Origin of the sequence: Pseudosulfitobacter koreensis, assembly GCF_024733015.1 — a bacterium.
In the GTDB taxonomy this organism is placed as follows: domain Bacteria; phylum Pseudomonadota; class Alphaproteobacteria; order Rhodobacterales; family Rhodobacteraceae; genus Pseudosulfitobacter; species Pseudosulfitobacter koreensis.
This window is the reverse complement of sequence record NZ_JANKJG010000002.1, coordinates 111,859-168,206: the sequence shown is the minus strand read 5'-3', so window position 1 is coordinate 168,206 and position 56,348 is coordinate 111,859. Positions and strand designations below refer to the sequence as shown.

Sequence of the window (56,348 nt, the reverse complement as noted above, 5' to 3'; positions counted from 1 at the left end):
TGCCAACGTGCGGGCGGAGGCGGTCAGCGATGCGTCGGTCATTCGCGATCTGCTGGTGGAGCAGGTCACGGGGTCGGTGCGCTGGCGCGAGAGTGTGATGTGGATGGCCGCGCAGGGTGTGACAGAGATGTGGGAAATCGGCGCGGGCAAGGCGTTGAGCGGGATGATCCGTCGGATCGACCGCGATATTGCCACGCGCAACATCGGCGTGGGCGCAGACATTGCCGCGTTGAAGCAAAACGATTGAGAAGGAACAGAACATGTTGGATTTGACGGACAAGACGGCGCTGGTCACCGGTGCTTCGGGTGGGATCGGCGCGGAGATCGCGCGGGTGCTGCACAAGGCCGGGGCGACGGTTGCGATTTCGGGGACGCGGACCGAGCCGCTGGAGGCGCTGGCTTCGGAACTGGGGGAGCGGGTGCATGTGCTGCCGTGCAACCTGAGCGATGCGGCGGCAGTCGATGCGCTGCCCAAACAGGCCGTGGAGGCGATGGGGCGTGTCGATGTGCTGGTGAACAACGCAGGCATCACCCGCGACAACCTGTTCATGCGGATGTCGGATGACGAGTGGAACAGCGTGCTGGACGTTAACCTGACCGCGACGATGAAGCTGTGCCGGGGCGTTCTGCGCGGCATGATGAAGGCGCGCTGGGGCCGGATCATCAACATCAGCTCGATCGTGGGGGCCATCGGCAACCCCGGTCAGGCGAACTATGCCGCGAGCAAGGCGGGGATGATCGCGATGTCGAAAAGTCTGGCCTATGAGGTGGCCAGTCGCGGGATCACCGTCAACGCCGTGGCACCGGGGTTCATCACCACGCCGATGACCGACAAGCTGACGGATGACCAGAAAACCAACCTGTTGTCGCAAATTCCCGCCGGTCGGATGGGAGAGGCGCGCGAGATTGCCGCCGCTGTGGCCTATCTTGCCAGTGCGGATGCGGGTTATGTCACAGGAACGACCTTGCACGTGAACGGCGGTATGGCCATGTTGTAAGGGCCGCGCCAGAAGCCTTGCCATCTTTTCGGGATATGCTATAGGCGGCGCAGATTTGAACCGGGAACGCGGAGACGCGCTTTTGGAATAGCCGCCCCCCTGGGGGGGCACGACCATGTCGCACCAGCAGGGGCGGCACCACTGAAGGGCAAGATATTTGCCTGTTGGAATGAGGACTTAGAAATGAGCGACATCGCAGACCGCGTAAGAAAGATCGTTGTAGAGCACCTGGGTGTTGAAGAAGACAAGGTTGTCGAGAACGCATCGTTCATTGATGACCTGGGCGCGGACAGCCTGGACACCGTTGAACTGGTGATGGCGTTCGAAGAAGAATTCGGCATCGAGATCCCCGACGACGCGGCGGAAACGATTCAGACTTTCGGCGATGCAGTGAAATTCATTTCCGAAGCATCCTAAGTCCACGCTGCTTTCAAGCAGTTGAAGCGGCGTCTTTCCTTGCGGAAAGGCGCCGTTTTTGCGTTTTGGAAGAGAAGTTCGTTGCGCGGGGGCGCGCATGGGGACAGTGTCGGGGCAGAGCCTTGGTCAACAAAGGCCGCAGCAGGACCCGTTACAATGCATCTATCGCCCTCAAGTCGCGTGCCCCCATGTCGCGTGTAATTCCGACCATCAACACCAAGGGACTGACGCTGCGCGCGCTTCGGCCCGATGATTTCGACCGCTATGCCGAGATTTGGGCGATGGCCGACGTTACCTGTCATATCGGCGGTGCGCCGTGGAGCCGCAGCCAGGCGTGGGATTCGTTCCTGCGCAATGCGGGGCATTGGCAGATGACCGGATTTGGCCAATGGGCCATCGAGGCGCAGGGCACCAAGTCGCTGGTCGGGCAGACCGGCTTTTCCTATGGGGTGCGGGGACTGGGCGCAGATTTCGACATCTATCCCGAGGCGGCCTGGGTGCTGAGCCCCGATGTGCAGGGGCGCGGGCTGGGGCGGCAGGCGGCACAGGCGGCGCATGACTGGTTCGATCGGGTGGTGACCGGCCCGCTGGTCTGCCGCATCAGCCCCGACAACGCGGTGTCGCTGCGGCTGGCCGGTACGCTTGGGTACAAACCGCTGCGCCGCACCGAGGTGGATGGCGCGGCAGTGGATTTGATGATACGAAAATCTCCACCCTGATTGGCCGGCGAAAATCGGCCAATATTGCGGCGATGCGGCGCGCCCGATGACTTTGGGGGATGTCGCGTTGGACTTGAACACGCGGGCTTTGACGGGCTATTAGCGTCAAAACGAGACAAAGGGGCATTTCAATGCGCAGAGTTGTTGTGACGGGATTGGGATTGGTGACGCCATTGGCCGACGGGGTCGAGGCGACGTGGAGCCGTATTCTGGACGGTCAGTCGGGTGCGGGACCGATCAAGGGTTTTGACACCGAAGGGCTGGTCACGACCTATGCCTGCGAAGTGCCTTTGGGCGATGGCAGCGACGGCACGTTCAACGCCGACAAGTATATGGAGCCGAAGGAACAGCGCAAGGTCGATACCTTTATCCTGTTCGGCATGGCCGCAGCGCAGCAGGCGGTGGAGGATTCCGGCTGGAAACCGCAGAGCGACGAGGATTTCGAGCGCACGGGCGTGTTGATGGGGTCGGGCATCGGCGGGCTGAACAGCATTGCCAACACCGCCGTGATGATGGAAGAAAAGGGCCCGCGCCGCGTGAGCCCGTTCTTTGTGCCCGGTGCGTTGATCAACCTGATCAGCGGTCAGGTCAGCATCCGCTATGGGTTCAAGGGGCCGAACCATTCGGTTGTGACGGCCTGTTCGACCGGGGCGCATGCGATTGGCGACGCCAGCCGTCTGATCCAGCATGGCGACGCGGACGTGATGATCGCAGGCGGGGCCGAGGCCGCGATCTGCAAGATCGGGATTGCGGGCTTCAACGCGTGCAAGGCGCTGTCGACCAAGTTTGCCGATGACCCCAAGAAGGCGAGCCGCCCCTATGACGTGGACCGCGACGGTTTCGTGATGGGCGAGGGGGCCGGCATCGTGGTGCTGGAAGAATACGAGCACGCCAAGGCGCGTGGGGCGAAGATCTATGCCGAGGTCAAGGGCTATGGCCTGTCGGGCGATGCCTATCACATCACCGCACCTTCGGAGACCGGCGAAGGCGGCGAGCGTGCGATGCGCGCGGCGCTGCGCAATGCCGGTTTGCAGCCGTCGGACATTGATTACATCAACGCGCATGGCACGAGCACCATGGCCGACACCATCGAGCTGGGTGCGGTCGAGCGGATGCTGGGCGATCATGCGAGCAAGGTCACCATGTCGTCGACGAAATCCGCGACCGGGCACCTCTTGGGTGCTGCGGGGGCAATCGAGGCGATCTTTGGCATTCTGGCGATCCGCGATCAGGTGTGCCCGCCGACGATCAACCTGGACAATCCTGCGGTCGAGACGGCGGTGGACCTTGCGCCCAACGCCAAGCGCGAACGTGAGGTGAATATCGTGTTGTCGAACTCCTTTGGCTTTGGTGGGACCAATGCATCGGTGATCTTCGGAAAGGTCGACTGATGTGGCGGCATATCGCGTCGAACGCGCTGACGTTCCTGTTGCTGGCCATGTTCTTGCTGGGCGGCGTAATCTTGTGGGGCAAGGGGCAGTATCAGGCCGCTGGGCCGCTGACGGATGCCATTTGCGTTGAAGTGCCGCGTGGGACGAACTTTGATCGTGTGAGCGCGTCGCTGGTGGATCAGGGGGCTGTGACCAGCGGCCCGATCCTGCGCATCGGTGCGGATTACGCCGAGAAGACCGATCTGTTGAAGGCCGGCAGCTTTCTGGTGGAGCCGGGCGCGTCGATGGAGCAGATCGTGGATGTGGTCACCCGTGGCGGGGCCAGCACCTGCGGCACCGAAGTGGTGTACCGCGTCGGTGTGAACCGGGTGTCGGTTCAGGTGCGCGAACTGGACCCTGCAACCAGCGCGTTCGTGGAGCGGGCCGAGTTCGATCAGGGTGTCGACGAGACACCGGAAATCTATACGGACGTGAAGGCCAAGGCCGATACGCGGTTCCGGGTGGCGGTCGCCGAAGGTGTGACAAGCTGGCAGGTGACCGAGGCGCTGCGCGGGATCGACCTGCTGGAGGGCGAGGTGCCGGAGGTGCCTGCCGAGGGTGCATTGGCCCCTGACAGTTATGAAGTGCGGCCCGGCGACGACCGTGCGGCCATTCTGGCGCGTATGGAAGCGGCGCAGGAGGTTCTGGTGGCGGCGGCCTGGGAAGGGCGCGACGACAATCTGCCTGTGAGCACACCCGAGGAGCTTCTGATCCTTGCGTCGATCATCGAAAAGGAAACCGGCGTGCCCGAAGAGCGGCGTCAGGTCGCGAGCGTATTCGTCAATCGGCTCAATCAGGGCATGCGGCTGCAGACCGACCCCACGGTGATCTATGGCATCACCAAGGGTGAGGGCGTGCTGGGCCGTGGCCTGCGGCAGTCGGAACTGCGGGGGGCCACGCCGTGGAACACCTATGTGATCGAAGGCTTGCCGCCGACGCCGATTGCCAACCCCGGACGCGCAAGTCTGGAAGCGGCGGCGCGGCCCGACAGCACCGAGTTCGTGTTCTTCGTGGCCGATGGCACCGGTGGCCATGCCTTTGCCACAACGCTGGACGAGCACAACCGCAACGTCGCCAGATGGCGTGAGATCGAGGCGCGCCAACCTGCGCAGGAGAACTGATCCGCGGGCCAAATCGTTAAGTTTTCGTAATGATAACGGACGGTTGGGCGGTGGTTTGCGGGGCGTGAAGCTTGACTTTGCGCGCGGTTTCATGTAGGCACTGTGACATGCTGGAAGACATGGGCAAACGGCCCCGAGGGTGACCTCGGCGGCCGTTTTTTCGTGCTCTGTCATACGGGGGACCCTAACCGAAGAGAGGTGAACGACCCGGAATGATCATCATAACCCCGGAAGAGGATGCCGAGCAGATCCAACAGGCATTGGCCACGGTTTACCGTGAGCTCGGAGAGCTTCGTGAGCAGCTCGTTTTCTTGAAAGAGGAGGCGCGGAACGGGGGGGATGCGGATGCAAAAGATGTAAAGGCGACGGTTGCCTCGCTGCGATCGTCGCTTGAGACCTGTATGAAACTGGAGACACAAGTTGCAGAATGTCGTCGGAAACAATCCCTCATCGCGCAGGGTGGCTATGCTCTTGACCTCGACGCCGCAAGGACTGAGATCGGGTGCAGACTTGATCGCTTGCGCCACTGTTCAAGAGCGAGAGACTTTTCTTAACGAAATCGGAAGGGGGGGGCTTCGTGCCCTCCCTTTTTTGTTCGAGTTCTGGGCGATGCCGCATCAGTTGCCACCCAAGGGCGACTGGCGGGCCTGGGTGATCCTGGGGGGGCGCGGTGCGGGCAAGACGCGTGCGGGGGCCGAATGGGTGCGCAGCAAGGTCGAGGGCGCGCGGCCCTTTGATGCGGGTGCCTGCACACGGGTCGCGCTGGTGGGCGAGACGCAGGATCAGGTGCGCGAGGTGATGATCTTTGGCGACAGCGGGATCATGGCCTGTTCGCCGCCCGACCGCCGCCCCAAGTGGGTTGGCACACGCAAGCGGCTGGAGTGGCCCAATGGGGCGGTGGCGACGGTGCATTCCGCGCATGACCCCGAAGGGCTGCGCGGGCCGCAGTTCGATGCGGCCTGGGTGGATGAACTGGGCTGTGCCGCTGTGGACAAGGGCACGAACCAGCCCAACACGTTTCTGGACGCGAAATCATCGGAAAGCGATCTGCCGCATTATTCGAACGGCGCGCGCGACGATCTGATCCAGAAGCAATACCTGCGGGCGATCTATTCCTACTGGGGGCAGGCAGAGCGCAATCCGGTGTCGATTGAATACAATGCGCCGATGCTGGATCTGTCGCGCAGTTTCGTGTGGGCCTGGGATATGCGGCCCTATCCGTTCTTTCCCAACAACACCGTGCAATGGAGCGACGGTGACAATTACACCCGTGGACACTGGATCAACGGACGCACGGGTGCGCGCACGCTGGCGTCTGTGGTGGGGGAAATCTGCACGGCGGCGGGGCTCTTGGCCTATGACACCTCGGCCTTGCACGGGTATGTGCGCGGCTATGTGGTGGGCGAGGTTGCCGATGCACGTGCATCGTTGCAGCCGCTGATGCTGCGCTATGGCTTTGACGCGGTCGAGCGGGACGGGGTTTTGACCTTTCGAACGCGTGACGGGTTGGTGACGGCGGATGTGCCTGCGCCCGAGTTCGCCATGAGCGAAGAGATGGAAGGCACGCTGGAGCAGATCCGCGAGGCCGAGGCCGAAATGGTGGGGCGTGTGCGTCTGCGGTTCGTGCAGGCCGATGGCAACTTTGAGACCATCGCGGAAGAGGCGGTGTTGCCCGACGAGGCAACGCAGGCGGTGGCCACTTCGGACATCGCTCTGGCGATGACGCGCGCCGAAGGGCGGCAGGTGGCCGAGCGCTGGCTGATCGAGGCGCGGGTGGCCCGCGACACGGTGCGTGTGGCGCTGCCGCCGTCGTGGATGGCTGTCGGTGCGGGGGATGTGATCGCCCTGGCCGATGCCGAAGGCAGCACGGGGCAATATCGCGTGGACCGGGTGGAACAGGGCGCGATGCAGATGCTTGAGGCGGTGCGGATTGAACCGGGGGTCTATACGCCCTCGGACATGCAGGACCTGCTGGCGACGGTGCGGGGCTTTGTCCCGCCGGTGCCGGTGTCGCCGTTCTTTCTGGACCTGCCGATGATGACCGGCGACGAGGTTCCGCATGCGCCGCATCTGGCGATCACGGCCCGGCCCTGGCCCGGATCGGTGGCCGTCTACAGCGCGCCGACCGAGGAGGATTTCGCGCTGAACACCGTCGTGGCGCAAGAGGCCGTCATCGGCCTTGCGCAATCGACGCTGGTTTGCCATGCGCCGGGGATCTGGGATGAGGGGGCAGCACTTGAGGTGCGCTTGCTGCATGGCACACTGTCGGCGGTGACCGAAACCGCGGTGCTGAACGGGCGCAACCTGTGTGCGATCGGGGATGGCAGCAGCGACAATTGGGAGCTGTTTCAGTTTCGGGACGCAGAACTGATCGGGCCGGATACATATCTGCTGCGCCACCGGTTGCGCGGGCAGTTGGGCACCGACGCGCTGATGCCCGATGCCTGGCCTGTGGGGTCCTGGGTGGTGCTGATGAACGGCACGCCCACGCAGATCGAGATGGCCGCCAGCATGCGGCGCGTGGCGCAACATTACCGGATTGGTCCTGCACGGCGCAGTCTGGACGACCCCAGCTTTGTGGCACAGGTGCAGGCCTTTGACGGCAACGGGCTGCGGCCCTATGCGCCGGTGCATCTGCGGGCCGAGGCGCTGGGCACGGGCGATGTGGTGCTGACCTGGATCAGGCGCACGCGCATCGACGGAGACGGGTGGGATACGCCCGAGGTGCCCTTGGGCGAAGACGTGGAAAGCTACCGTGTGCGGGTGCTGCGGGAGGGTGCCGTGCTGCGCGAACAGACGGTCGGCGCGCCCGCGTGGACCTATGGCGCGGCGGAACAGGCCGCAGATGCGGCGCTGGGCGGCCTGACGCTGGAGGTCGCGCAGATCTCGGCGCGGTATGGGGCGGGATTGGCAGGACGCATTGCGGTTACGCTGTGATGCGCGCGGTGCTGCTGACCGACCTGCGCGATGCGGCGCGGGCGCTTTTGGCGCAGCCCGCGTCAGAGCGCCCGGGCTTGAGTGCCCGGATGATAAACGAAGCGATCTGGGCCGATCTTCACGTCCGTCGGACCGGACGCGCGCACCCGCTTTGGGGCAATGGCACCCTGTCGGATGCGGCGCGAAAACGGGTGCTGGCGACCGAGCCGACCTTGGATGATGCGGGCTATTGCGACTGTCTGACGCTGGTTTTGCTGGGCTTGCGTGACCGTCCGGGCCGAGTTGATCCGCCCCTTTGATCCGCACCTGCGCGCATCCATCGCCATTGCGAATGAGGACAATCACAGGTTTGCGTTTGGCCATTTAACCGCTATTGCGCTATCAAGAAGCGTGAAAGGACAGGTGACATGGCTGAATTGCGAACGAACGTCTCTGCGATGGACCCGGTGTGGGACCAGATCTCGGACGAGGCCCGGCTGGCGGTGCAGGACGAACCGCTGGTGGGTGGTTTCGTGCACGCGTGTATCCTGCATCACAAGACCTTTGACAAGGCGCTGAGCTACCGGATCGCCGCGAAGCTTGCGTCGAACGAGATGTCGATGGTTGTGGTGCGCGAGATTGTCGAAGAGGCCTATGCCGCATCGCCCGAGCTGATTGACGCGGCGCGTGCCGATCTGGTGGCGGTATACGAGCGCGATCCGGCTTGCCACCGGCTGTTGCAGCCGATCCTGTATTTCAAGGGCTATCAGGCGGTTCAGGCCTACCGTGTCGGGCATTTCCTGTGGGAACAGGGGCACCGCGATCTGGCCTATTTCTTTCAGATGCGTGTCAGCGAGATTTTCGGCGTGGACATTCACCCCGCCGCACGGATCGGACAGGGCATCATGATCGACCACGCGCATTCCGTGGTGATCGGTGAGACGGCGGTGGTGGGTGACAACGTGTCGATGCTGCATTCGGTGACGCTGGGCGGGACCGGCAAGGAAGAGCAGGACCGCCACCCCAAGATCGGCGATGGCGTGCTGATCGGGGCAGGGGCCAAGGTGCTGGGCAACATCACCATCGGCCATTGCAGCCGGATTGCCGCAGGGTCCGTCGTGCTGGAATCGGTGCCGCCCTGCAAGACCGTCGCGGGTATTCCCGCGCGCATCGTGGGCGAGGCGGGCTGTGATCAGCCGGCGATTTCGATGAACCACATGCTGGGTAAGAACGACGACTTGTAGGCTGTTTTCCAGCTTTGAACGATGAAAGCCGGGGCATCTGCCCCGGCTTTTTGTTTTGCGCGCTTGGAAAGGTGCCCGGCAGGCTCAGGCCAGCATCGCCATCGGGTTCTCAAGGTTGTCCTTGATCGCGTTCAGCAATTCCGCACCCAGCGCGCCGTCGATCACACGGTGATCGACCGACAGCGTTACCGACATCACTGTCGCCACGGCCAGTTCGCCGTCCTTGCCCACGACGGGTTTCTTGACGCCCGCACCCACGGCCAGGATCGCGCCGTGTGGCGGGTTGATCACCGCGTCGAAGTTGTCGATGCCGAACATGCCAAGGTTCGAGACCGCGAAGCTGCCGCCCTGATACTCGTGCGGGGCAAGCTTGCGATCACGGGCGCGGCCCGCCAGATCCTTCATTTCCGACGACAGGGCCGACAGCGACTTGTGATGCGCATCCTTCAGGACGGGTGTGAACAGCCCGCCCTCGATCGCCACGGCCACGGCCACGTCCGATGGCGTCAGTTTCAGGATGCGATCCCCGGCCCAGACGGCATTGGCATCGGGCACCTGTTGCAGCGCGATGGCGCAGGCCTTGATGATGAAGTCGTTGACCGACAGCTTGATGCCGCGCCCTTCGAGCTGCTTGTTCAGCGTGCCCCGGAAGGCCAGCAGTTCGTCCAGCTGGATGTCGCGGCGCAGGTAGAAGTGCGGCACGGTCTGCTTGGCTTCGGTCAGGCGGGCGGCGATGGTCTTGCGCATGCCGTCGAGCTTGATTTCCTCGTAGTCGCGGTCTTCGTACATCTTGGCGACAGCGCTGGCAGAGGGGCCGCTGGCCATGGCTGCTTTGGGCGCTTCCTCGGCTGCAGGTTTTGACGCTGCGGCCTTGGGCGTGTCGGAGGCGGACAGCCCCTCGATGTCGGCCTTGACGATGCGGCCATGCGGGCCGGAGCCTTTGACGCCCGCCAGATCCACGCCCTTGTCCGCCGCGATGCGGCGCGCGAGGGGCGAGGCGAAGATGCGTTTGCCGTCGTCGTCCTTGGGCGCGGGCGGGGCGGCTGCAGCCTCGGAGGTTTTCGCCTCCGGGGTCTTTTCGGCTGTTGGTTTCTCCTCGGCCTTGGCGCCGGCGTCATCAAGCGCCGCTGTCGACGCCCCGATGTCGTCGGCACTTTCGCCGTCTTCCAGCAGCACGGCGATCACGGTGTTCACCTTGACCCCTTCGCTGCCTTCCGCGACCATGATTTTGCCGATCACGCCTTCGTCCACGGCTTCGAATTCCATCGTTGCCTTGTCGGTCTCGATTTCGGCCAGCAGGTCGCCCGAGCTGACGGTATCGCCTTCCTTCACCAGCCATTTGGCCAATGTGCCCTCTTCCATCGTGGGCGAAAGAGCGGGCATGAGAATTTCAATGGGCATAGCGCGCGCTCCTTATTTGTATGTCACGGTTTTCACCGCGTCGATCACTTCGGCGGTGGTGACCAAAGCGTGTTTTTCCAGATTGGCGGCATAGGGCATCGGCACATCCTTGCCCGTGCAGTTGATCACCGGCGCATCCAGATAATCGAACGCCTGCTGCATAAGGACCGAGCTGATGTAGCCGCCGACCGACCCCTGGGGCCAGCCTTCTTCGACGGTCACGCAGCGGTTGGTCTTTTGCACCGACTTGATGATGCTGGCGGTGTCCATCGGGCGCAGGGTGCGCAGGTCGATGACCTCGGCGTCGATGCCGTCTGCGGCCAGTTTCTCGGCCGCTTCCAAGGCATAGGTCATGCCGATGCCGAAGCTGACGATGGTGACGTCCTTGCCCTCGCGCCAGATGCGGGCCTTGCCGAAGGGCACGGTGTAATCGTCGGTGTCCGGCACATCAAAGCTGCGGCCATAGAGGATTTCGTTCTCAAGGAAGATCACCGGGTTCGGGTCGCGGATCGCGGATTTCATCAGCCCTTTGTAGTCCGAGGCCGAATAGGGCATCGCGACCTTCAGGCCGGGGATCTGCATGTACCACGCGGCATAGTCCTGGGAGTGCTGCGCACCGACGCGCGCGGCGGCACCGTTGGGTCCACGGAACACCATCGGCGCGCCCATCTGGCCGCCCGACATATAGAGCGTCTTGGCCGCCGAGTTGATGATCTGGTCGATCGCCTGCATGCCGAAGTTCCATGTCATGAACTCGACGATGGGGCGCAGGCCCCCGAAGGCCGCACCGACGCCGATGCCCGCAAAGCCGTGTTCGGTAATCGGCGTGTCGATGACCCGCTTGGCGCCGAACTCGTCCAGCAAGCCCTGGGAAATCTTGTAGGCACCCTGATACTCGGCGACTTCCTCGCCCATCAGGAACACGTTTTCGTCGCGGCGCATCTCTTCGGCCATGGCGTCGCGCAGGGCCTCGCGCACGGTCTGCTGTTTCAGCTTGGTGCCTTCGGGCCAGTCGGGCGTGGTGTCGGCCTCGACCTTAGGCTCGGGGTGGGTCTTGCTTTCGGCGGGGGCGGTTTCGGACGATTGTTCCTTGTTGGCGGGCACAGGCGCGCTGGCGGGCTCGGATTTCGCGGTGTCGATGTCCTCGGCGCTTTCGCCTTCTTCAAGCAGGATCGCGATGGCGGTGTTCACTTTCACGCCTTCGGTGCCTTCTTCGATCAGGATCTTGCCGATCACACCTTCGTCCACGGCCTCGAATTCCATCGTGGCCTTGTCGGTTTCGATTTCGGCCATGATGTCACCGGATTTGACGGTGTCGCCTTCCTTGACCAGCCATTTGGCCAGCGTGCCTTCTTCCATCGTGGGGCTAAGGGCGGGCATCAGAATTTCGGTTGCCATGGATCAAGCCTCCTGCGGAATTTCGGTTGCGTAGATGTCGGTCCACAGCTCGTCGAGCGCGGGTTCGGGGCTGTTCTTGGCGAACTCGGCGCTTTCGTTGACCACGTCCTTGATCTTCTTGTCGATGGCTTTCAGATCCTCCTCGGTCGCGTGCTCGCCTTGCAGCAGCAGCGTGCGCACAGCCTCGATGGGGTCACGCTCGTCGCGCATCTTTTGCACTTCCTCGCGGGTCCGGTACTTGGCCGGGTCCGACATCGAGTGGCCGCGATAGCGATAGGTCTTGATCTCCAGAATATAGGGGCCCTTGCCTGCGCGGCAGTGGGCCACGGCGGTTTCGCCTGCGGCCTTCACCGCCAGCACGTCCATGCCGTCCACGGCCTCGCCCGGAATGCCGAACGCCTTGCCGCGCTCCCAGATCTCGGCGCTGGAGGTCGAGCGCTGCTGCGACGTGCCCATCGCATACTGGTTGTTCTCGATGATGAAGATGCAGGGCAGTTGCCACAGGGCCGCCATGTTAAAGGTCTCGTAGACCTGGCCCTGGTTCGCGGCACCATCGCCGAAGTAGGTGAAGGTGACGGCGTCATTGCCCTTGTACTTGTCGGCAAAGGCCAGACCCGCGCCCAAGGGCACGTTGGCGCCGACGATGCCGTGCCCGCCATAGAACCGCTTGTCCTTGGAGAACATGTGCATCGAGCCGCCCTTGCCCTTGGAATAGCCGTCCTCGCGGCCCGTAAGCTCGGCCATGACGCCGTTGGGGTCCATGCCGCAGGCCAGCATGTGACCGTGGTCGCGGTAGGTGGTGATGCGGCTGTCGCCTTCCTTGGCGGTGGCTTCCAGGCCGACCACGACGGCCTCCTGACCGATGTAGAGGTGACAAAAGCCGCCGATCAGTCCCATGCCGTAAAGCTGACCTGCCTTTTCCTCGAAACGCCGGATCAGCAGCATGTCGTGGTAGTAGGCCTTGAGCTCCTCTGCCGAAACATTCGGCTTGCTGGTGGTCTTTCTGGCGGCCATGCGCGACCCTCCCTGACGTTAATAGTTTAGCGTTAAACTATCTTTTATCGGATTCGGCGCTGTCATGCGAGAGGTTATATGGGCAAAAGACCATCCGCCCCGGTATGGAAGGGACAATGGTCTGTTTTCAGGCAGATGGGCCGCGCCTCAGCGGATGACGATTTCATCCGCGCGCACCAGTCCCAGGATGCTGCGCGCCTGTTCGTCCAGCAGGTCGAGGTCGAGATAGTCATCGGACAGACGCAGCGTCAGGTTCTCCATGCGGGCCACCTCGGCGCGCACATCGGCAAGCTGCGTGGTCAGAAGGCGCGCCTCGGCGTCGATCTGGGCGCGCTGGAACAGGCCAAAGTCACCCTGAACGGCGGCAAAGGTAAAATAGGCGCACAGGGCAAAGGCCACGGCGAAAAAGAGAAATCTACCAAATGCGGGGCGCGCGATGCGGGTCATGACTGCTGCCTTTTAGTGCCGCCTCTTGAACGGGCGATGAGGTCACAATGACACAGATGATTCGCAATGGGAATCCCCCGATGCACGCCTTTTGATCACAATTGCCCGGCGGTGATCCGTTCGCGCAACACCTTTGGTGCGCGCGGCATCGGACCCGTGCAGATTTGCCGCCGCGCCCCGGCGAGCAGGGCAGGGCACGTGCGGCGATCACCCGAAAGGGCCGTCTCAGGACAGCGCTGCAACTCCGGGCAATTCCTTGCCTTCCATCCATTCGAGGAAAGCCCCCCCAGCGGTGGAGATATAGGTAAAGTCATCCGCCGCACCCGCCTGGTTCAGTGCCGACACCGTGTCGCCGCCGCCCGCGACTGTGACCAGAGCACCCTCGCGGGTCAGCTTGGCCGCAGCCTGCGCGGCAGCGACCGTGGCCGTGTCGAAGGGGGCGATTTCAAAGGCGCCAAGCGGGCCGTTCCAGATCAGCGTCTTCAGCGTCTCGAAGGCCGCGACGATCTCGACCACGGCGGCGTCACCTGCGTCCAGCACCATCTGGTCGGCCTCGAGCACGGTATTCGCCGTCAGCGAGATCACGTCATAGGGCGCACCGGCGGCGAATTCGCGCGCCACACGGCCATCGACGGGCAGGATCACGCGGCAGCCGCGTGTCTTGGCCTCGTCCAGAATGGCGCGGGCGGTGTCGAGCAGATCATCCTCGCGCAGGGACGCGCCCATGTTGGCGCCCATCGCGGCCAAGAACGTGTTGGCCATGCCGCCGCCGATCACCAGAACATCCAGTTTCTGCACGAGATTTTGCAGCAGGTCGATCTTGGTCGATACCTTGGCACCGCCCACGACGGCACCCACGGGGCGTTCCGGCACGCTCAGCGCAGTTTCCAGGGCTTGCAGTTCCGCCTGCATCAGGCGGCCCGCACATGCGGGCAGCAGACGCGCCAGCGCTTCGGTGCTGGCATGGGCACGGTGGGCGGCGGAGAACGCATCGTTGCAATAGATATCGCCCAAGCCGGCCAGCCGCTGCGCCAGCGCCGTATCGTTCTTTTCCTCGCCGGGATAGAACCGGATGTTTTCGAGCAGCAGCACGTCGGCGCCTGCGATTTCGTCGGTGCCTGCCTCGGCGGCGTCCAGCGTCTCGATCAGGCGCACCTTGCGCCCCAGCGCCTCGGACAGGGCAGGGACCACGACCCGCAGGCTCAGGTCCAGCACCACCTTGCCCTTGGGGCGGCCAAAGTGGGCGATCAGGATCGGCGTGCCGCCCTGTTCCAGGATGTATTGCACCGTCGGCACGATCCGCTCGATGCGGGTGGCGTCGGTGACGCGCCCGTTTTCGACCGGTACGTTGATGTCCACGCGGCACAGCACGCGTTTGCCGTTCAGGTCCATGTCGTCCAGTGTCTTCCACGCCATCGCAATCAATCCCTTTAACTCAATTCGTTGGGCGGTGTTTCGCGGGATTTGCGGGTCAGGTCAATGCGGTGCCTTGGCAAAAGTCGGCCCACCCCTTAGGTATCCATGCAATATCAAGACAGAGGAGCCGACAATGGCCGAGATCAAAGACCCGGAAAACACCATCCTGATGGAACTGAAAGGTGGCACCGTCACCATCCAGTTGCTGCCCGACATCGCACCCAAACATGTCGAACGGATGAAAGAGCTGGCCCGCGCCGGTGAATATGACAATGTCGCGTTCCACCGCGTCATCGAAGGCTTTATGGCCCAGACGGGCGATGTGCAGAACGGCGACATGGAAGACGGCTTTAACATCCGCGCCGCCGGCACCGGTGGGTCGGACAAGCCCGACCTGCCTGCCGAGTTCTCGAAGATCCCGCATGCGCGCGGCTCTATCGGTGCGGCGCGTTCGGCCAACCCCAACAGCGCCAACAGCCAGTTCTTCATCAACTTCAAGGACAATGATTTCCTGAACGGTCAGTACACCGTTTACGGACAGGTCATTTCGGGCATGGAGCATGTCGATGCGCTGACCCGTGGCGAGCCGCCCGCGCAGCCCGACCGGATGATCAGCGTCAAGGTGGCTGCCGATGCGTAAGCTGCTGATCCCTCTGATGTTCGTGGCCAGCCCCGCGCTGGCCACGGGTCTTGCGATCGAGGTCGAGGGCGAAACCGCCCAGGGCACGATCCAGATCGACCTGCTGGAAGACGTGGCCCCCGCGCATGTAGCGCGCATCACGGAACTGGCAGAGGCGGGTGCCTATGACGGCGTCGTATTCCACCGCGTGATCGAAGACTTCATGGCGCAGACCGGCGACGTGGAGTTCGGTCAATCCGGCGGCGACACGTCGCGCGCAGGCACGGGCGGATCGGACATGCCCGACCTCGAAGCGGAGTTCTCGGACATCCCCTACGAGCGCGGCGTCGTGGGCATGGCCCGCTCGCAAAGCCCGGACAGCGCCAACAGCCAGTTCTTCATCATGTTCACGCAATATCCTTCGCTGAACGGCGGTTATACCGTCGTGGGCCGCGTGACCGATGGGCTGGACGTGCTGGACAGTCTCAAGCGGGGCAACCCACGGTCAGGGGCCATCGACGGTGCCTATGACGTGATGAAATCGGTGACTGTCACCGACTGATCGGTGCGGTTTCGCAGGATCTGGACAGGCCCTCGCGTTGCTACGCGGGGGCCTTTCGCCGTTTAGCCATCCGTCGCGTCACCGGCAGAAGGCCCCGGCCATCCGTTCATCGCCGCGTGGGCGACCGCCAGCAGTGCATTCTGGTCGGCACCGTCGCGCGCAAGAACGGACATGCCTTGCGTGACCGCAAGCGCCATATCGGCCAGAACCATCGGTTTGGTCCCTGGTGCCAACAGACCCGCCTCGATGTCGATTTCGATCCGCCGTATCATGATCGCCCGGATCACGCGCCGCTCTTGCGTTGCTGCGTTGCGCACATCGGTCGCCGCCTTCGATCCGGTTGCTGCGGCACTGGCCAGCAGACACCCCTTGGGGGTTGCCTCGCCTGTATAGAGCCTTGCGGCACCCTCGATCATGCGGATCACGGCGTCACGCGCTGTCGGCGCCTTGGCAAAGGCTTCTTCAAGGTCGGCAGGATCGCCCGCATAGCGCCTCAACGCTTCGAGAAACAATTGCTTCTTGTCACCGAAAGCCGCGTAGATGCTGGGGGCGGTCACGCCCATCGCTGCGGTCAGATCGCTGATCGACGTCGTCTCGTATCCGCTTTCCCAAAACGCGAGCATCGCCTTTTCAAGCGCGGCATCGCGGTCAAACGAAAGGGGGCGACCGGTTTTCCGGCGTGGTGCGTTCGGCTCTTTCATAGTGATGACTATTAAAGTGGTTGACCCCAGCGATCAAGCCAGCCATGACTATTACATAGCGATCACTATGTAATTATGGAGCTGCCCCATGTCCCTCTCGAATTTCCGCACCCTTGGAAGATCCGGTCTTGTCGTAAGCCCTCTGTGTCTCGGCACGATGACTTTCGGCCCCGGCGCGTGGGGCGCAGACGAAGCCAGCGCGCGCGCGATATTCAACGCCTACCGCGAGGCTGGCGGCAATTTTGTGGACACGGCGGACATTTACGCCGGTGGCGTCAGCGAGGAATTTGTCGGCAAGTTCATCGCCGAGACCCGATCCCGTGACGAGGTCGTTCTGGCGACGAAGTTCGGCTTCAACGGATCGACAAGCCCGCTGACCGGAGCGTCGGGCGGCACGGGCAATCCCCATGCGGGTGGGGCAGGGGCCAAGAATATCCACCGGGCCCTCCACGCATCGCTCAAGCGTTTGAACACCGATTACATCGACCTTTACTGGATGCACATCTGGGACGGTGTCACGCCTGTCGAAGAGATCGTGCAGACCCTGGGCGATCTGGTGCGTGCCGGCAAAATCCGGCATTACGCCTTTTCGGACATGCCTGCATGGGTCGCAATGAAAGCCGCGACCCTCGCGTCGGAACGCCGGGTGCCGGGACCGATTGCCATGCAGCTCGAATATTCGCTGGTCGCCCGCGACGTGGAGCAAGAGCATTTTCCCGCCGCGCGCGAGGCGGGCATGGGCGTCATGCCATGGAGCCCGCTTGCCGGGGGCTTTCTGACCGGCAAGTACAAGCGCGAGGATGTACGTGACACCGGGCGGCTGAGCGGCGCGAACCCTTTCGGAGACAGCAAGTTTACAGACCGCAATTGGGATATTCTGGATACGCTGCGCGAAGTTGCGGCGGAACTGGACTGCGCACCCGCACAGGCCGCGCTTGCCTGGGCGATGGCACGGCCCGGCGTCGGGTCCACCTTGATCGGCGCGCGCAGTCTTTCGCAGCTGAGCGGGAACATCATGGCTGCTGATCTTCATCTTGGTGAAGACCAGATGAACCGACTGAACGCGGCCAGCAAACCTGTCGATGGCTTTACCGCGTCGCTTGGCTCGCAGGCGGTGCGTCAGATGGTCTTTGGCGGCAACGACGTGATCGGGTGGGGCGCGCAGAGCGCTGGCCTTGCCTGAACCGCTTGCACCCCCAAGACAAAAACGGGCGTCGCGGCAGGTGCCGGACGCCCGTTGGTGTTTAGTGCAGAAAGGCTTATTCCTGCGGCTGGCCTTGCGGTTTGGCCTGAGCAGCGGCAGGTGCCGATTTGCTGCCACCGGGGTTCAGCGGGTCGTCCTGACGCTGAACTGAGCCTTCGAAATGCGCGCCGCTTTCGATTGCGATGGTCTTGTGGATGATGTCGCCCTCGACCCGCGCGGTCGATGTCAGACGCACCTTCAGGCCACGGACGCGACCGACGATGCGGCCATTGATCACCACGTCGTCGGCGGTGACTTCGCCCTTGATCGTCGCGGTTTCGCCGATGGTCAGCAGGTGGGCGCGAATGTCGCCTTCCACTGTGCCCTCGACCTGGATATCGCCGGTGGTCTTGAGATTGCCGGTGATGTGCAGGTCAGCGGACAGAACCGACGCGGGCGGTTTTGCCTTGGGGGCGCTGGCCTTGAATTCGCTTGAGGTGCCGGTGCCGGACGCAGGCTTTGCGGGAACCGCAGTGCTGCTGGGCTTGGCGGCGTCGTCCTTGGGTCCGGGTTCGTTGATTTTGCTCTTAGAAAACATCGTTTGCAGCCTTGATATAGATCATGGGGTTTACAGCTTTGCCGCCAACGCGGACTTCGTAATGCAGGTGCGTGCCGGTCACCCGTCCAGAGGCTCCCATATCACCGATACGATCCCCGCGCGAGACCCTTTGGCCAACTTTGACGCGAAGTTTCGACATGTGGGCATAGCGTGTCTCGATTCCGAACTCGTGCTGGATTTTCACCAGACGGCCGTAACCCGAGGACCAGCCCGAATGGACGACAACGCCATCGGCGGTCGCATAAAGCGGCGTGCCGGTGGGGGCGGCGAAATCGACGCCCTTGTGCATGCGGCGACCGCCCGTCTTGGGGTCGCGGCGATAGCCGAAGCTGGATGTGAAGCGGAAGGAATTCTTGACCGGCGTGGCGAAGGGCGCTTTTTGCGCGGCGATCCGGTACATGTTCAGCGTGTCCATCTGGTTCAGCAGACGGTTGGCGCGCAGGGCGTCGGGGCTGGGCTCTTCGCCACGGGTAGAGAACGACAGCGGCGTCAGCGGGCCGCCCTGACCGTTATAGCCACGGCGCACCTGGTCGATGATCTGTTTGGTCGGCATCCCGGCGGCGCGGAACATCTTGTCCAAGGGCGCCACGGAAATGGTCATCGCATCCTCGAGCTGGCGGAAGATCGCGTCGTTCTGGTCGCGCATCAGGGCGATCTGTTCGGTCAGCTCGTCCGCGGCCAGCAGCGCGTCTTCGGCGTCGCGGGCGATCTGGTCACGTTCGGCTGCGGTTTCGGCCAGGGCCGTTGCCACAAAATCCATCGGCGCGCCTGCACCGCTGTCGGCCATCGCCAGTCCGGTGCCGTCGGTGCCCATCTGTTCTGTCAGGGCCACGACCTGGTCGCGCGCGGCTTCGCGGTCTTTCATCGTGCCGCGCAGGGTCGACTGGATCACTTCGATCCCGGTCTCCAGCTCGCGGCGGCGCGTTTCGCTTTCCAGCAGTTCGGATTGCATCACGGAAATCTGGGTGAGGGCGGCGTTGAACCGTTCCTGTGCGGCATGGGCTTCGGTGGCACGTACATCGCGCTGACCGGCCAGATCGTTCAGCCGCGCCTGATAGGTGCGCTGGTCGCGTTTGGCCTGTTCGCGGAAGTTGCCCGACCCGATGCTGTCCATCAGGATGATCGCGGTGGCGATGATGGCCCAGGCCACCAAAAGCGACGACCCGGTGAAGGCGACCAGTTGCGTCACCGGACGCAAGCGTATGAAACGCGTGTCCGTGTCAGACTTCAGGAAGACCCTGCGCTCTGGAAACCACCGCTCGAGCGCGGCATCGAATTTGATTGCGAGACGTGTGCGCAAGTTGCCCGTCCTTTTTCCCATCCCAAACAGGCGCGGCATTCCCCAACACATACGCCCTTGGGCCGTTGCATAAACACCTCAGTTCAATCGGGCAACCGCTTTGGCCGACGATTGGGGCTTTCGTGGGGATTCGTTGCAATATTGGGCAAAAAACCGCTTAAATATTTCGACTTAGCAGGTGGGGCTCAGGTTGGCATACCTCAGGTAGAAACCGCCAAGGGCCAGTAAAAGTCGGGCGGGATGCCTGCCTCGGCGCGCTTTTCCTCGTTGAAGGGCGGTTTCAGCGCGCCGTGGAAATAGCGCTGCACAAGGCTGTGGAACACCTCCTTCGGGTCGGCGTTTTCGCGTCCGCACAGAAAGTGAAACCACTTCGATCCATAGGCGACATGGGCCACTTCCTCGGCGTAGATCGTTTCGAGTGCGGCAACTGCGCTGTCGGATTTGGCCTGTTTGAAGATGCGGATCATGTTGGGCGTCACGTCCAGCCCCCGCGCCTCGAGCACCATGGGCACCACGGCCAGACGACCCATCAGATCGTCGGCGGTGTCTTCGGCGGCGCGCCACATGCCTGCGTGGGCGGGCAGAGCGCCATAGTGGCTGCCCAACTCTTCCAGACAGTCCGCCATCAGGTTGAAATGCTTGGATTCTTCGTCGGCAGCCTTGACCCAGTCGTCAAAGAACCCCATCGGCATCGGCACGTGCGAAAACCGCGCGATGATGTCCCAGTGCAGGTCGACCGCGTTCAGCTCGATATGTGCGACGGCGTGCAGCAGGGCGATGCGCCCCTCGGGGCTGCCGGGTTTGCGGTGGGGCACGTCGCGCGGTGCCAGCAGTTCGGGGCGCGCGGGCCGCGCAGGCTGCATCGGCGGGCTGGCGGTGCCGATCTGCGGGGTTTCCCCGGCGGCGCGCGCGGCTTGCCACTGCGCGGCCAGCTTGCGCGAGAGGGCGGTCTTTTCCCGCGCATCGCCGCAGCGCAGAACTGCGTCGGCCATATGCGCCAGCGGCATCATCTGTGCGGTCGTCACAGGGCCTTCACCGCCTCCAGAACCTCTTCGGCGTGGCCGGGCACTTTGACCTTGGGCCAGATGCGCGCGATGGTGCCATCGGCGGCGATCAGGACCGTGGTCCGCTCGATCCCCAGAAATGTCTTGCCATACATCTGTTTTTCCTTCCACACGCCGTAATCTTCGCAAACCGTGCCGTTTTCATCCGACAACAGCGGCACTGTCAGGTCGTGTTTTGCGGTAAAATTGGCGTGTTTCTTCAGGCTGTCCTTGGAAATGCCATAGACCTGCGCGCCCGCGTCGGCGAAGGCTTGCATGTGTTCGGAAAAGGCAATGGATTCCTTGGTGCAGCCCGGCGTATTGTCCTTTGGATAAAAGAACAGAACCACAGGGGCACCACGCAGGGCAGACAGCGTGACATCCGGGCCTTCGGTTTGCGGCAAGGTGAAATCGGGGGCGGGGGAAGCTACTTCTATCATGACGGTCCTTGTCATACTGGCCCGGCTGGGCATGCGCGAAACTGACTGTCATAGTAGCTTTGGAGCAGCAAGAATAAAGAGATGACCGACAGCAAGTCATCAAATTCCAACCCGGCGGACCTGCCAAAGGTCAAACGCACGGGCCGCAAGCGCCGCATCGCCAAGCATGTGGGGCTGGGCACGCTTGTGCTGGCGGGACTGATTGGCGTGGCTGCGGCGATCCTGATCACCGTGCTGGTGGGCAAGCCGATTGCCGCCCCCGTCTGGCTGGAAGAGCGGATCGAGACGCGGGTGAACGCGGTGCTGGGCGGTCCGCGCCTGACGTTCGACGAGGCCGAGATCGTGGTCAACAAGGGCTGGCGCCCGCGTGCGCGCATCCGCAATGTGACGCTGAGCACCGCGACCGGGGCCGAGATCGTCAGCTTTTCCGAGCTGGAGGCCAGCCTTGCCATGCGCCCGCTGTTGTCGGGGCAGGCGGTGCCCAAGACGATCGAGATGTCCGGCCTGTTCGTCACCCTGCGCCGCGACGCCGAGGGCAAGGTGACGCTTTATGGTGGGCAGGGGTTCATCACCGACGACGCGCGGGCCTTTTCGGTGCCGGGGCTGATTGCCGCGCTGGATGACGCATTGGTCACCCCCCAGCTTGAGGCGCTGACCAGCGCGGATATCTACGGCGTGACCCTGCGCTATGAAGATGCGCGCGCCGACCGTGCGTGGACGGCAGATGGCGGGCGGTTGCGCCTGGCCGTTACGGGCGGTGAACTGACGGCTTCGGCTGATCTGGCGCTGCTGTCGGGGGGCACGGGTGTTGCCACGCTTGAGGCGAATTATGCCAGCCGCGTGGGTTCTTCCATTGCGGACTTCGGCGTGACGCTGGCCGATGTGGCCGCCGCCGACATCGCGGCACAGGGGCCTGCGTTTGCCTGGCTCGATGCCCTGCGCGCGCCTATTTCGGGCGCGTTGCGGTCGGGGGTGCAGGCCAATGGCGCGCTGGCCCCGATCAGTGCCACCCTGCGCATCGGGCAGGGCGTGGTGCAGCCCAACAACGAGACCCGCCCGATCCCGTTCCAGTCGGCGCGGACCTATTTCAACTACGATCCGTCCTCGCGCGTGTTGCGCTTTGACGAGCTGAGCGTGGTCAGCAAGTGGATCACCGCCCGCGCCGAAGGTCAGGCCATCGTCGGCGGTCTGGACGGTGAAGGGGCGCAGGTCGACACGCTGATCGGGCAGTTCGCGGCCTCTGACCTGCGGTTCAACCCGCGTGATCTCTATGACGCGCCGGTGGTGCTGGACGGGGCCAATCTGGATTTCCGGCTGGACCTGAACCCGTTCCGCATCACGCTGGGGCAGATGCTGGTGTCGGATCAGGGGCAGTGGCTGCGCGCCAAGGGCAATTTTGCCGCCGAAAGCGATGGCTGGCGGTTCGCGCTGGATGCGCAATTGGACGAGATGGCCCCCGACCGTCTGCTGGCGCTCTGGCCGGAAAAGCTGATCGTGAAGACGCGGGATTGGGTGGAACAGAACCTGCTGGCCGGAGAGCTGCGAGAGGTCGACGTGTCCCTGCGCGGCGTGCCGAACGAGCGGATGGAAAGCTATTTGAGCTTCGATTTCGCCGATGCCGATGTGCAGTTCATGAAGACGATGCCGCCGATCCGCTCTGCCTCGGGCCATGCCAGCCTGCTTGGCAACCGGTTCGTGGCGTCGATCGACGATGGCTTTGTCACCGCCCCCGAAGGCGGGCGCGTGGGCATGGGCGGGTCGTCGTTCATCATTCCCGATGTCACAGTCAAGGATGGCGCGCCCGCCATTGCGCGGCTGGAGACGGACAGCACCGTGACCGCCGCCCTGTCGCTGCTGGATCAGGAGCCGCTGCGGGTGATGGGCAAGGCGGGTCTGCCCGTGGGGCTGGCGGACGGGCGGGTGGCGCTGGAGGGCAGCATCGACCTTGCGCTGAAGAAAAAGCAGGAACCGGGGGATGTCACATTCTCGGTCAGCGGTCAGTTGCGCGATGTGCGCACCGACGCGCTGGTGCCCAACGAAGTGCTTTCGGCAAGTGCTCTGACCCTCAGCGCATCGTCCGACGGGGTGCGTGTTGCGGGGCAGGGTCTGTTGGGTGCCGTGCCTTTTGACGTGACCTGGGACCAGCCCTTGGGCGTCGAGGCGAAGGGCGGCAGCCAGGTGCGCGGCACCGTCGAGATATCGCAGGCCACGCTGGACGAGTTCAATATCGCCCTGCCGCCGGGGTCGATCCGGGGCAAGGGCGTGGGCGAGATTGTCGTCGATCTGCCAAAGGGCGGCGGCGCGCCGCGCATGGTGCTGACGTCGGACCTGCGCGGGCTGTCGATGCGGCTGGCGCCATTGGGTTGGTCGAAGGCGGCGGCGACACCGGGCACCCTGCGTGTCGCGGCGACGCTGGGCACGCGGCCCGAAGTCACCTCGATCGCCTTGAACGCCGCCGGGTTGCAGGCCACAGGCCGGGTGACGCTGACCGCCCAAGGCACCCTGGAGCGGGCCAGTTTCTCGCAGGTCAGGGTGGGGGGCTGGATGAATGCCCCTGTCGATATCGTGGGCCGTGGCCGCAACGTCGCACCCGAAATCCGGGTGCTTGGCGGCACCATCGACCTGCGCACCGCCGACTTCGGCTCGGACAGGGCGGGGGGCAGCGGCCAGTCGGCGGGCCCGTTGGTCCTGGCCCTGAACGAGTTGCGGATCACCGACACCATCGCGCTGACCGGCATGCAGGGCCGGTTCACCACCACCAACGGTCTTGACGGCAGCTTTACCGGCAGGATCAACGGCGGTGCCGAGGTCGCGGGCCGCGTGGTGCCGCAAAAGGGGCGCAGCGCGGTGCGGGTGACATCGCAGGACGCAGGCGGGGTCGTGGCGTCGGCAGGGATCATCCAGAACGCGCGCGGCGGCGATCTGAACCTGACGCTGTTGCCCGTCGGGCAAAATGGCGCCTTTGACGGTGAGTTGACCATCCGCAATACCCGCGTCAAGGATGCGCCAGCCATCGCAGACCTGCTGGCGGCGATTTCGATTGTCGGACTGCTGGAGCAACTCAGCGGCGATGGCATCGTCTTCAACAACGTCGAGGGGTCTTTCCGCCTGACCCCCAACCGCATGACCCTGACCAAGGCCAGCGCCACGGGCCCGTCCCTGGGCATCTCGATGGACGGCATTTACAATCTGAACGACAAGACCCTGGACATGCAGGGCGTGGTCTCGCCCGTCTATCTGCTGAACGGGATCGGCGCGATTTTTACCCGCAAGGGCGAGGGGCTGATCGGGTTCAACTATGCCCTGACCGGCCCTGCGGCAAAACCGAGGGTCAGCGTCAATCCGTTGTCGGCGCTGACGCCGGGGCTGTTTCGCGAAATCTTCCGCCGCCCGCCGCCCGAGTTGCCGGAGGTGGAGGCAGCCCCAGGTCCGAGCGGGGGTGTCACACCCGAGGCCTTCGCCCCGCCCGAAACCGAGGTATCACCGTTGGAGCGGCGGCGAGAACGCCTTGATAGCCCGAATTATGGACGCTAAGGGCTGCGTCATGAAACTGACTGACTTTGATTTTGACCTGCCCGACGCGTTGATCGCGACACGGCCTGCGGTGCCGCGCACCTCGGCGCGTCTGCTGGTGGCCGATGCGGACCACATCCACGACGCGCATGTTTCCGATCTGGGCGCATGGCTGCGCGCGGGCGACCGGCTGGTGCTGAACGACACGCGGGTGATCCCCGCGCGGCTGTCGGGCACACGCGCGCGGGTTTCGGCACAGGGGGCGACAGAGGCGCGGATCGAGGTCACGCTGCTGGAGTCGCGCGCCGATGGCACTTGGTCGGCGCTGGTCAAGCCCTTGAAAAAGCTGAAAATTGGCGAGGTCGTTCGGTTTTCTGACGTGCTGAGCGCCACGATGGAGGGCACAGAGGACGGACAGGGCCATCTGCGGTTCAATCTGACGGGCGACGATTTCGACGCGGCACTGGCCGAGGCGGGTGCCATGCCGCTGCCGCCCTATATCGCCGCCAAACGCCCCGCCGATGCGCAGGACAAAGAGGACTATCAGACCGTCTGGGCGCGCCATTCCGGTGCCGTTGCGGCCCCCACCGCCTCGCTGCATTTCGATGACGCGCTGCTGGCGGAACTGGCGGAGATGGGCGTGACGTTCACCCATGTCACGTTGCACGTGGGCGCTGGCACCTTCCTGCCGGTCAAGGTGGACGATGTGACCACCCACAAGATGCACGCCGAATGGGGCCATGTCAGCGCTGATGCCGCCGCCGAGATCGCCGCGACCAAGGCGGCGGGCGGGCGCGTGATCCCGGTGGGCACCACAGCGCTGCGCCTGATCGAGAGCGCCGCGCGCGATGGGGCCGTGCAGCCCTGGGAGGGCACGACCGACATCTTCATCTATCCCGGTTTCGACTTTCAGGTGGCGGACGGTCTGATGACCAATTTCCACCTGCCGAAATCGACGCTGATGATGCTGGTCTCGGCCTTGATCGGGCAACAGCGCATCCGCGAAATCTACACCCATGCGATAACGGAAAATTATCGCTTTTTCAGCTATGGCGATGCGTCGCTTTTGCTTCCCCTCGGGGCAGACGCCCTAAATAGACCGCAATAAGTCGTTTTCGGCCCCGACGACACCACCCCGGCGTGTGACAGGGGGGCGACACTCCACACCACCGCAGCACCAGCCACACTCGCGACATCAATCGGAGCGCATCATGATTTCAATTCTTTCCAGTGCATGGGCGCTTTTGTTCGGTATGGGCCTGTTGATGGTCGGCAACGGGATGCAGGGCACCTTGCTGGGTATCCGTGGGGCCATCGAAGGGTTTTCGACCCTTGAGATGTCGATTGTCATGTCGGCCTATTTCGTCGGGTTCCTGGGCGGCAGCCGCATGGCCCCCAACATGATCCGGCGGGTGGGACACGTGCGCGTGTTCGCGGCCTTGGCCTCGATGATCTCGGCGGTGATGATCATGTACCCGACACTGGCCGAACCCTGGGCCTGGACGCTGGGCCGGGTGCTGATCGGGTTCTGTTTCTCGGCCGTGTACGTGACGGCGGAAAGCTGGCTGAACAATGCGGCGACCAATGAGAACCGTGGTCAGGCGCTGTCGCTTTACATGATCGTGCAGACGCTGGGCATCGTGGCGTCTCAGGCGCTGCTGGTGACGGCGGACCCGTCTGGCTACGTGCTTTTCGTGATCCCGTCGGTGCTGGTCAGCCTGGCCATCACGCCGATTCTGCTGTCGATCAGCCCGACACCGGCCTTTGACACCACCAAGCCGATGTCGCTGCGCGAGCTGGTCAACTTCTCGCCGCTGGGCTGCGTCGGCATGTTTCTGCTCGGCGGCGTGTTCTCGGCACAGTTCGGCATGGCGTCGGTTTACGGCGCGCAGGCGGGTCTGAGCATCGCGCAGATCTCGACCTTCGTGGCGATGTTCTTTGTCGGCGCGGTGGTGCTGCAGTATCCCATCGGCTGGATGTCGGACCGCATGGACCGCCGTCTGTTGATCGTGGGCGTCAGTGCCATCGGCGGCGCGGGCTCGATCCTGGGGATGCTCATGGGCGCGGATTTCACCATGCTGCTGATCTCGGCCTTTGTGGTCGGGGGCATGTCGAACCCGCTCTATTCGCTGCTGATCGCGCACACCAACGACTTCTTGCAGCCCGAGGATATGGCCGCCGCATCGGGGGGCATGATCTTTATCAACGGGTTGGGGGCCGTCGCGGGGCCGTTGATCACCGGCTGGCTCATGGACCAGATCGGACCGGGCGGGTTCTATCTGTTCACCGCCGTATTGTTCGCGGCGCTGGTGGTCTATGCGATCTACCGCTCGACCCAGCGCGCGGCGATCCCGGTGGACGAGACCGGATCGTTCGTCGCGATGTCGCCTGCGGGCACCACCGTCGTCGGTCTGGAGTTCGCGCAGGAATGGGCGATCGAGGCCGCCGAGGCGGCACAGGAGCAGCAGGAAGACGCCGACAATCAGGAGATCGTATAGGTCGAAACCTGAGCAACCGGACAACATTGCCGCTTTTATGTCGCGGCTGTCGCATTTCGTGAATTGCACCGCTGTTACAAAACTTTAACAGTGATGCGGCAGAGCAGGCACAAACGGAGCAACCCATGGCCCAGCACACCGAAGTGACGCCGGACGACGTCCTGAATTTCTGGTTGGACGAATGCACGCCCGCGGACTGGTACAAGGTCGATGAAGACCTAGATGCCCGCATCCGCGACCGGTTCCTCGACGCATGGGAAAACCTTTGCGCCGGTCACTTCTCGCTTTGGCTGACCTATCCCAACGGCACGCTGGCCTATATCATTCTGGCCGACCAGTTCCCGCGCAACATGTTCCGGGGCGAGGGCAAGGCCTTTGCCAGTGACCGCATCGCCAAGGCGGCGGCCAAGTCGGCCATCGACAGGGGCTGGGATCTGCGCATTGATCCGCCCGCACGGCAGTTTTTCTACCTGCCGCTGATGCATTCGGAAAACCTGTGCGATCAGGACCGCTGCGTGCGTCTGATGTGCGAACGGATGGGCAATGGCGACAGCAACCTGCTGCACGCCCGCGCGCACCGCGAAGTGATCCGCAAGTTCGGCCGTTTTCCCTATCGCAACGAAGCGCTTGGCCGCAGTTCGACCGCGCTTGAGGCGTCCTATATGAAAGATGGCGGTTACAGCAGCACGGTGCGCGGGCTTGAACAGACCGAGGCCGCCTGAGGGCCGCCTGAAGACCCGGCGAAGCGGAACCTTGCGGTTGTGACATGATGGGATATGGTTTAACGCTAAACTATATCCCATAGCGCAGCCAAGCGAGGACCCACATGGCCGAGACATCCTTTGATCTGATCGTGATTGGCGCAGGCCCCGGCGGGTATGTCGCCGCGATCCGTGGCGCACAGCTGGGCATGAAAGTGGCCATCATCGAGCGTGAGAACTTGGGCGGCATCTGTCTGAACTGGGGCTGCATCCCGACCAAGGCGCTGTTGCGCACGTCCGAGGTCTTCCACCTGATGCACCGCGCCAAGGAGTTCGGGCTGAAGGCCGAGAATGTCGGTTTCGATCTGCCTGCCGTGGTCAAACGCTCGCGTCAGGTGGCGGGGCAACTGTCGGGCGGCATCGGCCATCTGATGAAAAAGAACAAGATCACGGTGTTCATGGGCGAGGCGACATTGCCCGCCAAGGGCAAGGTGAAGGTCAAGACCGACAAGGACACGCTGGAGCTTGCCGCCAAGAACATCGTTCTGGCCACAGGTGCGCGCGCGCGGCAACTGCCCGGTCTGGAAGCCGACGGCGATCTGGTCTGGACCTATCGCCACGCGCTGGATCCCAAGCGGATGCCGAAGAAGCTGCTGGTGATCGGCTCGGGCGCCATCGGCATCGAATTCGCCAGCTTCTACAATACGCTGGGGGCCGACACGACCGTCGTCGAGGTGATGGACCGCGTGCTGCCGGTCGAGGACGAGGAAATCTCGAAGTTCGCCAAGAAGCAGTTTGAAAAGCAGGGCATGAAGATCATCCAGAAGGGCATGGTCAATAAGCTGGACCGTGCCAAGGGCAAGGTGACCGCCCATATCGAAGTCGGCGGCAAGGTCGAGACGCAAGAGTTCGACACGGTGATTTCCGCCGTGGGGATCGTCGGCAACGTCGAAAACCTGGGGCTGGAAGAACTGGGCGTCAAGATCGACCGCACCCATGTCGTGACGGACGAATATTGCCGCACCGGGGTCGAGGGGCTTTATGCCATCGGTGACATTGCGGGCGCGCCCTGGCTTGCGCACAAGGCCAGCCACGAGGGCGTGATGGTGGCCGAACTGATGGCAGGCATGCACCCGCACCCAGTGAAACCCGAAAGCATCGCGGGCTGTACCTATTGCCATCCTCAGATCGCATCGGTGGGCTATACCGAGGCCAAGGCCAAGGAACTGGGCTATGACGTCAAGGTCGGGCGCTTTCCGTTCATCGGCAACGGCAAGGCGATTGCCCTGGGCGAGGCCGAGGGGATGGTCAAAACCGTTTTCGACGCCAAGACCGGGGAACTGCTGGGTGCGCACATGATCGGCGCGGAAGTGACCGAACTGATCCAGGGCTATGTCGTGGGCCGTCAGTTGGAGACCACCGAGGAAGACCTGATGAACACCGTTTTCCCGCACCCGACGCTTAGCGAGATGATGCACGAAAGCGTGCTCGACGCTTACGGGCGTGTGATCCACATGTAAGGCTGGGCCATGCCCGGCGGCAACTGAACCGTCCGCAGCCGACCACTGCGGGCGGTTTCGCGTTTTTGACGGGTCGTGGGCGGCGCAGGCTCAAACCCCTTTCCCGGCCCCTCGCTCTCTGTCAGAACGGTCGCGTTCCAGTCCTTGCGAAAGCGCGCTTCATGACCAGCACCCGCACCCCCGTCGCCCTTGTCCTTGCCCTGTGGGGCGCGGGGCTGGGGGCTGCGGCGCAATACGGCAAGATCAGCGTGATCTTCGACCAGCTGCCGCAGATCTACCCCGATGCGGGCGCTGCGGTAGGCTGGGCCGTGTCTCTGGTGGGCTTGCTCGGCATCATCTTCGGCGTTGTGGCGGGCATCGTGGTGGCGCGCATCCGCTATCGTCGTGCGCTGCTGCTGTCGCTGTGGCTGGGGGCCGTGGTCTCGGTGGTGCAGGCGACGATGCCGTCGTTCCACTGGTTTCTGGCCTTGCGCGCCATCGAGGGGTTGTCGCATCTGGGGCTGGTCGTCGCCATTCCCACCTTGATCGCGCAGATCACCGCCCCCAAGGATCGCGGTTGGGCGCTGACCCTGTGGGGCACGTTCTTTGGCGTGGCCTTCGCGGTGCTGACATGGGGCGGGCTGCCGCTGGTGGCCGCGTGGGGCGTGCCTGCGCTCTTCGTGGCACATAGCCTTTATCTGGCGGGGTTTGCGCTGGTGCTGATGGTCTGGCTGCGCAAGCTGCCGGGGCAGGGGCCGGACACGCCGCTGTCGCTGGGACAGGTGCTGCGCGACCACGTGACCATCTACCGCTCGGCGCGCATTTCGGCACCGGGGCTGGGCTGGCTGTTCTATACGTTTTGTTTCGTGTCGATCCTGACGGTTCTGCCGCCCTATATCCCCGCCGAGATGCGCGCGCTGGTGATGGGGGCGATGCCGCTGATGTCGATTGTGGTGTCGATGACGCTGGGCGTGTGGTTGCTGGCGCATCGCAGTGCGGTCTGGGTGGTCTGTCTGGGCTTTGGCACCAGCGTGCTGGCGATCGGCTGGCTGTGGCTGCAACCGGGCCTGCCTGTGGCCTGTCTGGCGCTGGCGGCTGCGATGGGGCTGATCCAGGGTGCGACCTTTGCCGCCGTACCGCAGTTGAACGACACGGCAGAGACCCAGGCGCAATCAAACGGCGCGATGGCGCAGATGGGCAATCTGGGCAACACGCTGGGCACGCCGGTGATGGCGGCGGCATTGGCGGGTATGGGCTACACCGCCCTGCCGGTGCTGGCAGGGGCGGCGTTTCTGGCCGGATTGCTGCTGCACCTGACGCTGGCGGCACAGCGCAATACGGCTACGGCGTGACGGTGAAGGGCTGGCGGGCCATCACCCGCCTGTCTGCGTCCATCACGTAAAACAGCTCGTATGCGCCGGGAACATCGGGCAGCTTCAACTGCGCAACCTCGCCCTTTTTCGCATAGACATAGGTTACATAATCGTCCGACCCCGGCGCGCCGATGCCGATATAGTCACGCGCATAGCCCGGCCCATCGAAGGGGATCGCAACCGTGGTGCCCGCCTGTCCGTTGATCGGCGCATTCAGGGTCACGGTGATGTCCGAGACGGTGACCGGTAAGGTCGCAATCACGCGGCGCCCCTGATCCAGCACATAGCGCAACTCGTAGGTGCCGGGCAGCGACGGCATCCGCACCTGAGCAGGGCTGCCATCGCGGGTGTAGGTGTAGCCTGTATATTTCTCCCCCGGCGCGCCGATGGCGATGAAATCGTTTTTGTAATCCGGGCCCTCCCATGGGACGGGCAGGGTGGCCCCCACACGCGCATCCTGCGGCGCGGTTAACTGTGCCTCGACCGCTTCGAGGGTGATCATCGCAGTCGCGATCACCTCGCGGTCCTGGTTGAGGACATAGCGGACCTCGTAGTCGCCCGGTTCCGTCGGCATCCGCAACTGCGCGGGCGTGCCGTTACGGGTGTATTCATAGCTGGTGTAGTTCTCGCCCGGTTTGCCCACGGCGATGAAGTCGTTCTTGTAGTCCGGTCCCTGCCACGGCACCGGCACCACCGCGCCCGCGACAGCCTCGGATGGGGGCGACACGCTGGCCGCCACGTCCGTCAGGGTGATCATCGCGGTGGCGATCACCTCGCGGTCCTGGTTCAGGACATAGCGGACCTCATAGTCGCCCGGTTCCGTCGGCATCCGCAACTGCGCGGGCGTGCCGTTTCGGGTGTATTCATAGCTGGTGTACTTTTCACCGGGTTTGCCCACGGCGATGAAGTCGTTCTTGTAATCCGGTCCCTGCCACGGCACCGGCACCACCGCGCCCGCGACAGCCTCGGATGGGGGTGTCACGCTGGCCATCACCTCGACCACGTCGATCTTGCGGGTGACCAGAACGGTGCGGTCCTGGTTCATCACATAGCGCAGCTCGTAGGTGCCGGGCTCGGTCGGCATGACGAGAGGTGCGGGCATGCCCTCGCGGGTGTACGTGTAGTTGATGTAGGTTTCGCCCGGTGCACCGATCGCGATGAAGTCGTTTTTGTAATCCGGCCCGTTCCACGCCACGTCGAGCGTTGATCCGGCTGCTGCGGTTTCGGATGCATCAAGCGTGGCCGCCACGGGCGTGACCGTGATGGGCCGCGTCCCGATGATGGTGCCGTCTTTCTGGTAATAGCGCAACTCGTATGCGCCCTCGCTGGGCGGCATCTGCAATTCGACGGGATTGCCGTCGCGCACATAGCTGTAGGTGACGGGCCGGTCACTGTCGGCCTGCGGGTCACCGACGCCGATATAGTCGCTTTCGCTGTCGGGGCCGTTCCATGTGACCGGAATGGTGTCGCCCATCGCAGCCGTTTCAGCGGCGTCCAGCGTCGCCGTCACGGCGGGTTTCTCGAATACCACGGTCAGCGTGGCATCCGCGCCCGCGACCACCTGCAACTGCGCCTCTTTCTCGGCTTCGGCCTGCACGCGGTAGGCGATGATTTGATAAGCACCGGGCAGCAGGTCCAATTCAAGCGGGTTCGCCTGCTGGTCTGTCGTCACGGCGGTGCCGTCCGGTCCGGTCACGGTCCACAGCACCGGGTCATCCAGCAGCGGCGCGTCGGCGTCTCCCTCAACCGCACGCAGGAGTGCAGGCACCGGCACAGGTTCCGGCTCGGGCGTCGCTGCAACCGTGGTCAGCGCTGCCGTCAGCTCGTCGGCATTGGCGGCGGTCAGGAAGGTGCCGCCGGTCTCTTCGGCGAGGCATTGCATCTGCGCCAGTGCCTCGGCGTCGGTCACGTCGAAGCCGATCACATGGGCGGTGAAATCAATCCCTGCCTCTTCCAGCAGGCGCGCGGCGGCACAGGGGTCGGGGTTGCAGGTCTCGATCCCGTCCGAGACCAGGATGACGGTGGCCTTTTCCTCGGTATAGCGCAGGGCCTCGGCGGCGGCGATTACCGCGTCGGTCATCGGCGTTTTGCCCAGCGGCTTGATCGCGCGCACGGCGTCCCCGATGGCCGCGCGGGTGTCGGGGCCGGGGGTCACGATGACCTCGATGTCGGTGCAATCACCGCGCGTGCGGTGGCCATAGACTGCCAGCCCCAACTGCTGCTCTGGCGGGATCGTGGACAAGAGGCCGGTCACGACATCCTGCGCGATGGTGATCTTGGCGAGCGTGTCGATCTGCCCCCACATCGAGCCCGATCCGTCCAGAACCAGAATGGTGTTTGGGCGATCCTGCGCCAGAACCGGCTGCGCAAGCAGACCCACAAATGAGATGACCGCGAGCAGATACCGCATGTTCAAACCCCCCTTGGGAAAATGTACCGTTCAATATGCGTCAAGCAGATCACGCATCTTTGAACAGGTCTACCCCCTGATGCCGTTCCCGTCATTCAGGGCGCTTGCTGACAAATCCTGTCAGCAATGCGGCCATGTTCCCGATTGGTTCCGTTTTAAGCATTGGAGAATCCACCAAGGCCACCTATGTACAGATCGTTAACCCTTGGGGCGGATATGGCTGAGCAGAAACACATCGAAGTGCGCGGCGCGCGCGAGCACAATCTGAAATCCATCGACGTGGACATTCCGCGCGACCAGCTGGTGGTGATCACCGGGCTGTCGGGGTCTGGCAAGTCGTCGCTGGCGTTCGACACCATCTATGCCGAAGGGCAGCGCCGCTATGTAGAATCGCTGTCTGCCTATGCGCGCCAATTCCTTGATATGATGCAGAAACCCGACGTGGACCACATCAGTGGCCTGTCGCCTGCCATCTCCATTGAACAGAAAACCACGTCGAAGAACCCGCGTTCGACCGTGGGCACCGTGACCGAGATCTATGACTACATGCGGCTGCTGTTCGCGCGTGTCGGCACGCCCTATTCGCCCGCCACCGGCAAGCCCATCGAGGCGCAGCAGGTGCAGGACATGGTCGATCGCACCATGACGATGGAGGAGGGCACGCGCGCCTATCTTCTGGCGCCGATTATCCGCGACCGCAAAGGCGAATACCGCAAGGAATTCGTCGAGTTGCGCAAGCAGGGCTTTCAGCGGGTCAAGGTCGATGGCGCGTTCTACGATCTGGACGAACCGCCGACGCTGGACAAGAAATTTCGCCATGACATCGATGTGGTCGTCGACCGTATCGTGGTCCGCGAAGGGCTGGAGACGCGACTGGCCGACAGCCTGCGCACCGCGCTTGATCTGGCCGACGGCATCGCCATTCTGGAAACCGCCCCGGCCGAGGGCGAGCCCGAGCGCATGACGTTTTCCGAGAAATTTGCCTGCCCCGTCAGCGGCTTCACCATCCCCGAGATCGAGCCGCGCCTGTTCTCGTTCAACGCGCCGTTCGGTGCGTGCCCCGATTGCGACGGCCTGGGTGTCGAGCTGTTCTTTGATGAACGGCTGGTGGTGCCGGATCAGAACCTCAAGGTTTATGACGGCGCGCTGGCACCGTGGCGCAAGGGCAAGTCGCCCTATTTCATGCAGACCATCGAAGCCATTGCAAAGCATTACGAATTTGACGCGCAGACCAAGTGGAAAGACCTGGACGAGCACGTCAAACAGGTGTTCCTGTTCGGCTCTGGCAAGGACGAAATCCCCTTCCGCTATGACGAGGGCGGGCGCGTCTATTCGGTGACCCGGACGTTCGAGGGCGTCATTCCCAACATGGAACGCCGCTACCGCGAGACCGACAGCAACTGGGTCCGCGAAGAGTTCGAGCGCTATCAGAACAACCGCCCTTGCGGCACCTGCAACGGCTACCGTCTGCGCGCCGAGGCGCTGGCGGTGAAGATCGGCCCGTCCGAAAAGCCCGACGAATTGCTGCATGCGGGGCAGGTGGTCGAGATGTCGATCCGCGAGGCCTTTGCCTGGTGCGAAACCGTGCCTGAGAACCTCAGCGCCCAGAAGAACGAGATCGCCCGCGCCATCCTCAAGGAGATCCGCGAGCGGCTGGGGTTCCTGAACAACGTGGGCCTTGAGTACCTGACCCTCAGCCGCAACAGCGGCACGCTGTCGGGTGGCGAAAGCCAGCGTATCCGGCTGGCCAGCCAGATCGGCTCCGGCCTAACCGGCGTTCTATATGTGCTGGACGAGCCGTCCATCGGTCTGCACCAGCGCGACAACGACCGGCTGCTTGGCACGCTGAAAAACCTGCGCGATCAGGGCAACACCGTAATCGTGGTCGAACATGACGAGGAAGCAATCCGCGAGGCGGATTACGTCTTTGACATCGGTCCGGGTGCAGGGGTGCACGGAGGGCGCGTTGTGGCCCACGGCACACCCGACCAGATCGCCGCCAACCCCGACAGCATCACCGGCCAGTATCTGACCGGTGTGCGCGAGATCCCCGTGCCCACGACCCGGCGCAAGGGCAAGAAAAAGTCGGTGAAGGTGGTCAAGGCGTCTGGCAACAATCTGCACGACATCACTGTCGATTTTCCGCTGGGCAAATTCGTCTGCGTCACCGGTGTGTCGGGCGGCGGCAAGTCCACGCTGACCATCGAGACGCTGTTCAAGACCGCCTCGATGCGCTTGAATGGCGCGCGCCAGACACCGGCCCCCTGCGAGACGATCAAGGGGCTTGAGCATCTGGACAAGGTCATCGACATCGACCAGCGGCCGATTGGACGGACTCCGCGTTCAAATCCAGCGACTTACACCGGGGCCTTCACCCCGATCCGCGACTGGTTCGCTGGCCTGCCGGAATCCAAGGCGCGCGGTTACAAACCGGGGCGTTTCAGCTTCAACGTCAAGGGCGGACGCTGCGAGGCGTGCCAGGGCGACGGCGTCATCAAGATCGAGATGCACTTCCTGCCCGACGTCTATGTCGAATGCGAAACCTGCAAGGGCAAGCGCTATAACCGCGAAACGCTTGAGGTCACGTTCAAGGGCAAGTCGATTGCCGACGTGCTGGACATGACCGTGGAAGACGCGCAGACGTTCTTTCAGGCGGTGCCGTCGATCCGCGAGAAGATGGACGCGCTGATGCGCGTGGGTCTGGGCTATATCAAGGTCGGGCAGCAGGCGACGACCCTGTCGGGCGGCGAGGCGCAGCGGGTCAAGCTGTCGAAGGAACTGGCGCGCCGGTCCACGGGCCGCACGCTCTATATCCTCGACGAGCCGACCACCGGCCTGCACTTTGAGGACGTCCGCAAGCTGTTGGAAGTGCTGCATGAACTGGTGGATCAGGGCAATTCGGTCGTGGTGATCGAGCATAACCTGGACGTGGTGAAAACCGCCGACCACCTGATCGACATCGGCCCCGAGGGCGGCGATGGCGGCGGGCATGTGGTGGCCACCGGTACGCCCGAAGAGGTCGCCGAAGTCGCGGCCAGCCACACGGGCCGTTATCTGAAACCGATGTTGCAGGCGCGCAAGGTCGCCGCCGAGTAGGGCGGTTGCATCAGCAAAAAGTCGGCGCGGGGGCCTATCTGACCTTCGCGCCGCGTTTCAGGATCTTGATGTCCGCCTTGACCTCGTCCGCCGACTGGGCGTCCTGCGCATCGCCCAGGAACCGGCCCAGATGACGCATCGGCTCGATCTCGTCCAGGATGATCTTGGCGACGATCAGCAGCGGCACCGCCACGATCATCCCGATCACCGACCAGATATATGCAAAGAAGGCGACCACCAGAAACAGCACCGGCGCGTTCAGATGCATCCGGCGCGAGATCAGGAGCGGCGTGACCAACTGCCCCTCGACGCCGGTGCAGGCCATGTAGACCGCGAACACCAGCAGCGGCGACCAGATCGCCCCGAATTGCGAGGACGCGATCAGCGCCGCGATACAGGCCCCGGCCAAGCCGCCGAAATAGGGGATGAAGTTCAGCGCAAAGGCCATGACCCCGATCGCGATATACTGGTTCAGCCCCATCGCATACATCGCGGCCCCGACAGTCAGCCCCAGACCTGCGTTGATCAGGGTGATGCCGCCCAGATAGCGGCCCAGCCTGCGCTCGATGGTGGCCACGATCTCCAGCGCGCGGTTCTTGTCTTCGGTGCGGGCGATGTTCTCGATGGCGCGTTGCAGGAAAAAATCGCCGGAACTGAGCAGGAAGAACAGCAGCAGCACTGCAAACAAAAGCTGGCTCAGCAGTTGCGGCGCAAGGGTCAGGATGTGACGCGCGGGTGTCGTTTTTTCGACGACTTCCACCTCCATCGCTTCCTGCTCTGTCGGGTCGTCGTCATTCTCCATCATCTCATCGACGGCTTCAGCAGCCTCCGCCACTGCCTTGAGCGTGCCGTTCTCTGCCGTGCCGATCCGGTCTTGCAGGTCTTCGACCACCGCAGGAACGTCGCGCACCATCTTGCTGACGGGCGACGAGAAATAGAGCATTGAAAGCGCGATCAGGGTGATGATCAGCGCGGTAAAGCCGAAGGCGACCAGCCCGCTCGGCACACCCAGCCGCTCAAGCCCGCGTCGCGGACGGCTGAGCACGAAGTAAGCCAGAATGGCGGCGGTGACGGGGATCAGGAAGGACGCTGCATGAACCAGACCATAGGTCAACAGGATCAGGAATATCCCGATGAGCGGCAGAGCCACTGATTTTTGGTTCATGATTTTGGTGTCCCCCGGACGTCTGGTCTGGGGAACAACGCACTTGCACGGCTATTGGTTCCGCGAAAAATTTCAGCCACGGCCCCGCGCCGCAAAACGGGGAAGCATGGCACTGAAATCCTTGCCTTTTCCGTCTTCATCCTCGACAAAACCCTTGTAGAGCGACAGGGCCAGCTTGCCCATGGGCGTGTCCGCATCGGCAGCTTCGGCGGCTTGCTGGCTCAGCCCCAGGTCCTTCAGCATCAATTCGGCTGCGAACCCCGGTTTATAGTCATTGTCCGCAGGCGATTGCGGCCCGACGCCGGGCGCAGGGCAATAGGCGTTCATGCTCCACGAGTACCCCGACGAGGTGCTGACCACGTCGAACATCTTTTGCCGTTCCAGCCCCAGCTTGTCGGCCAGTGCAAAGGCCTCGCAGGTGGCGATCATGGTCGCGCCCAGGATCATGTTGTTGCAGATCTTGGCGGCCTGACCGGCACCCGCTTCGCCGCAGTGCACGGCCTTCTGGCCCATGATGTCGAAGAGCGGCCTGGCCTTCTCGAAGGCCGCGACGCTGCCGCCCGCCATGAAGGTCAACGTGCCCCCCGACGCGCCGCCGATGCCGCCCGAAACTGGTGCATCGACAGCCAGAAGCCCCGCGTTTTCAGCGTCTTTCGCGACGGCGCGGGCGCTGTCGACGTCTACGGTCGAGCAGTCGATGAAGCAGGCGCCCTTGGACATCAGCGGGATGATCTGGCCCGCCACATCGCGCAGGATCGCCCCGTTGGGCAGCATGGTGATAACCACGTCCATGCCTGTCGCGGCGGCGTCGATGGTGTTTGCAATCGCCGCCCCTTCGGCGGTGGTGCCCGCCACGTCAAAGCCCGTGACCTCGTGGCCCGCTTTGGCCAGATTGGCCGCCATCGGCGCGCCCATGTTGCCAAGGCCGATAAATCCGATCTTCATTGCTCAGTTCCTCCCAGTTTCAAAGCCCAGTTTCAGTGCCGTGTCTGCCAAGGGGCGCAGCATCTTGCTGACAGCACTTGGCGGCACGTCCGTGTCCGCATATTGCCAGTTCGGGCTGCGGTCCTTGTCGATGATCGCGGCGCGGATACCTTCAAGGAAATCGCCGTGCTCCATCGCGCGGGCGGTAAAGCGATATTCCAGGTCCAGCGCTTTTTCGATGGTCAGGGACGGGCCGCGCAACCGGTGCAGCGCCTCGATGGTGCAGGCCATCGACAGCGGGCTGTTACGGTTCAGTGATTTCAGCGTATCGCGGGCGAACTCGCTGTCTTCGGAGCGCAACGACCGCAGGATATCGCCCAAGGCTTCGCCGCCGAAATGCCGGTCGATGTCGTTCTGCTGCGCTTCGACTGGTCCCGCATCCGGTTTTTCCGCAGCGGCGTCCAGCAGGGTGATATCGCCGCTGGATTCCAGCTCCGCGATCAATTCAGGCCACTTCAACTCCGAGATGTAGGTGTCTGCAAAGCCTGCAAAAATTGCATCCGACGCCCCCATGCGCGCGGCGGTGGTTCCCAGATATTCGCCCACACGCCCCGGTGCCAGCGCCAGCATCAGCGTGCCGCCCACGTCCGGGATCAGGCCGATGCCGACCTCCGGCATGGCGATCTGGCTGCTTTCGCCGACGATCCGGTGCGAGCCGTGGCAGCCAATGCCGACACCGCCACCCATCACGAAGCCTTGCAGGAAGCTGACCACAGGCTTGGGATAGGTGAAAATCTTGGCGTTCAGACGGTATTCGTCAGCCCAGAACTTTCGGCCATAGGCGAAATCGCCCTTGCGGCCGGATGCGTATAGATCGGCGATGTCGCCACCGGCACAGAACGCGCGGTCGCCTTCGGCGTCGATGATGACCAATTGCACCGCAGCGTCGTCGCGCCAGCGGTCAAGGGCGTCTTCGATGGCCAGACACATCTCGTAGGTCACGGCGTTCAGCGCCTTGGGGCGGGTGAGGGTGATGCGCCCGGCGACGCCGACCGTTCTGATCGAAATATCGCTCATCGGTTTTTCAACATGTCGCGGGCGACGATCACGCGCATGATCTCGTTGGTGCCTTCGAGGATCTGGTGAACCCGCAGATCGCGGACCAGCTTTTCGATGCCGTAGTCGGCCAGATAGCCATAGCCGCCGTGCAGTTGCAGGCATTGGTCGACGACCTTAGACCCGGCTTCGGTCACGAACTTCTTGGCCATCGCGCAGAACTTGGTCGCATCGGGCGCGCCCTGGTCCAGTTTCCACGCGGCCTGCCGCAGGAACACCCGCGCGGCCTGAAGTTCGATCTCCATGTCGGCCAGCCGCCATTGCAGGCCCTGGAACTGGTCAATCGGCTGGCCGAATGCCTTGCGCTCGCCCATGTAGTTCAGTGTCGAGGTCAGCGCGGTCTGCGCGGCCCCCAGTGAACAGGCGGCGATGTTCAGGCGGCCGCCGTCCAGACCCATCATCGCGTATTTGAAACCCTTGCCTTCTTCACCGATCAGGTTGTCGGCGGAGATGTTGCAGTTGTCGAACTGCACCTGCGCCGTGGGTTGCGACCGCCAGCCCATCTTGTCCTCGAGCGCGCCGAACGACAGCCCCTCGGTGCCGTCCTCGACGTAGACGGTGCTGACGCCGCCCGCGCCTGCGTCGCCGGTGCGCACCATGCAGACGTAGGCGTCGGAATAGCCGCCGCCCGAGATGAACGCCTTGGTGCCGTTCAGGGCATAGCCTTCGTTGGTGCGCTCCGCGCGCGTTTTCAGCGCCACGGCGTCCGAGCCTGATCCCGGTTCGGTCAGGCAATAGCTGAGCACGGTCTGCATCGTCAGCACGTCGGGCAGCACCCGCGCCTTGAAGTCGTCGCTGGCAAAGCTGTCGATCATCCGCGCGCACATGTTGTGGATCGACAGGAACGCCGCGACCGACGGGCAGGCCATGCTGAGCGCCTCGAATACCAGCGTGGCGTCGAGACGGCCGAGCCCCGCGCCGCCGGATTCTTCGGAGACGTAGAGCCCGCCGAAGCCCAGTTCGCCCACTTGCGGCCACAGCTCCTTGGGAATGGTGCCTTGGGCTTCCCATGTGCGGGCGTGGGGGGCGATGGCGTCCTGGCCAAAGCCGTAGGCCATGTCGAAGATGGCCGATTGTTCTTCTGTCAGTGCGAAATCCATTGGGTCTCCTCCCGGATGCGCGCGATGGCGCATGTGGTCTGCATTGTCTGTCTGGCGCTTCTCGTCACCTTACAGATCTTCATGAAATTCTTCGATCAGGTGGCGCACGACGGCGTCGCCACCTTCACCTTCGGGGGCGGCGTCGAACACCGCGCGCTGGCGGCTGGCGCTTGTCCCATGCGTCACGACATCGCGCAGCCGCACGATATCGTCAAGCGCGCCCAGAGCCTCGGCATCCTCGGCGACCAATGCAATCAACTCGTCCAGCAAGGCGTGAAACGGTTTGATCGAGCGGTCGCCGAAGTCGATCAGCCCCTCGGTCACGCCATAGCGCTGCGCGCGCCAGCGGTTTTCGGCGATCAGGAAACGGTCGTATTCACGCCAGCGCAGGTTGGCGTCGCGCAGCCGGGTCAACATTCGCACCAGCGCCTGCGTCAGTCCGGCCAGTGCGATGGTATCGCGCAACCGTGGCTGGACGTCGCAGATGCGCGCCTCGAGCGTGGGATACTTGTCCGACGGGCGCAGATCCCACCAGATCTTGCTGGTGTCTTCGATCAGGCCCAGTTCAATCAGCGTGCCAGTGGTGCGCGTGTACTCGGCCCAGCTGGAAAATTTCGGAGGCAGGCCCGAGCGCGGCATGTTGTCGAACACCGACAGCCGGTAGGACGCAAGGCCGGTGTCGTCGCCCTGCCAGAACGGCGATGAGGTGGACAGCGCCAGCAGGTGCGGCAGGAAATAGGAAAGCTGCGGCATCAGGTCTATGCGCTGGTTTTCGTCGTCGATGCCCACATGCACGTGCATCCCGCAGATCAACATGCGGCGCGCGACGGCTTCGTAGTCCTGCTTCAGGTCGCTATAGCGCGCCTTGCTGGTGTGTTCCTGGTTCTTCCAGTCCGAAAACGGGTGGCAGGACACGGCGAGGGGGGCAAGGTTGTGGTCGCGGGCATGTTTGGCGATGCAGCTGCGCAGGCGGCGCAGGTCGTCGCGCGCCTCGGATGTAGTGCGGCAGACCTTGGTGCCGACCTCGATCTGGCATTGCAGAAATTCATGCGAGACCTGATCCTGCAATTCTTCGCGGCAGGCGTCCATCAGCGCCTGAGGTGTGTCGGACAGGCGCAGGCTGTCGCAATCGACCATCAGATATTCTTCTTCGATGCCGATGGTAAAGTCGGATTGCACGGGCAGGCCCCCTCAGGATTGGCGGTGGGGGCAGGGCACGATGACCTGCCCGCCCCCTCAGGATTGGCGGTGCGGCAGGTCACGATGACCTGCCCGCACCGGGCTAAATCATTCCATCACGGGGATAGAGAATTCGCCACCTTCCTTGATGCCCGAAGGCCAGCGGGCGGTGACCGTCTTGGTCCGCGTGTAGAACTTGAACGCGTCGGGGCCGTGTTGGTTCAGGTCGCCAAAGACCGATTTCTTCCAGCCGCCAAAGGTGTGATAGGCCAGCGGCACGGGGATCGGGACGTTGATGCCGACCATGCCGACGTTGATCCGGTTGGCGAAATCACGGGCGGCATCGCCGTCGCGGGTGAAGATCGCGGTGCCGTTGCCGTATTCGTGGTCCATCGCCAGACCCAAGGCCTCTTCGTAGTCCTGGGCGCGCACACAGGTCAGCACGGGGCCAAAGATTTCCTGGGTGTAGATGTCCATGTCCTTGGTGGCATGGTCAAAAAGATGCGGGCCGATGAAATAACCGTCTTCGTAGCCTTGCAGCTTGAAGTCGCGGCCATCGACGACCAGCTTTGCGCCCTGGTCGATGCCGGTCTGCACCAGACGTTCGATGTTGGCCTTGGCGGCGGCGGTCACGACCGGGCCGTAGTCGACGTCATTGCCAGCCGTGTAGGGGCCGACTTTCAGCTTTTCGACACGCGGGATCAGCTTTTCCATCAGGCGGTCGGCGGTTTCGTCGCCCACGGGAACAGCGACCGAGATTGCCATGCAGCGTTCGCCTGCCGCACCGAAACCGGCACCGATCAGCGCATCGGCGGCCTGGTCCATGTCGGCGTCGGGCATGATGATCATGTGGTTCTTGGCGCCGCCAAAGCACTGCACCCGTTTGCCGTTGGCGCAGCCGGTGGCATAGATGTATTCCGCGATCGGGGTCGATCCGACAAAGCCGACCGACTGGATCACGTCGTGATGCAGGATCGCGTCCACTGCTTCCTTGTCGCCGTTCACCACCTGGATGATGCCCTTGGGCAGGCCTGCCTCTTCCAGCAATTCGGCCAGCATCAGCGGCACCGAGGGGTCACGCTCGGAGGGTTTGAGGATGAACGCGTTGCCGCAGGCAATGGCCGGGGCGAACATCCACATCGGGATCATCGCGGGGAAGTTGAAGGGGGTGATGCCCGCCGTGACGCCAAGCGCCTGACGCATCGAATACATGTCGATGCCGGGGCCTGCGCTGTCAGTGAATTCACCTTTCAGCAATTGCGGCGCGCCGATGCAGTATTCGACCACTTCCAGACCGCGCTGCACGTCACCGGCGGCGTCGGGCAGGGTCTTGCCGTGTTCGCGGCTCAGCGCTTCGGCCAGCTTGTCCATGTCGCGGTTCAGCAGGTCGACGAACTTCATCAGCACGCGGGCGCGGCGCTGGGGGTTGGTGGCGGCCCATTTCGGCTGAGCGGCGGCGGCGTATTGCACGGCCTTGTCCAGCTCTTCGCCATTGGCCAGCGGCACACGCGCCTGCACTTCGCCGGTGGCGGGGTTCATCACGTCGGCAAAGCGGCCGGATGTGCCCTTGACGTGTTCGCCGTTGAGGTAATGCGTCATCTCTTGCATGGGGTGTCCTTTGGGGTTGGTGTTCCGTTGCGCGCAGTCTAGCCTTGCAAAAACACATGGAAAAGGCGCATCTTTCCAAAACAGTCTTGCGTTTTTGCAAAATGAAGGGGGGTATCGTGGACACCCATTGGGACGATCTGCGTCTGTTTCTGGCCATCGCCCGCGAGGCCAGCCTGACGGCTGCGGGCAAGACGCTGCGGCTGGACCCCGCGACGCTGGGCCGCCGGATGGTACGGCTTGAGGCGTCGCTGGGGGCCACGTTGTTCGTGAAATCCCCCCAAGGCTATGCGCTGACCGAGGCGGGTGTGACCCTGCTGGACAAGGCCGAAGCCGCCGAGACAGCGATGCGCGCGGCCACATCCACATTGTCGGGGGCGGGGTCGGACCGGCTGACGGGGCAGGTGCGTATCGGGGCACCGGACGGTTGCGCCAACTACCTGATGCCGCAGGTCTGCGCGGATCTTGCCGACCGTCACCCCGATCTGGACATTCAGGTCGTGGCGCTGCCGCGCGTGTTCAACCTGTCGCGCCGCGAGGCGGATCTGGCCATCGGGGTCAGCGCGCCCACAGCCGGACGGCTGACGGTGCAGAAGATCACCGATTACCGTCTGCATCTGGCCGCAGCCGACAGTTATCTGGCGCGGCATCCGCACATCTCGATCACGGCGGATCTGCAGGGGCACAGGATCGTCGGCTATATTCCCGACATGATTTTCGACCGCGAGCTGGATTACCTTGCCGATATCGGCCTGCCGCGCACGGCGCTGGCGTCGAATTCGGTCTCGGTGCAGCTGAACCTGCTGCGCGCAGGAGGCGGGGTGGGGATCGTGCACGACTTTGCGCTGCCCGCAGCACCGGGCCTGCGGCGCATCCTGACCGACCGGATCAGCCTGACACGCGCGTTCTACCTGATCCGCCACGCCGATGACCGCAACAACGCGCGGCTGACCCGCTTTGCCGACGACCTTGTGGCGGGGCTTCGCACGGAACTGGCACGGCTTGAGGCGCACGCTTGACTTAATTTTGGTTTGGGGGAACCATTGATCTCATGACCGCTCAACCAGCACGCGAGGTTTTTCATGCTTGTCCAACATATCCTGCAATCGAAATCCAGTGACACGGTTATCACAGTCAAACCGGGCATAAGCATCTCGGAGGCTGCGAAAATTCTGGCCAAGTACAAATTCGGCAGCGTCGTGGTTTCGGCGGACGGCACCACAGCGGACGGTATTCTGTCCGAGCGTGACATCGTGCGGGAACTGGCAAACCGGGGGGCGGGCTGCCTGAATGATCCGGTCGAGGCCTATATGACCACCAAACTGGTCACCTGCGCGCGCACCGACAGCGCCGACAGCGTGTTGCAGAACATGTCCGAGGGGCGGTTTCGCCACATGCCGGTGCTGGAAGACGGCAAGCTGGTCGGCCTGATCACCCAAGGCGACGTGGTCAAGGCGCGCCTGTCCGAAGTGTCGATGGAAAAGGACGCCCTGCAAGGGATGATCATGGGCCACTAGGCTGCTGTCGGGACGCCGTTGGGCATAATTTTCCGATGCTGCGTCTTGGCGCTTGCATTCTTGTGTTACGAGTGGTTGCTTGCCGCGAAATAATATTACCCTGACCACGGAGCACGCCCATGCGCGTTGGCCTTTACCCCGGCACCTTCGACCCCATCACCCTGGGACATATCGACATCATTCGCCGAGCGGCGTCGCTGGTCGACAGGCTGGTGATCGGTGTCGCGATCAACCGCGACAAGGGACCGATGTTCCGGCTGGAAGAACGTGTCGCGATGATCGAGGCGGAATGCGCCAAACTGTCCGAGCAGACACAGACAGAGATCGTCGTGCACCCGTTCGAGAACCTGCTGATCGACTGTGCCGTGGACGTGGGCGCGCAGTTCATCATCCGGGGGCTGCGCGCCGTGGCTGATTTCGAGTACGAATATCAGATGGTTGGCATGAACCGTCAGCTGAACGACGAGATCGAGACGGTGTTCCTGATGGCCGAGGCGACGCATCAGGCGATCGCGTCGAAACTGGTCAAGGAAATCGCGCGGCTGGACGGCGATGTCAGCAAATTCGTCACACCGCAGGTCAATCAGGCGCTGATCACGAAACTATCAAGCTGAGGGCGGAACCGGCGTGTCGGCCACGCGTTGGCTGGCATGTCATATGCATCGCACATCGCCCGCTTCACCCTTTTGACGCTTGCCGCGTCCCCCCTTGTGGCCCAGAGCACGTCGGACCCCGCGCCTGTCGTGCCGCCCGTCACGCAAAGCCCGCTTGATCCCGTGCCCAACAGCCAGGTCATTCCGATGGCCGAATCCGCGTTGGAGGAAGAGGGCAGCAACGGGCAGGGGGGCGACGTGCCGTCCGTGTCCGAGCTGTCGCGCGCCCTGTCGGATGCCGAGAACGGCGCGACGAATGGGGCTGGTTCTGCGGCGACGAGCGATCAGGCGACAACCGGTCAGGCAACAACGGATCAGGCGACAACGGATCAGACTGGAGAGCAAACTGGCGCCGACCAGACCACCACCCCGCAGAGCACGATCCCCTCGCAACCCGTCACCGCCGCCAGCGTCAACTCCGCCAGCTATTCGGGCGAGGGCGGTCTGCCGGAAGGGCGCAGCCCCGTCACGGTCAAGCTGCAGGTGCTGCTGGACCGCGCGGATGTTTCCGTCTCGATTATCGACGGCGTGAAGGGCGGCATGACCAAAAGCGCGCTGATGGCCTATGAAGAGCGGATGGGCCTGCCGGTTGATGGTCTTCTCGACGCAACGGTCTGGGACATGCTGGGCGGCAACAATATCGACGTCTACATCAAACGCTACACCATCTCCCAAGCCGACGTCCAAGGGCTGTCTGCGCCTTTGCCCAGCGACTATGGCGAACTGGCGCAACTGGATTGGATGGGCTTTACCAGCGTCAGCGAAAAACTGGCGGAACGGTTCCACATGAGCGAGGGGTTCCTTGACCATCTGAATCCCGGCGCAGGCTACTATGCGGGCGAAACCGTGCTGGTGACCGAACCGGGTGACAGGGCCGTGGGACAGGCGACCCGCATCATCATCGACAAATCCGACCGCCGCCTGCGCGCCTGGAACGCGGTCGGCGAAGAGATTGCCAACTATCCGGTTGCCGTCGGTTCCGCCGGGACGCCATCGCCCTCGGGCAGCATGACGGTCGAGGCCGTGGCACTTGAGCCGACCTATCACTACAACCCGTCCGTCAACTTCCAGCAGGGCGACAACGACCAACCGCTGACCCTGCCGCCCGGTCCGAACGGGCCCGTGGGGCTGGTCTGGATCGACCTGTCGAAACCGACCTACGGCATTCACGGCACGCCGGAACCTGCGAGCCTGTTCACCGCGCATTCCCACGGATGCGTGCGGATGGCCAACTGGGACGCGCAGGAACTTGCGTCGCTGGTCAGCGAAGGCATCACGGTCGAGTTCGAGGAATAAGCGCCCTGACTAAGCGCCCTTTCACGGGCCTGAAACGCAAAAGTCCCGCCACGGTGGGCGGGACTTTTCTTTGGTTCCAGTAGGTTCAGGCGTTTACTTCGCCCGAGCCATCGCCAGCGCCGTGTCCAGCATCCGGTTCGAGAAACCCCATTCGTTGTCGTACCACGACAGGATCCGCACCAGCGTGCCGTTCTGCACATGGGTCTGGTCCAGCGCCACGGTCGAGCTGGCCGAGGTGTGGTTATAGTCGACCGACACCAGTCCGCGTGCTTCGACCTCCAGCACGCCACCTGACGCGCGGGCGGCTTTCGACAGGGCGGCGTTCACGCCTGCGATGTCGGTTTCCTTGGACAATTCCACGGTCAGATCGACACAGGACACGTTGGGCGTGGGCACCCGGATCGCGGTGCCGAAGATCAGACCCTCAAGCTCGGGCATCACCAGGCTGATGGCCTTGGCGGCACCGGTCGAGGTGGGCACCATCGACAGCGTCGCTGCACGGCCCCGCGACAGATCGCCGTCGGCGCGGTCATGTGTCGGCTGGCCGCTGGTATAGGCGTGGATCGTGGTCATCGTGCCGCGCAGGATGCCGAACTCTTCGTGCAGCGCCTTGCAAAGAGGGGCCAGACAGTTGGTCGTGCAGGACGCATTCGAGACGATCTTGTCATCGGCGGTCAGCGTGTCTTCGTTCACGCCAAAGACGATGGTTTTCATCGCGCCCTTGCCGGGTGCCGAAATCAGCACCTTGTCACTGCCGTTCTTGAGATGTGCCGCAGCACTTTCGTCGGTCGTGAACAATCCGGTGCATTCCAGCGCGATATCCACGTCGCCCCAGTCCAGCTTGGCGGGGTCACGTTCGGCGCTGATGCGGATGGGGCCCGCGCCCACGTCCATCGTGTCACCCTTGAGCGTGACGGTGCCGTTGTAGCGCCCGTGCACGGAATCGAATTCGAAGACATGCGCGTTGACGGCAGGCTCTGCCAGATCGTTGATCGCGACCACCTGAATGTCGTCGCCACCGCGTTCCATCAGGGCGCGCAACACATTGCGCCCGATACGTCCAAATCCATTGATTGCAATTTTCGTCGGCATAATTGGCCCCCATGTTCGAGTTAGCGCTAACATAAGGAGCGTGCCTGCGTTGTCAACCGAACTGCGGAAAACGCCGTCGGATCAGCGCCAGAACGCCATCCATTCGATCAGGTCGAAAAGTTCCTTGCCCAGGAAGATCAGGTTGGCGCTGTCGTTGGTGACGACATCAAAGCTGATCCATCCAATCAGAAGTGCAGCCAGTATCAGCGACAGGGTGTTGTTCATCGGGGGTAATGCTCGCGCGCAAAAAGGGGCAGGGCCGTTGTGACAGCCCCGCCCCGATCCCGCAAGTGGCGAGAATTTGTGGCGCGCGTTACGACAGACGGCCCATGGCCACGGCCACATCGGCCATCCGGCACGAGAAGGCCCATTCGTTGTCGTACCATGCCAGCACGCGCACCAGATTGCCGCCCGTCACCTTGGTCTGGTCGGGGGCAAAGATCGAAGAATGTTCGGTGTGGTTGAAATCGACCGAGACTTTCATCTCGTCGTCATAGGCCAGAACGCGGCTCATCGGGCCCTCGGACGCGGCCTTCATCGCGGCGTTGACCTCTTCGGCGGTCACATCGCGGCCCGCCACGAACGTCAGGTCCACGGCAGAGACGTTGGGCGTGGGCACGCGCATCGCAGTGCCGTCCAGCTTGCCTGCAAGCTGCGGCAGCACTTCGCCCAAGGCCTTTGCGGCACCGGTCGAGGTCGGAATGATGCTCATCGCAGCGGCGCGGGCGCGGTAGAGATCGCTGTGGCGCTTGTCCAGCGTCGGCTGGTCGCCGGTATAGCTGTGGATCGTGGTCATCAGGCCGCGCTCGATGCCGAATGCATCGTCCAGCGCCTTGGCCAGCGGGGCCAGACAGTTGGTGGTGCACGACCCGTTGCTGACCATGCGGTCGAGGTCGGTCAGTTCGCGGTCGTTGACGCCGTAGACCACGGTGCGGTCCACGTTCTTGCCGGGGGCCGACAGCAGCACCTTGCCCGCGCCGCGCTCCATGTGGGTCTTGGCCTTCAGCCCGTCGTTGAACATGCCGGTGCATTCCAGCACCACGTCGCAGCCCTCCCAGTCGAGCGCGTCCATGTCATAGGTCGACATCACGTCGATGGGGCCACGGCCGAGGTCGAGGGTGTTCTCGCCCACCTCGACCATGCCGGGAAATGCGCCGTGAACGGAATCGTATTTGATCAGGTGTGCCGCACTTTTCAGCGGGCCGGTGGCGTTCAGCTTGACCACCTGAATGTCGTTGCGTCCGCTTGCCGCGATGTGGGACAGGGTGCAGCGACCGATGCGGCCAAATCCGTTGATGCCAACTCTGATGGTCATGATCTGCGTCCTTCATGTGGGGTGTTGAGGGGTATATAGCGACAGGGCAAAACCGGCGAAACACCTGAAAACAAGCTGTTAGCGATAAACCTGTGACCCATTTGCTGCGATTGCACGATTGTCTTTCGCAACTGCGGTGTTAGCTGTGGGGCAGGCACCCTGAAAGGAACGACATGAGCGGACTACTGGCCCTATTGGATGACGTGGCAGCGATTGCCAAAGTGGCGGCCGCTTCGGTCGATGATGTGATCGGGCAGGCGGCCAAGGCCAGCGCCAAGGCGGCGGGGGCGGTGATCGACGATGCCGCCGTGACGCCGAAGTATGTGACGGGCTTTACCGCCGACCGCGAGCTGCCGATCATCTGGCGGATCGCCAAGGGATCGCTGCGCAACAAGCTGGTGTTTCTGCTGCCTGCGGGGCTGGCGCTGTCGGCCTTCGCGCCCTGGGCGATCACGCCGCTGTTGATGCTGGGCGGCTGTTACCTGTGCTTCGAGGGGGCCGAGAAGGTGGCGCATGCGACGGGGATCGGTGGCAAGGGGCACATGGATCACCCCAAGGCCAAGGTGGTGCCCGACGATCCTGCGCATCTTGAGGAAGAGAAGGCGAAGGGTGCGATCAAGACCGATTTCATCCTCTCTGCCGAGATCATGACGATTGCGCTGGCCGCGATCCCTGCGAGCACCTTCTGGATGGAAGCGGCGACGCTGGCCGCCGTGGCCGTCATCATCACGCTTGCGGTCTACGGTTCGGTCGCGCTGATCGTCAAGGCCGACGATCTGGGGCTGGCGATGGCCGCCCGCGCACGCCTGGGGGCGACGCGCGCCCTGGGGCGCGGGATTGTCCGGGCGATGCCTTGGGTGCTGAAAACCCTGACGGTGGTCGGCACCGCCGCGATGCTTTGGGTTGGCGGCAACATCATCATCCACGGGCTTGAAGTGCTGGGCTATGACACGCTCGGCCACTTTACCCACGACTGGGCAGAGGTGGCGGGGCATGGGTTCAACGAGACCTGGCGCGGGTCAGTCGAATGGGCTGCCAAGGCCGCGATGGACGGTGTGTTCGGGCTGGCGCTGGGGCTGGTGTTGATCCCGATTGGCGAGAAGATCGTCACGCCGCTGTGGCGCGCGGTGTTTCACCGGGAGAAAGTGGCGGCGTAAGGCTGAACACCAACGCCTGCTGCCCTTTGTCGTGCTGGTTGAAAACGAAAAAAGCGCCGATCGGAACCTTCCGACCGGCGCTTTCTTTTTCAAAGTCTCGTCAGATCAAAGCAGCGCTTTCGCCTTCGACACAACGTTCTGGGCCGTAATTCCGAACCGCTCGAACAGCTCTTCCGCCGGGGCCGACGCGCCAAAGCGGTCCATGCCGACGAAATCCGACTTGCCCGCACGTCCACGTTCGCCCAGCAGCCACTGGTCCCAGCCTTGACGCACTGCGGCTTCGATGCCGATGCGCACGGCGCTGCCTGCGGGCAGAACCTTGCGGCGGTAGGCCTCGTCCTGCTCGGCGAACAGCTCCATGCAGGGCATGGACACCACGCGGGTGCCGATGCCATCGGCCTGCAGCGCCTCGCGGGCCTTCAGCGCCACTTCGACTTCCGAGCCGGTGGCGATCAGGATCACCTGACGCTTGCCTTCCGCTTCGGCCAGAACGTAAGCGCCCTGCGCGGTCAGGTTCTTGTTCTTGTGCTCGGTCCGCACGGTCGGCAGGCCCTGACGGGTCAGCGACAGAACCGACGGCGTGGTCTTCGAGGTCAGCGCGACCTCCCAGGCCTCGGCGGTCTCGATGGTGTCGGCGGGACGGAAAACGTAGGTGTTCGGCGTCGCGCGCGAAATCGCCAGATGCTCGACCGGCTGGTGCGTTGGGCCATCTTCGCCCAGACCGATGCTGTCATGGGTCATCACGAACACGGTCGGCACCTGCATCAGCGCCGCCAGACGCATGGCGGGGCGGGCATAGTCGGTGAAACACATGAACGTGCCGCCATAGGGGCGGATGCCGCCGTGCAGCACCATGCCGTTCATCGCGGACGACATGCCATGCTCGCGGATGCCCCAATAGACATAGCGGCCCTTGCGGTTGTCGATGTCGAAGACGCCCAGATCGCCGGTCTTGGTGTTGTTCGAGCCGGTCAGATCGGCAGAGCCGCCGACGGTTTCGGGCATGATCGGGTTGACGACTTCCAGCACCTTTTCGCTGCTGGCGCGGGTGGCGAGCTTGGGCGCGCTTTCCGACATCTGCTTTTTGAACGCCTTGATCGTGGCGCTGAGCTTCTTGGGCACGTCCAGCGCATAGGCGCGCTCGAACTGGGCGCGTTTGGAGTTGCTGACCGCGTCCATGCGGGTCTGCCATTCGGCATGCTCGGCGGCACCGCGCTTGCCGATCTCTTCCCAGGCCGTCTTCACATCGGCAGGGATCTCGAACGGGCCGGTGGTCCAGCCATAGGCGGCCTTGGCGTCCTTCAACTGTTCGGGGTCGGTCAGCGCGCCGTGACCTTTCGACGTGTCCTGGGCTGCGTGCCCCAGGGCGATATGCGTCTTGCAGGCGATCATCGTGGGCTTGGAGCCCTTCTTGGCCTGCGTCAGCGCGTCGTCAATCTCGTCGGGGTTGTGACCGTCGATTTCGATCACCTGCCAGCCTGCGGATTTGAACCGTCCGACCTGATCGGTGCGGTCACTGAGGTCGACGGGGCCGTCGATGGTGATGTTGTTGTTGTCCCACAGCACGATCAGCTTGCCCAGCTTGTGACGGCCCGCAAGGGTGATCGCCTCCTGGCTCACACCTTCCATCAGGCAGCCGTCGCCCGCGATCACATAGGTGCGGTGATCGACGATCTTGCGCCCGTATTGCGCGCGCTGCATCTCTTCGGCCATGGCGAAACCGACCGAATTGGCGATGCCCTGACCCAAGGGGCCGGTTGTCGTCTCGATCGCGTCGGCCAGGAAGTTCTCGGGGTGGCCTGCCGTGCGGGCACCCGACTGGCGGAAATTCTTCAGCTCTTCGATGGGGAACTGCGCGTCGCCCACAAGGTGCAGCAAGGAGTAAAGCAGCATCGAGCCGTGGCCCGCCGACAGGATGAACCGGTCGCGGTCCGGCCAGTTGGGGGCGGAGGCGTCGAATTTCAGGTGTTTTTCAAACAGGACGGTCGCCACGTCGGCCATGCCCATCGGCATGCCGGAGTGACCGGAATTTGCGGCAGCGACGGCATCCAGCGTCAGAGCGCGGATGGCGGTGGCTTTGGACCAGTGGTCAGGGTTGGCTTTGGCGAGTGCTTTGAGATCCACGGTGGCAGTCCTTTGGCTGGAAATATGCAAGCTTGCCGTGCTCCATATCAGCCCAAGGGCAGGGGTCAAGCGCGGGCGGGTCCATAGCCCCCGTCCACATCAACGCACAGCCGCAAGTGGTTGATCGCAAAGAGGGCGAAATTTCAGTACCGTTTCGCTAGACTTTGCCTATTGCGGGGCCACCTTGCGATTCGCTGGTGGTCAAAGCGTGAAAAACGGTAGAGAAACGGTAGAGCCGAACGCAAACAGGGACGACGGATGAGCGATATTATCGAGTTGCAACGCCGGATCATGGCCGCGATGGACCGGGTGGCCAGCGGTCTGGGCGAACTCTCGGGCACCGGGGGCGGCGACGCTGCCGCCCAACAGGCGCTGGATGAGGAAAAGGTGGTCACCGCCCAGCTGACGGAGCGTATCCGCATGCTGAGCCAGCGCCACGAGAGCGATCTGGCCAAGCTGCGCGAAGCCACCGAAGGCACGCAGGCGCAGCTGACCAAGCTAGACACCGACCTGCAGCGGCTGCGCAAGGCCAACAAGGAACTGTCGCAGTCCAATCAGGCGCTGCGCGACGCCAATGCCGCGGGCGTGGCCGAGCCGCACCTGATCAACAAGGCGATGATGGCCGAGCTGGAAGCGCTGCGCGCGGCCCATGCCGCCGAGATTTCCGAGGCCAATACCATCATCGCGGCGATGACGCCGCTGCTGGAACAGGCCGCAGAGGCCGACACCGCCGAAGCGTCTAAAGTCAAAGAGGGGGACGCCTGATGCCAGAAGTGATCATTTCCATCGGTGGCCGCCAGTTCGAGGTCGCCTGCCAGGAAGGCGAGGACACCTATCTGCACTCTGCCGCCAAGATGCTGGACGACGAGGCGCGTGTGCTTTCCGACCAGGTGGGCCGCATGCCGGAATCGCGGATGCTGCTGATGGCGGGGCTGATGCTGGCCGACAAGACCGCCAGTGTCGAAGACCGCGTGGCAGAGATTCAGGCCCGGCTGGACGAGCGCGAGGCCGAACTGGAAGGTCTGCGCAACCAGGTGGTCGAACCCGAGCGCGTCGAGGTTCCGGTGGTGCCGCAGTCGGTTACCGACACGCTGGCCGAACTGGCCGCGCGGGCGGAATCATTGGCCGAAGAGGTGCAGGAACGTCTGGACGGCACCTACGATGGTTGAGCTCGAAGGCTGAGGTTGTTTGGGGGGGGCTCTGCCCCCGCGCCTTGCGGCGCTCCCCCGGAGTTTTCTGGCAAGATGAAGGGGGGTATGCGAACGCCTGATGCTGCCGTGAATATAGTTTCAAAACAGATGCTTGCGCGGTGTAGCTGCCCTGATGCATGAGGCGTGGGCTAGTCGAAACCCAGCGCCTCGCGCAGTTGGTCGGGGCTGATCGGTTTGATCAGGATGCGGTGAGGGTGGTCGGTTTCGATACGCTCGATCGTCTGCGGCTCGTTCGAGCCGGTAACGAAGATCAGCTTGATCTGGGTATTGGTCCGGTAGATCTGCTGCGCGACGCTGACGCCGTCGCGGTCGCCGCCCAGACGCACGTCCATCAGGACAAAATCGGGCGCAAGTGCCAAGATCTTTTCGGCGGTCCCCGAAGCGGCGTGGCGCACGGCCAGCACGTTGGCTCCGAAATCCTCGCTCATGGTTCTGAGGTCTTCTGCGATCAGAAAGTCGTCTTCTACGATGACGACGGTCGGCTTTTCAGACATAGGTTTCCAGTCCACTGTCAGTTCTGGGGAAGGGTGAAGGCGATGCGGGAGCCTGCGGCGTCACCGTATCATTGCAGTTTTCTCATGTGATCGGACATGGCTGTTTTATCAGTTTGATCGCCAGATAATACAAGACAGGAAATACCTGTGCCAAGGGGGCTGTGACACGGCGCCAAAGCCGGTGTGCGGCAGGCGCGCGCCTTTGGTCCGTGCAAACCGTTGGGCCATGCAAAAGGGCCGGCACAGGGCCGACCCTTCCGCTGATATTGTATGTCTTCGCCTCAGCCGTTGGCTTCGCGGATCTTCTCGGCGGCGTCCTTGTCGTAGGTCACGCCGTTCTGCTCGAACAACGCGTCCAGCTCGCCCGACAGGGTCATCTCGGTGATGATGTCGCAACCGCCGACGAATTCGCCCTTGACGTAAAGCTGCGGGATCGTGGGCCAGTCGGAGTAATCCTTGATGCCCTGGCGGATGCCGTCATCGGCCAGCACGTTCACATCGGTGAAATCGACGCCCATATAATTCAGCACCCCGGCCACGCGGCTGGAAAAGCCGCATTGCGGCATGGATTTCGTGCCCTTCATGAACAGCACGACGTCGTTGCTGGTCACTGTGTCTTTGATCTGTGTGGTTGCATCGGTCATTTGCGTTTGTTCCTTGGTACAAAGGTTTTGGCGTATTCCTGCGGGTCGCGTGGCACCTTGAAGGTGTAGGAGTGGCCGCCGCCGCCCCCGCCGGAGTGATAGTTGGCTTCGATCTCGTGATAGCCGGTGCCGGGATCGGAGCCGCGTTCGCGGTGTTTGCTGTGCCGGATCGACTGCGCCGCCCGCAGCACCGCAAAGAGCAGCACGGCGGCGCCCAGAACGATGGCGAGGGCATAGTCCACAGGCGGCTACTCCGGCGCTTTGGTGGTCAGGGCCAGCGCGTGCAATTCGCCCTGGTTGCCGTCCATCTTGCCCTGAAGGGCGGCATAGACGGCGCGTTGCTGCTGTACGCGGTTCTGACCCTTGAACGAGGCGTCGATGACCTCGGCGGCGTAATGGTTGCCGTCCCCCGCAAGGTCGGTGATCGTGATTTTGGCATCGGGAAACGACGACCGGATCAGGTCTTCGATGTCCTTGGCTTGCATGGCCATGTGGGGCACTCCAATGTGGTCGTGATGTTCCCACTAGATTTAGGGGCCATGAGGATGCCTTGCAAGCGACTAAGCTTGCGGGCGCTGCGCGGGCTGCCTAACTTGATGTCAAAAGGCGCTTGCGGGTCGCCCCGGCTGCAGCCTTCGTGGGAGTGAAAGCATGGATATCTTCGAGAACGCCCCTGAACTGGCGCTGGAGTGGCACCGCGCGGGTCGTGGTGCTGCGATGGCCACGGTGGTCGACACCTGGGGCAGCGCGCCGCGGCGCACTGGTGCCATGCTGGTGGTGTCGGGCGACGGCGAGATGATGGGCTCGGTCTCGGGCGGCTGTGTCGAGGGGGCGGTGGTGCTGGAAGCGCAGGATGCGCTTGAGGACGGCAAGCCGCGTCTGCTGGAATACGGGGTAAGCGACGGCGATGCCTTTGCCGTGGGGCTGGCCTGTGGTGGCACGATCCGCATCCTGGTGGAACCTGTGGGCACTGCGCTTGACGAAGGCTTGCTGGAGCAGATCGTGACCGCGCGCGCGGAGCGCAGGCAGGTGGCGTATGTTGTGGACACGGGTCAATGGTCGCGCACGGTGGTCGGCGACGGGTATGAGAGCCGCTTTGCGATGGACCGCTCGGGGCTGGAGGAAGACGCGCAGACCTTTGTGCAAATCCACAATCCGCCCTTGCGGCTGATCGTGGTGGGGGCGGTGCATATCGCGCAGGCATTGCTGCCGATGGCGCGGATCGCGGGCTTTGACCCGGTGGTGATCGACCCGCGCGGCGCCTTCGGCTCGCAGGCCCGCTTTCCCGGCGAGACGATCCTGAGCGACTGGCCCGATGAGGCGCTAGATGCGGTCGGGCCGGACGCGCGCACGGCACTGGTGCTGCTGACCCATGACCCGAAGCTGGACGATCCGGCGCTGCACCGGGCGCTGCACTCGAAAGCGTTCTACATAGGCGCGCTGGGGTCGAAGCGTACCCACGCCAGCCGCACGGAGCGGCTGATCGAGGCAGGCTTTGACGCGGACGCCATTGCGCGCATTCGCGGACCTGTCGGCCTGGACATCGGTGCCGCCAGCCCGCCCGAGATCGCGGTGTCGATCCTGGCCCAGATGGTGCAGGCGCTGAGGCGGGGCGCGTGATCTTTGGCGATGTGCCGCTGGACCAGGCCGAGGGTGCTATCCTTGCGCATTCGATGCC

The 56,348-nt window shown here is 63.4% G+C and carries 54 protein-coding genes (2 of these 54 only partly in view); 29 read left to right on the top strand and 25 right to left on the bottom strand.

Going from position 1 to position 56,348, the window contains the following annotated elements; genetic code table 11:
• From fabD to cysE, 10 genes are all read left to right on the top strand, one after another.
• Positions 1-247: the end of an ACP S-malonyltransferase gene (gene fabD, locus NTA49_RS03910; protein ID WP_258293349.1), read on the top strand. The gene continues 689 nt to the left of window position 1, outside the view; only the last 247 of its 936 coding nucleotides appear in the window; the start codon falls outside the window, past its left edge; it ends in the stop codon at positions 245-247.
• A 13-nt stretch (positions 248-260) separates the two neighbouring features.
• Positions 261-998, top strand: coding sequence for a 3-oxoacyl-ACP reductase FabG (gene fabG, locus NTA49_RS03905; protein WP_258293348.1), 738 nt, complete (start codon positions 261-263; stop codon positions 996-998).
• Between the two features lie 183 nt (positions 999-1,181).
• A complete protein-coding gene (locus tag NTA49_RS03900) occupies positions 1,182-1,415 on the top strand; it encodes an acyl carrier protein (protein ID WP_258293347.1) in 234 nt (77 codons plus the stop codon).
• A 188-nt stretch (positions 1,416-1,603) separates the two neighbouring features.
• Positions 1,604-2,134 (top strand): GNAT family N-acetyltransferase, encoded by a 531-nt coding sequence (locus NTA49_RS03895; protein WP_258293346.1) that lies wholly within the window; start codon positions 1,604-1,606, stop codon positions 2,132-2,134.
• 131 nt (positions 2,135-2,265) lie between these two features.
• Positions 2,266-3,525, top strand: coding sequence for a beta-ketoacyl-ACP synthase II (fabF, locus tag NTA49_RS03890; RefSeq protein WP_261368123.1), 1,260 nt, complete (start codon positions 2,266-2,268; stop codon positions 3,523-3,525).
• Positions 3,525-4,685: an endolytic transglycosylase MltG gene (mltG, locus tag NTA49_RS03885; protein ID WP_258293345.1), complete on the top strand. Its 1,161-nt coding sequence runs from the start codon at positions 3,525-3,527 to the stop codon at positions 4,683-4,685. The genes fabF and mltG overlap by 1 nt, the downstream gene beginning before the upstream one ends.
• A gap of 212 nt (positions 4,686-4,897) precedes the next feature.
• The gene (locus NTA49_RS03880; RefSeq protein ID WP_258293344.1) at positions 4,898-5,239 is read left to right on the top strand and encodes a hypothetical protein; all 342 of its coding nucleotides are present in this window, start codon (positions 4,898-4,900) and stop codon (positions 5,237-5,239) included.
• A 55-nt stretch (positions 5,240-5,294) separates the two neighbouring features.
• Positions 5,295-7,622 carry a baseplate megatron protein TIM-barrel domain-containing protein gene (locus NTA49_RS03875; RefSeq protein ID WP_258293343.1) on the top strand — a complete coding sequence of 776 codons (2,328 nt, stop codon included), beginning with the start codon at positions 5,295-5,297 and terminating at the stop codon, positions 7,620-7,622.
• Positions 7,622-7,921 carry a DUF7742 family protein gene (locus NTA49_RS03870; protein WP_258293342.1) on the top strand — a complete coding sequence of 100 codons (300 nt, stop codon included), beginning with the start codon at positions 7,622-7,624 and terminating at the stop codon, positions 7,919-7,921. Before NTA49_RS03875 ends, NTA49_RS03870 begins: the two co-directional genes overlap by 1 nt.
• A gap of 108 nt (positions 7,922-8,029) precedes the next feature.
• The gene (gene cysE, locus NTA49_RS03865; protein ID WP_261368122.1) at positions 8,030-8,845 is read left to right on the top strand and encodes a serine O-acetyltransferase; all 816 of its coding nucleotides are present in this window, start codon (positions 8,030-8,032) and stop codon (positions 8,843-8,845) included.
• An 84-nt stretch (positions 8,846-8,929) separates the two neighbouring features.
• Here the strand turns inward: cysE and NTA49_RS03860 are convergent, their stop codons facing one another.
• From NTA49_RS03860 to NTA49_RS03840, 5 genes are all read right to left on the bottom strand, one after another.
• Positions 8,930-10,246 carry a pyruvate dehydrogenase complex dihydrolipoamide acetyltransferase gene (locus tag NTA49_RS03860; RefSeq protein ID WP_258293341.1) on the bottom strand — a complete coding sequence of 439 codons (1,317 nt, stop codon included), beginning with the start codon at positions 10,244-10,246 and terminating at the stop codon, positions 8,930-8,932.
• A 12-nt stretch (positions 10,247-10,258) separates the two neighbouring features.
• Positions 10,259-11,644: a pyruvate dehydrogenase complex E1 component subunit beta gene (locus tag NTA49_RS03855; RefSeq protein WP_258293340.1), complete on the bottom strand. Its 1,386-nt coding sequence runs from the start codon at positions 11,642-11,644 to the stop codon at positions 10,259-10,261.
• Positions 11,645-11,647: 3 nt separating this feature from the next.
• On the bottom strand, positions 11,648-12,658 hold the full coding sequence (gene pdhA, locus NTA49_RS03850; RefSeq protein WP_258293339.1) for a pyruvate dehydrogenase (acetyl-transferring) E1 component subunit alpha: 1,011 nt from the start codon (positions 12,656-12,658) through the stop codon (positions 11,648-11,650).
• A gap of 147 nt (positions 12,659-12,805) precedes the next feature.
• The gene (locus NTA49_RS03845; RefSeq protein ID WP_258293338.1) at positions 12,806-13,105 is read right to left on the bottom strand and encodes an FtsB family cell division protein; all 300 of its coding nucleotides are present in this window, start codon (positions 13,103-13,105) and stop codon (positions 12,806-12,808) included.
• Between the two features lie 225 nt (positions 13,106-13,330).
• Positions 13,331-14,521 (bottom strand): phosphoglycerate kinase, encoded by a 1,191-nt coding sequence (locus tag NTA49_RS03840; protein ID WP_258293337.1) that lies wholly within the window; start codon positions 14,519-14,521, stop codon positions 13,331-13,333.
• A 133-nt stretch (positions 14,522-14,654) separates the two neighbouring features.
• On the opposite strand from NTA49_RS03840, the gene NTA49_RS03835 reads away from it, so the two are divergent.
• The gene (locus tag NTA49_RS03835; RefSeq protein WP_258293336.1) at positions 14,655-15,161 is read left to right on the top strand and encodes a peptidylprolyl isomerase; all 507 of its coding nucleotides are present in this window, start codon (positions 14,655-14,657) and stop codon (positions 15,159-15,161) included.
• A complete protein-coding gene (locus tag NTA49_RS03830; protein ID WP_258293335.1) occupies positions 15,154-15,702 on the top strand; it encodes a peptidylprolyl isomerase in 549 nt (182 codons plus the stop codon). The genes NTA49_RS03835 and NTA49_RS03830 overlap by 8 nt, the downstream gene beginning before the upstream one ends.
• Positions 15,703-15,764: 62 nt before the next feature.
• On the opposite strand, the gene NTA49_RS03825 is transcribed toward NTA49_RS03830, so the two are convergent.
• Positions 15,765-16,325, bottom strand: a complete 561-nt coding sequence (locus tag NTA49_RS03825) for a TetR/AcrR family transcriptional regulator (protein ID WP_258293334.1) — start codon at positions 16,323-16,325, stop codon at positions 15,765-15,767.
• 166 nt (positions 16,326-16,491) lie between these two features.
• Here NTA49_RS03825 and NTA49_RS03820 point away from each other — a divergent pair, with 166 nt between their 5' ends.
• On the top strand, positions 16,492-17,586 hold the full coding sequence (locus tag NTA49_RS03820; protein ID WP_258293333.1) for an aldo/keto reductase: 1,095 nt from the start codon (positions 16,492-16,494) through the stop codon (positions 17,584-17,586).
• 76 nt (positions 17,587-17,662) lie between these two features.
• On the opposite strand, the gene NTA49_RS03815 is transcribed toward NTA49_RS03820, so the two are convergent.
• The 4 genes from NTA49_RS03815 to NTA49_RS03800 all read right to left on the bottom strand — a co-directional run bounded on the left by NTA49_RS03815 (position 17,663) and on the right by NTA49_RS03800 (position 20,988).
• Positions 17,663-18,184 carry a bactofilin family protein gene (locus NTA49_RS03815; RefSeq protein WP_258293332.1) on the bottom strand — a complete coding sequence of 174 codons (522 nt, stop codon included), beginning with the start codon at positions 18,182-18,184 and terminating at the stop codon, positions 17,663-17,665.
• Complete coding sequence (locus NTA49_RS03810; protein ID WP_258293331.1) at positions 18,174-19,505, bottom strand: M23 family metallopeptidase; 1,332 nt, start codon at positions 19,503-19,505, stop codon at positions 18,174-18,176. The genes NTA49_RS03815 and NTA49_RS03810 overlap by 11 nt, the downstream gene beginning before the upstream one ends.
• Before the next feature lie 200 nt (positions 19,506-19,705).
• The gene (locus NTA49_RS03805; RefSeq protein ID WP_261368142.1) at positions 19,706-20,515 is read right to left on the bottom strand and encodes a ferritin-like domain-containing protein; all 810 of its coding nucleotides are present in this window, start codon (positions 20,513-20,515) and stop codon (positions 19,706-19,708) included.
• Positions 20,516-20,526: 11 nt separating this feature from the next.
• The gene (locus NTA49_RS03800) at positions 20,527-20,988 is read right to left on the bottom strand and encodes a peroxiredoxin (protein ID WP_258293329.1); all 462 of its coding nucleotides are present in this window, start codon (positions 20,986-20,988) and stop codon (positions 20,527-20,529) included.
• Between the two features lie 81 nt (positions 20,989-21,069).
• Between NTA49_RS03800 and NTA49_RS03795 the strand changes: the two genes are divergently transcribed.
• The 6 genes from NTA49_RS03795 (at position 21,070) to NTA49_RS03770 (ending at position 30,551) form a co-directional block, all read left to right on the top strand.
• Positions 21,070-24,522 (top strand): YhdP family protein, encoded by a 3,453-nt coding sequence (locus NTA49_RS03795; protein WP_258293328.1) that lies wholly within the window; start codon positions 21,070-21,072, stop codon positions 24,520-24,522.
• Between the two features lie 10 nt (positions 24,523-24,532).
• Positions 24,533-25,609 (top strand): tRNA preQ1(34) S-adenosylmethionine ribosyltransferase-isomerase QueA, encoded by a 1,077-nt coding sequence (queA, locus tag NTA49_RS03790; protein ID WP_258293327.1) that lies wholly within the window; start codon positions 24,533-24,535, stop codon positions 25,607-25,609.
• A 103-nt stretch (positions 25,610-25,712) separates the two neighbouring features.
• Positions 25,713-26,999, top strand: a complete 1,287-nt coding sequence (locus NTA49_RS03785; protein WP_258293326.1) for an MFS transporter — start codon at positions 25,713-25,715, stop codon at positions 26,997-26,999.
• A gap of 125 nt (positions 27,000-27,124) precedes the next feature.
• Positions 27,125-27,721 (top strand): DUF924 family protein, encoded by a 597-nt coding sequence (locus tag NTA49_RS03780; protein ID WP_258293325.1) that lies wholly within the window; start codon positions 27,125-27,127, stop codon positions 27,719-27,721.
• A gap of 104 nt (positions 27,722-27,825) precedes the next feature.
• The gene (gene lpdA, locus NTA49_RS03775; protein ID WP_258293324.1) at positions 27,826-29,220 is read left to right on the top strand and encodes a dihydrolipoyl dehydrogenase; all 1,395 of its coding nucleotides are present in this window, start codon (positions 27,826-27,828) and stop codon (positions 29,218-29,220) included.
• Positions 29,221-29,381: 161 nt separating this feature from the next.
• Entirely contained in the window at positions 29,382-30,551 is a 1,170-nt protein-coding gene (locus NTA49_RS03770) for an MFS transporter (RefSeq protein WP_258293323.1), read from the top strand.
• Here NTA49_RS03770 and NTA49_RS03765 read toward each other — a convergent pair.
• A complete protein-coding gene (locus tag NTA49_RS03765) occupies positions 30,541-32,982 on the bottom strand; it encodes a vWA domain-containing protein (RefSeq protein ID WP_258293322.1) in 2,442 nt (813 codons plus the stop codon). The two genes, NTA49_RS03770 and NTA49_RS03765, sit on opposite strands and share 11 nt — an antisense overlap.
• A 216-nt stretch (positions 32,983-33,198) precedes the next feature.
• Here NTA49_RS03765 and uvrA point away from each other — a divergent pair, with 216 nt between their 5' ends.
• Entirely contained in the window at positions 33,199-36,078 is a 2,880-nt protein-coding gene (gene uvrA, locus NTA49_RS03760) for an excinuclease ABC subunit UvrA (RefSeq protein WP_258293321.1), read from the top strand.
• Positions 36,079-36,112: 34 nt separating this feature from the next.
• Here the strand turns inward: uvrA and NTA49_RS03755 are convergent, their stop codons facing one another.
• The 6 genes from NTA49_RS03755 to NTA49_RS03730 all read right to left on the bottom strand — a co-directional run bounded on the left by NTA49_RS03755 (position 36,113) and on the right by NTA49_RS03730 (position 43,170).
• On the bottom strand, positions 36,113-37,243 hold the full coding sequence (locus tag NTA49_RS03755; protein WP_258293320.1) for an AI-2E family transporter: 1,131 nt from the start codon (positions 37,241-37,243) through the stop codon (positions 36,113-36,115).
• Between the two features lie 72 nt (positions 37,244-37,315).
• Positions 37,316-38,188 (bottom strand): 3-hydroxyisobutyrate dehydrogenase, encoded by an 873-nt coding sequence (mmsB, locus tag NTA49_RS03750; protein ID WP_258293319.1) that lies wholly within the window; start codon positions 38,186-38,188, stop codon positions 37,316-37,318.
• A gap of 3 nt (positions 38,189-38,191) precedes the next feature.
• Positions 38,192-39,244, bottom strand: a complete 1,053-nt coding sequence (locus tag NTA49_RS03745) for an enoyl-CoA hydratase/isomerase family protein (RefSeq protein ID WP_258293317.1) — start codon at positions 39,242-39,244, stop codon at positions 38,192-38,194.
• The gene (locus NTA49_RS03740) at positions 39,241-40,383 is read right to left on the bottom strand and encodes an acyl-CoA dehydrogenase family protein (protein WP_258293316.1); all 1,143 of its coding nucleotides are present in this window, start codon (positions 40,381-40,383) and stop codon (positions 39,241-39,243) included. The genes NTA49_RS03745 and NTA49_RS03740 overlap by 4 nt, the downstream gene beginning before the upstream one ends.
• A gap of 69 nt (positions 40,384-40,452) precedes the next feature.
• Positions 40,453-41,562 carry a carboxylate-amine ligase gene (locus NTA49_RS03735; RefSeq protein WP_258293315.1) on the bottom strand — a complete coding sequence of 370 codons (1,110 nt, stop codon included), beginning with the start codon at positions 41,560-41,562 and terminating at the stop codon, positions 40,453-40,455.
• Between the two features lie 108 nt (positions 41,563-41,670).
• On the bottom strand, positions 41,671-43,170 hold the full coding sequence (locus NTA49_RS03730) for a CoA-acylating methylmalonate-semialdehyde dehydrogenase (RefSeq protein ID WP_258293314.1): 1,500 nt from the start codon (positions 43,168-43,170) through the stop codon (positions 41,671-41,673).
• Positions 43,171-43,271: 101 nt separating this feature from the next.
• On the opposite strand from NTA49_RS03730, the gene NTA49_RS03725 reads away from it, so the two are divergent.
• From NTA49_RS03725 to NTA49_RS03710, 4 genes are all read left to right on the top strand, one after another.
• Positions 43,272-44,186: a LysR family transcriptional regulator gene (locus NTA49_RS03725; RefSeq protein WP_258293313.1), complete on the top strand. Its 915-nt coding sequence runs from the start codon at positions 43,272-43,274 to the stop codon at positions 44,184-44,186.
• Between the two features lie 63 nt (positions 44,187-44,249).
• Positions 44,250-44,684 (top strand): CBS domain-containing protein, encoded by a 435-nt coding sequence (locus NTA49_RS03720; protein ID WP_258293312.1) that lies wholly within the window; start codon positions 44,250-44,252, stop codon positions 44,682-44,684.
• 119 nt (positions 44,685-44,803) lie between these two features.
• Complete coding sequence (coaD, locus tag NTA49_RS03715; RefSeq protein WP_258293311.1) at positions 44,804-45,298, top strand: pantetheine-phosphate adenylyltransferase; 495 nt, start codon at positions 44,804-44,806, stop codon at positions 45,296-45,298.
• Positions 45,299-45,334: 36 nt separating this feature from the next.
• The gene (locus NTA49_RS03710; RefSeq protein WP_258293310.1) at positions 45,335-46,633 is read left to right on the top strand and encodes a L,D-transpeptidase family protein; all 1,299 of its coding nucleotides are present in this window, start codon (positions 45,335-45,337) and stop codon (positions 46,631-46,633) included.
• Positions 46,634-46,726: 93 nt separating this feature from the next.
• Here the strand turns inward: NTA49_RS03710 and gap (NTA49_RS03705) are convergent, their stop codons facing one another.
• From gap (NTA49_RS03705) to gap (NTA49_RS03695), 3 genes are all read right to left on the bottom strand, one after another.
• A complete protein-coding gene (gene gap / locus NTA49_RS03705) occupies positions 46,727-47,725 on the bottom strand; it encodes a type I glyceraldehyde-3-phosphate dehydrogenase (RefSeq protein ID WP_258293309.1) in 999 nt (332 codons plus the stop codon).
• Between the two features lie 81 nt (positions 47,726-47,806).
• Complete coding sequence (locus tag NTA49_RS03700; RefSeq protein ID WP_258293308.1) at positions 47,807-47,950, bottom strand: hypothetical protein; 144 nt, start codon at positions 47,948-47,950, stop codon at positions 47,807-47,809.
• A gap of 88 nt (positions 47,951-48,038) precedes the next feature.
• Positions 48,039-49,040 carry a type I glyceraldehyde-3-phosphate dehydrogenase gene (gene gap, locus NTA49_RS03695; RefSeq protein ID WP_258293307.1) on the bottom strand — a complete coding sequence of 334 codons (1,002 nt, stop codon included), beginning with the start codon at positions 49,038-49,040 and terminating at the stop codon, positions 48,039-48,041.
• A 173-nt stretch (positions 49,041-49,213) separates the two neighbouring features.
• On the opposite strand from gap (NTA49_RS03695), the gene NTA49_RS03690 reads away from it, so the two are divergent.
• Positions 49,214-50,197, top strand: a complete 984-nt coding sequence (locus NTA49_RS03690; protein WP_258293306.1) for a DUF808 domain-containing protein — start codon at positions 49,214-49,216, stop codon at positions 50,195-50,197.
• Positions 50,198-50,302: 105 nt separating this feature from the next.
• Here the strand turns inward: NTA49_RS03690 and tkt are convergent, their stop codons facing one another.
• A complete protein-coding gene (tkt, locus tag NTA49_RS03685; protein WP_258293305.1) occupies positions 50,303-52,321 on the bottom strand; it encodes a transketolase in 2,019 nt (672 codons plus the stop codon).
• A 258-nt stretch (positions 52,322-52,579) separates the two neighbouring features.
• On the opposite strand from tkt, the gene NTA49_RS03680 reads away from it, so the two are divergent.
• Positions 52,580-53,086, top strand: coding sequence for a hypothetical protein (locus NTA49_RS03680; RefSeq protein ID WP_258293304.1), 507 nt, complete (start codon positions 52,580-52,582; stop codon positions 53,084-53,086).
• Entirely contained in the window at positions 53,086-53,490 is a 405-nt protein-coding gene (locus NTA49_RS03675) for a cell division protein ZapA (RefSeq protein ID WP_258293303.1), read from the top strand. The genes NTA49_RS03680 and NTA49_RS03675 overlap by 1 nt, the downstream gene beginning before the upstream one ends.
• Positions 53,491-53,660: 170 nt before the next feature.
• Here the strand turns inward: NTA49_RS03675 and NTA49_RS03670 are convergent, their stop codons facing one another.
• From NTA49_RS03670 to NTA49_RS03655, 4 genes are all read right to left on the bottom strand, one after another.
• Positions 53,661-54,026, bottom strand: a complete 366-nt coding sequence (locus tag NTA49_RS03670; protein ID WP_258293302.1) for a response regulator — start codon at positions 54,024-54,026, stop codon at positions 53,661-53,663.
• 281 nt (positions 54,027-54,307) lie between these two features.
• Positions 54,308-54,670, bottom strand: a complete 363-nt coding sequence (gene grxD / locus NTA49_RS03665; protein WP_258293301.1) for a Grx4 family monothiol glutaredoxin — start codon at positions 54,668-54,670, stop codon at positions 54,308-54,310.
• A complete protein-coding gene (locus tag NTA49_RS03660) occupies positions 54,667-54,912 on the bottom strand; it encodes a hypothetical protein (RefSeq protein ID WP_258293300.1) in 246 nt (81 codons plus the stop codon). Before NTA49_RS03660 ends, grxD begins: the two co-directional genes overlap by 4 nt.
• A gap of 6 nt (positions 54,913-54,918) precedes the next feature.
• Positions 54,919-55,161: a BolA family transcriptional regulator gene (locus NTA49_RS03655; RefSeq protein ID WP_258293299.1), complete on the bottom strand. Its 243-nt coding sequence runs from the start codon at positions 55,159-55,161 to the stop codon at positions 54,919-54,921.
• 160 nt (positions 55,162-55,321) lie between these two features.
• On the opposite strand from NTA49_RS03655, the gene NTA49_RS03650 reads away from it, so the two are divergent.
• Both NTA49_RS03650 and NTA49_RS03645 read left to right on the top strand, forming a co-directional pair.
• A complete protein-coding gene (locus NTA49_RS03650) occupies positions 55,322-56,290 on the top strand; it encodes an XdhC family protein (RefSeq protein WP_258293298.1) in 969 nt (322 codons plus the stop codon).
• Positions 56,287-56,348, top strand: the 5' portion of a protein-coding gene (locus tag NTA49_RS03645; RefSeq protein WP_258293297.1) for a molybdopterin-binding protein. Its footprint extends 952 nt past the window's final position; only the first 62 of its 1,014 coding nucleotides appear in the window; it begins with the start codon at positions 56,287-56,289; its stop codon lies beyond the right edge, outside the window. The genes NTA49_RS03650 and NTA49_RS03645 overlap by 4 nt, the downstream gene beginning before the upstream one ends.

Bases quoted from the DNA above. Each gene is read 5' to 3' on its own strand.
- cysE (WP_261368122.1), top strand. From the start codon at position 8,030: ATGGCTGAATTGCGAACGAACGTCTCTGCGATGGACCCGGTGTGGGAC.
- coaD (WP_258293311.1), top strand. From the start codon at position 44,804: ATGCGCGTTGGCCTTTACCCCGGCACCTTCGACCCCATCACCCTGGGA.
- NTA49_RS03815 (WP_258293332.1), bottom strand. From the start codon at position 18,184: ATGTTTTCTAAGAGCAAAATCAACGAACCCGGACCCAAGGACGACGCC.
- NTA49_RS03785 (WP_258293326.1), top strand. From the start codon at position 25,713: ATGATTTCAATTCTTTCCAGTGCATGGGCGCTTTTGTTCGGTATGGGC.
- NTA49_RS03690 (WP_258293306.1), top strand. From the start codon at position 49,214: ATGAGCGGACTACTGGCCCTATTGGATGACGTGGCAGCGATTGCCAAA.
- NTA49_RS03740 (WP_258293316.1), bottom strand. From the start codon at position 40,383: ATGGATTTCGCACTGACAGAAGAACAATCGGCCATCTTCGACATGGCC.
- NTA49_RS03730 (WP_258293314.1), bottom strand. From the start codon at position 43,170: ATGCAAGAGATGACGCATTACCTCAACGGCGAACACGTCAAGGGCACA.
- NTA49_RS03820 (WP_258293333.1), top strand. From the start codon at position 16,492: ATGTCCCTCTCGAATTTCCGCACCCTTGGAAGATCCGGTCTTGTCGTA.
- NTA49_RS03780 (WP_258293325.1), top strand. From the start codon at position 27,125: ATGGCCCAGCACACCGAAGTGACGCCGGACGACGTCCTGAATTTCTGG.
- NTA49_RS03855 (WP_258293340.1), bottom strand. From the start codon at position 11,644: ATGGCAACCGAAATTCTGATGCCCGCCCTTAGCCCCACGATGGAAGAA.
- NTA49_RS03720 (WP_258293312.1), top strand. From the start codon at position 44,250: ATGCTTGTCCAACATATCCTGCAATCGAAATCCAGTGACACGGTTATC.
- NTA49_RS03670 (WP_258293302.1), bottom strand. From the start codon at position 54,026: ATGTCTGAAAAGCCGACCGTCGTCATCGTAGAAGACGACTTTCTGATC.
- NTA49_RS03795 (WP_258293328.1), top strand. From the start codon at position 21,070: ATGACCGACAGCAAGTCATCAAATTCCAACCCGGCGGACCTGCCAAAG.
- mmsB (WP_258293319.1), bottom strand. From the start codon at position 38,188: ATGAAGATCGGATTTATCGGCCTTGGCAACATGGGCGCGCCGATGGCG.
- NTA49_RS03895 (WP_258293346.1), top strand. From the start codon at position 1,604: ATGTCGCGTGTAATTCCGACCATCAACACCAAGGGACTGACGCTGCGC.
- uvrA (WP_258293321.1), top strand. From the start codon at position 33,199: ATGGCTGAGCAGAAACACATCGAAGTGCGCGGCGCGCGCGAGCACAAT.
- NTA49_RS03835 (WP_258293336.1), top strand. From the start codon at position 14,655: ATGGCCGAGATCAAAGACCCGGAAAACACCATCCTGATGGAACTGAAA.
- NTA49_RS03900 (WP_258293347.1), top strand. From the start codon at position 1,182: ATGAGCGACATCGCAGACCGCGTAAGAAAGATCGTTGTAGAGCACCTG.
- queA (WP_258293327.1), top strand. From the start codon at position 24,533: ATGAAACTGACTGACTTTGATTTTGACCTGCCCGACGCGTTGATCGCG.
- grxD (WP_258293301.1), bottom strand. From the start codon at position 54,670: ATGACCGATGCAACCACACAGATCAAAGACACAGTGACCAGCAACGAC.
- lpdA (WP_258293324.1), top strand. From the start codon at position 27,826: ATGGCCGAGACATCCTTTGATCTGATCGTGATTGGCGCAGGCCCCGGC.
- NTA49_RS03755 (WP_258293320.1), bottom strand. From the start codon at position 37,243: ATGAACCAAAAATCAGTGGCTCTGCCGCTCATCGGGATATTCCTGATC.
- NTA49_RS03860 (WP_258293341.1), bottom strand. From the start codon at position 10,246: ATGCCCATTGAAATTCTCATGCCCGCTCTTTCGCCCACGATGGAAGAG.
- gap (WP_258293309.1), bottom strand. From the start codon at position 47,725: ATGCCGACGAAAATTGCAATCAATGGATTTGGACGTATCGGGCGCAAT.
- NTA49_RS03655 (WP_258293299.1), bottom strand. From the start codon at position 55,161: ATGGCCATGCAAGCCAAGGACATCGAAGACCTGATCCGGTCGTCGTTT.
- NTA49_RS03875 (WP_258293343.1), top strand. From the start codon at position 5,295: ATGCCGCATCAGTTGCCACCCAAGGGCGACTGGCGGGCCTGGGTGATC.
- NTA49_RS03830 (WP_258293335.1), top strand. From the start codon at position 15,154: ATGCGTAAGCTGCTGATCCCTCTGATGTTCGTGGCCAGCCCCGCGCTG.
- NTA49_RS03680 (WP_258293304.1), top strand. From the start codon at position 52,580: ATGAGCGATATTATCGAGTTGCAACGCCGGATCATGGCCGCGATGGAC.
- gap (WP_258293307.1), bottom strand. From the start codon at position 49,040: ATGACCATCAGAGTTGGCATCAACGGATTTGGCCGCATCGGTCGCTGC.
- NTA49_RS03650 (WP_258293298.1), top strand. From the start codon at position 55,322: ATGGATATCTTCGAGAACGCCCCTGAACTGGCGCTGGAGTGGCACCGC.
- NTA49_RS03700 (WP_258293308.1), bottom strand. From the start codon at position 47,950: ATGAACAACACCCTGTCGCTGATACTGGCTGCACTTCTGATTGGATGG.
- NTA49_RS03765 (WP_258293322.1), bottom strand. From the start codon at position 32,982: ATGCGGTATCTGCTCGCGGTCATCTCATTTGTGGGTCTGCTTGCGCAG.
- NTA49_RS03725 (WP_258293313.1), top strand. From the start codon at position 43,272: ATGAAGGGGGGTATCGTGGACACCCATTGGGACGATCTGCGTCTGTTT.
- mltG (WP_258293345.1), top strand. From the start codon at position 3,525: ATGTGGCGGCATATCGCGTCGAACGCGCTGACGTTCCTGTTGCTGGCC.
- NTA49_RS03745 (WP_258293317.1), bottom strand. From the start codon at position 39,244: ATGAGCGATATTTCGATCAGAACGGTCGGCGTCGCCGGGCGCATCACC.
- fabG (WP_258293348.1), top strand. From the start codon at position 261: ATGTTGGATTTGACGGACAAGACGGCGCTGGTCACCGGTGCTTCGGGT.
- NTA49_RS03825 (WP_258293334.1), bottom strand. From the start codon at position 16,325: ATGCTCGCGTTTTGGGAAAGCGGATACGAGACGACGTCGATCAGCGAT.
- NTA49_RS03675 (WP_258293303.1), top strand. From the start codon at position 53,086: ATGCCAGAAGTGATCATTTCCATCGGTGGCCGCCAGTTCGAGGTCGCC.
- NTA49_RS03770 (WP_258293323.1), top strand. From the start codon at position 29,382: ATGACCAGCACCCGCACCCCCGTCGCCCTTGTCCTTGCCCTGTGGGGC.
- fabF (WP_261368123.1), top strand. From the start codon at position 2,266: ATGCGCAGAGTTGTTGTGACGGGATTGGGATTGGTGACGCCATTGGCC.
- NTA49_RS03845 (WP_258293338.1), bottom strand. From the start codon at position 13,105: ATGACCCGCATCGCGCGCCCCGCATTTGGTAGATTTCTCTTTTTCGCC.
- NTA49_RS03800 (WP_258293329.1), bottom strand. From the start codon at position 20,988: ATGATAGAAGTAGCTTCCCCCGCCCCCGATTTCACCTTGCCGCAAACC.
- pdhA (WP_258293339.1), bottom strand. From the start codon at position 12,658: ATGGCCGCCAGAAAGACCACCAGCAAGCCGAATGTTTCGGCAGAGGAG.
- NTA49_RS03805 (WP_261368142.1), bottom strand. From the start codon at position 20,515: ATGATGCCGCTGGCGCATATGGCCGACGCAGTTCTGCGCTGCGGCGAT.
- NTA49_RS03710 (WP_258293310.1), top strand. From the start codon at position 45,335: ATGTCATATGCATCGCACATCGCCCGCTTCACCCTTTTGACGCTTGCC.
- NTA49_RS03840 (WP_258293337.1), bottom strand. From the start codon at position 14,521: ATGGCGTGGAAGACACTGGACGACATGGACCTGAACGGCAAACGCGTG.
- NTA49_RS03880 (WP_258293344.1), top strand. From the start codon at position 4,898: ATGATCATCATAACCCCGGAAGAGGATGCCGAGCAGATCCAACAGGCA.
- NTA49_RS03870 (WP_258293342.1), top strand. From the start codon at position 7,622: ATGCGCGCGGTGCTGCTGACCGACCTGCGCGATGCGGCGCGGGCGCTT.